Origin of the sequence: Acinetobacter sp. ABJ_C1_1 (assembly GCF_044684115.1) — a bacterium.
Taxonomy (GTDB): Bacteria; Pseudomonadota; Gammaproteobacteria; order Pseudomonadales; family Moraxellaceae; genus Acinetobacter; species Acinetobacter nosocomialis_A.
In genome coordinates this window covers 1-57,671 of the sequence record NZ_JBITPU010000015.1, presented here as the reverse complement: position 1 = coordinate 57,671, position 57,671 = coordinate 1, and the positions used below count along the sequence as shown (strand labels likewise).

55 protein-coding genes (1 of these 55 running past the window's edge) are annotated in these 57,671 nt (G+C 40.3%); 30 read left to right on the top strand and 25 right to left on the bottom strand.

Annotated features, from left to right (window positions below; translation table 11 throughout):
• Positions 1-504 carry the 5' portion of a histidine utilization repressor gene (gene hutC, locus ACG59Z_RS15500; RefSeq protein WP_005300446.1) on the bottom strand. It extends 249 nt beyond the left edge of the window, so the window shows 504 of its 753 coding nt (coding positions 1-504); it begins with the start codon at positions 502-504; its stop codon lies beyond the left edge, outside the window.
• Positions 505-859: 355 nt separating this feature from the next.
• Between hutC and ACG59Z_RS15495 the strand changes: the two genes are divergently transcribed.
• Positions 860-1,972, top strand: coding sequence for an acyltransferase family protein (locus ACG59Z_RS15495; protein ID WP_400200153.1), 1,113 nt, complete (start codon positions 860-862; stop codon positions 1,970-1,972).
• Positions 1,973-2,004: 32 nt separating this feature from the next.
• Here ACG59Z_RS15495 and zigA read toward each other — a convergent pair whose 3' ends face one another.
• The 3 genes from zigA to ACG59Z_RS15480 form a co-directional block, all read right to left on the bottom strand.
• On the bottom strand, positions 2,005-3,270 hold the full coding sequence (gene zigA / locus ACG59Z_RS15490) for a zinc metallochaperone GTPase ZigA (RefSeq protein ID WP_400200151.1): 1,266 nt from the start codon (positions 3,268-3,270) through the stop codon (positions 2,005-2,007).
• Between the two features lie 148 nt (positions 3,271-3,418).
• On the bottom strand, positions 3,419-4,099 hold the full coding sequence (locus tag ACG59Z_RS15485; RefSeq protein ID WP_400200150.1) for a YcbK family protein: 681 nt from the start codon (positions 4,097-4,099) through the stop codon (positions 3,419-3,421).
• A 158-nt stretch (positions 4,100-4,257) separates the two neighbouring features.
• Complete coding sequence (locus tag ACG59Z_RS15480) at positions 4,258-5,646, bottom strand: amino acid permease (RefSeq protein WP_016804548.1); 1,389 nt, start codon at positions 5,644-5,646, stop codon at positions 4,258-4,260.
• 359 nt (positions 5,647-6,005) lie between these two features.
• Here ACG59Z_RS15480 and fahA point away from each other — a divergent pair, with 359 nt between their 5' ends.
• From fahA to ACG59Z_RS15460, 4 genes are all read left to right on the top strand, one after another.
• A complete protein-coding gene (gene fahA / locus ACG59Z_RS15475; RefSeq protein WP_396481551.1) occupies positions 6,006-7,313 on the top strand; it encodes a fumarylacetoacetase in 1,308 nt (435 codons plus the stop codon).
• Positions 7,300-7,932: a maleylacetoacetate isomerase gene (gene maiA / locus ACG59Z_RS15470; RefSeq protein WP_400200147.1), complete on the top strand. Its 633-nt coding sequence runs from the start codon at positions 7,300-7,302 to the stop codon at positions 7,930-7,932. Before fahA ends, maiA begins: the two co-directional genes overlap by 14 nt.
• Before the next feature lie 16 nt (positions 7,933-7,948).
• Positions 7,949-8,497: a VOC family protein gene (locus tag ACG59Z_RS15465; RefSeq protein ID WP_209045337.1), complete on the top strand. Its 549-nt coding sequence runs from the start codon at positions 7,949-7,951 to the stop codon at positions 8,495-8,497.
• Between the two features lie 298 nt (positions 8,498-8,795).
• Positions 8,796-9,575 (top strand): IclR family transcriptional regulator, encoded by a 780-nt coding sequence (locus tag ACG59Z_RS15460; RefSeq protein ID WP_151739225.1) that lies wholly within the window; start codon positions 8,796-8,798, stop codon positions 9,573-9,575.
• Positions 9,576-9,640: 65 nt separating this feature from the next.
• Here the strand turns inward: ACG59Z_RS15460 and hppD are convergent, their stop codons facing one another.
• Entirely contained in the window at positions 9,641-10,696 is a 1,056-nt protein-coding gene (gene hppD / locus ACG59Z_RS15455; protein WP_009504341.1) for a 4-hydroxyphenylpyruvate dioxygenase, read from the bottom strand.
• Positions 10,697-11,218: 522 nt separating this feature from the next.
• On the opposite strand from hppD, the gene ACG59Z_RS15450 reads away from it, so the two are divergent.
• A complete protein-coding gene (locus ACG59Z_RS15450; protein ID WP_343570375.1) occupies positions 11,219-11,689 on the top strand; it encodes a DUF523 domain-containing protein in 471 nt (156 codons plus the stop codon).
• 15 nt (positions 11,690-11,704) lie between these two features.
• On the opposite strand, the gene ACG59Z_RS15445 is transcribed toward ACG59Z_RS15450, so the two are convergent.
• From ACG59Z_RS15445 to pncA, 3 genes are all read right to left on the bottom strand, one after another.
• Positions 11,705-13,048, bottom strand: coding sequence for an MATE family efflux transporter (locus ACG59Z_RS15445; RefSeq protein ID WP_400200144.1), 1,344 nt, complete (start codon positions 13,046-13,048; stop codon positions 11,705-11,707).
• Between the two features lie 177 nt (positions 13,049-13,225).
• Positions 13,226-14,164, bottom strand: coding sequence for a bile acid:sodium symporter family protein (locus tag ACG59Z_RS15440; protein ID WP_400200142.1), 939 nt, complete (start codon positions 14,162-14,164; stop codon positions 13,226-13,228).
• Between the two features lie 54 nt (positions 14,165-14,218).
• Positions 14,219-14,863, bottom strand: a complete 645-nt coding sequence (gene pncA, locus ACG59Z_RS15435; protein WP_400200140.1) for a bifunctional nicotinamidase/pyrazinamidase — start codon at positions 14,861-14,863, stop codon at positions 14,219-14,221.
• A 329-nt stretch (positions 14,864-15,192) separates the two neighbouring features.
• Between pncA and dapA the strand changes: the two genes are divergently transcribed.
• The 5 genes from dapA to ACG59Z_RS15410 all read left to right on the top strand — a co-directional run bounded on the left by dapA (position 15,193) and on the right by ACG59Z_RS15410 (position 19,001).
• Positions 15,193-16,086: a 4-hydroxy-tetrahydrodipicolinate synthase gene (dapA, locus tag ACG59Z_RS15430; protein ID WP_002054045.1), complete on the top strand. Its 894-nt coding sequence runs from the start codon at positions 15,193-15,195 to the stop codon at positions 16,084-16,086.
• A gap of 15 nt (positions 16,087-16,101) precedes the next feature.
• On the top strand, positions 16,102-16,701 hold the full coding sequence (locus tag ACG59Z_RS15425) for a lipoprotein-34 precursor (NlpB) (RefSeq protein WP_400200213.1): 600 nt from the start codon (positions 16,102-16,104) through the stop codon (positions 16,699-16,701).
• Between the two features lie 36 nt (positions 16,702-16,737).
• Positions 16,738-17,457 carry a phosphoribosylaminoimidazolesuccinocarboxamide synthase gene (gene purC / locus ACG59Z_RS15420; RefSeq protein WP_108679651.1) on the top strand — a complete coding sequence of 240 codons (720 nt, stop codon included), beginning with the start codon at positions 16,738-16,740 and terminating at the stop codon, positions 17,455-17,457.
• A gap of 191 nt (positions 17,458-17,648) precedes the next feature.
• Positions 17,649-17,852, top strand: a complete 204-nt coding sequence (locus ACG59Z_RS15415) for a hypothetical protein (RefSeq protein WP_209045346.1) — start codon at positions 17,649-17,651, stop codon at positions 17,850-17,852.
• Positions 17,853-18,164: 312 nt separating this feature from the next.
• Positions 18,165-19,001 carry a formate/nitrite transporter family protein gene (locus tag ACG59Z_RS15410; protein ID WP_400200138.1) on the top strand — a complete coding sequence of 279 codons (837 nt, stop codon included), beginning with the start codon at positions 18,165-18,167 and terminating at the stop codon, positions 18,999-19,001.
• Between the two features lie 16 nt (positions 19,002-19,017).
• Here ACG59Z_RS15410 and ACG59Z_RS15405 read toward each other — a convergent pair whose 3' ends face one another.
• The 3 genes from ACG59Z_RS15405 to ACG59Z_RS15395 all read right to left on the bottom strand — a co-directional run bounded on the left by ACG59Z_RS15405 (position 19,018) and on the right by ACG59Z_RS15395 (position 22,128).
• The gene (locus ACG59Z_RS15405; RefSeq protein WP_400200137.1) at positions 19,018-20,283 is read right to left on the bottom strand and encodes a replication-associated recombination protein A; all 1,266 of its coding nucleotides are present in this window, start codon (positions 20,281-20,283) and stop codon (positions 19,018-19,020) included.
• 105 nt (positions 20,284-20,388) lie between these two features.
• Positions 20,389-21,561 (bottom strand): PQQ-dependent sugar dehydrogenase, encoded by a 1,173-nt coding sequence (locus tag ACG59Z_RS15400; RefSeq protein ID WP_400200135.1) that lies wholly within the window; start codon positions 21,559-21,561, stop codon positions 20,389-20,391.
• 108 nt (positions 21,562-21,669) lie between these two features.
• The gene (locus ACG59Z_RS15395) at positions 21,670-22,128 is read right to left on the bottom strand and encodes a YcgN family cysteine cluster protein (protein ID WP_400200133.1); all 459 of its coding nucleotides are present in this window, start codon (positions 22,126-22,128) and stop codon (positions 21,670-21,672) included.
• Positions 22,129-22,322: 194 nt separating this feature from the next.
• On the opposite strand from ACG59Z_RS15395, the gene ACG59Z_RS15390 reads away from it, so the two are divergent.
• The 8 genes from ACG59Z_RS15390 to ACG59Z_RS15355 all read left to right on the top strand — a co-directional run bounded on the left by ACG59Z_RS15390 (position 22,323) and on the right by ACG59Z_RS15355 (position 27,610).
• Positions 22,323-22,481 carry a DUF1328 domain-containing protein gene (locus tag ACG59Z_RS15390; protein WP_000490267.1) on the top strand — a complete coding sequence of 53 codons (159 nt, stop codon included), beginning with the start codon at positions 22,323-22,325 and terminating at the stop codon, positions 22,479-22,481.
• A 170-nt stretch (positions 22,482-22,651) separates the two neighbouring features.
• The gene (locus ACG59Z_RS15385; protein WP_311087302.1) at positions 22,652-23,389 is read left to right on the top strand and encodes a dienelactone hydrolase family protein; all 738 of its coding nucleotides are present in this window, start codon (positions 22,652-22,654) and stop codon (positions 23,387-23,389) included.
• 187 nt (positions 23,390-23,576) lie between these two features.
• Positions 23,577-23,939, top strand: coding sequence for an HIT family protein (locus ACG59Z_RS15380; protein ID WP_396481565.1), 363 nt, complete (start codon positions 23,577-23,579; stop codon positions 23,937-23,939).
• A 139-nt stretch (positions 23,940-24,078) separates the two neighbouring features.
• On the top strand, positions 24,079-25,113 hold the full coding sequence (mutY, locus tag ACG59Z_RS15375) for an A/G-specific adenine glycosylase (RefSeq protein ID WP_400200130.1): 1,035 nt from the start codon (positions 24,079-24,081) through the stop codon (positions 25,111-25,113).
• A 47-nt stretch (positions 25,114-25,160) separates the two neighbouring features.
• Complete coding sequence (locus tag ACG59Z_RS15370; protein ID WP_400200128.1) at positions 25,161-25,697, top strand: M23 family metallopeptidase; 537 nt, start codon at positions 25,161-25,163, stop codon at positions 25,695-25,697.
• A 9-nt stretch (positions 25,698-25,706) separates the two neighbouring features.
• Positions 25,707-25,952 carry a hypothetical protein gene (locus ACG59Z_RS15365; RefSeq protein ID WP_001287364.1) on the top strand — a complete coding sequence of 82 codons (246 nt, stop codon included), beginning with the start codon at positions 25,707-25,709 and terminating at the stop codon, positions 25,950-25,952.
• A gap of 30 nt (positions 25,953-25,982) precedes the next feature.
• Positions 25,983-26,543, top strand: a complete 561-nt coding sequence (locus ACG59Z_RS15360) for a DNA-3-methyladenine glycosylase I (RefSeq protein WP_005300378.1) — start codon at positions 25,983-25,985, stop codon at positions 26,541-26,543.
• 38 nt (positions 26,544-26,581) lie between these two features.
• Positions 26,582-27,610, top strand: coding sequence for an NAD(P)-dependent alcohol dehydrogenase (locus tag ACG59Z_RS15355; protein ID WP_400200123.1), 1,029 nt, complete (start codon positions 26,582-26,584; stop codon positions 27,608-27,610).
• Positions 27,611-27,612: 2 nt separating this feature from the next.
• On the opposite strand, the gene ACG59Z_RS15350 is transcribed toward ACG59Z_RS15355, so the two are convergent.
• Positions 27,613-29,037 (bottom strand): PLP-dependent aminotransferase family protein, encoded by a 1,425-nt coding sequence (locus ACG59Z_RS15350; protein WP_400200121.1) that lies wholly within the window; start codon positions 29,035-29,037, stop codon positions 27,613-27,615.
• A gap of 90 nt (positions 29,038-29,127) precedes the next feature.
• On the opposite strand from ACG59Z_RS15350, the gene ACG59Z_RS15345 reads away from it, so the two are divergent.
• Positions 29,128-29,502, top strand: a complete 375-nt coding sequence (locus ACG59Z_RS15345; protein ID WP_400200120.1) for a hypothetical protein — start codon at positions 29,128-29,130, stop codon at positions 29,500-29,502.
• Here ACG59Z_RS15345 and ACG59Z_RS15340 read toward each other — a convergent pair.
• A complete protein-coding gene (locus tag ACG59Z_RS15340; RefSeq protein ID WP_396463179.1) occupies positions 29,486-30,388 on the bottom strand; it encodes a LysR family transcriptional regulator in 903 nt (300 codons plus the stop codon). The two genes, ACG59Z_RS15345 and ACG59Z_RS15340, sit on opposite strands and share 17 nt — an antisense overlap.
• 120 nt (positions 30,389-30,508) lie before the next feature.
• Here ACG59Z_RS15340 and dkgB point away from each other — a divergent pair, with 120 nt between their 5' ends.
• Positions 30,509-31,312 carry a 2,5-didehydrogluconate reductase DkgB gene (gene dkgB, locus ACG59Z_RS15335; protein WP_400200118.1) on the top strand — a complete coding sequence of 268 codons (804 nt, stop codon included), beginning with the start codon at positions 30,509-30,511 and terminating at the stop codon, positions 31,310-31,312.
• A 4-nt stretch (positions 31,313-31,316) separates the two neighbouring features.
• Positions 31,317-32,507, top strand: coding sequence for an MFS transporter (locus ACG59Z_RS15330; protein ID WP_400200117.1), 1,191 nt, complete (start codon positions 31,317-31,319; stop codon positions 32,505-32,507).
• A 41-nt stretch (positions 32,508-32,548) separates the two neighbouring features.
• Here the strand turns inward: ACG59Z_RS15330 and ACG59Z_RS15325 are convergent, their stop codons facing one another.
• On the bottom strand, positions 32,549-33,202 hold the full coding sequence (locus ACG59Z_RS15325; RefSeq protein ID WP_263612595.1) for an START domain-containing protein: 654 nt from the start codon (positions 33,200-33,202) through the stop codon (positions 32,549-32,551).
• Between the two features lie 51 nt (positions 33,203-33,253).
• Positions 33,254-34,075 (bottom strand): 4-hydroxy-tetrahydrodipicolinate reductase, encoded by an 822-nt coding sequence (gene dapB / locus ACG59Z_RS15320; RefSeq protein WP_002053870.1) that lies wholly within the window; start codon positions 34,073-34,075, stop codon positions 33,254-33,256.
• A 184-nt stretch (positions 34,076-34,259) separates the two neighbouring features.
• Between dapB and ACG59Z_RS15315 the strand changes: the two genes are divergently transcribed.
• Positions 34,260-34,625, top strand: coding sequence for a hypothetical protein (locus ACG59Z_RS15315; protein ID WP_263612596.1), 366 nt, complete (start codon positions 34,260-34,262; stop codon positions 34,623-34,625).
• 114 nt (positions 34,626-34,739) lie between these two features.
• Here ACG59Z_RS15315 and dnaJ read toward each other — a convergent pair whose 3' ends face one another.
• The 4 genes from dnaJ to ACG59Z_RS15295 form a co-directional block, all read right to left on the bottom strand.
• Positions 34,740-35,852 (bottom strand): molecular chaperone DnaJ, encoded by a 1,113-nt coding sequence (gene dnaJ, locus ACG59Z_RS15310; RefSeq protein ID WP_263612597.1) that lies wholly within the window; start codon positions 35,850-35,852, stop codon positions 34,740-34,742.
• Between the two features lie 104 nt (positions 35,853-35,956).
• On the bottom strand, positions 35,957-36,334 hold the full coding sequence (locus tag ACG59Z_RS15305; RefSeq protein WP_002053984.1) for a hypothetical protein: 378 nt from the start codon (positions 36,332-36,334) through the stop codon (positions 35,957-35,959).
• 139 nt (positions 36,335-36,473) lie between these two features.
• The gene (locus tag ACG59Z_RS15300; RefSeq protein ID WP_400200113.1) at positions 36,474-39,599 is read right to left on the bottom strand and encodes an efflux RND transporter permease subunit; all 3,126 of its coding nucleotides are present in this window, start codon (positions 39,597-39,599) and stop codon (positions 36,474-36,476) included.
• A complete protein-coding gene (locus tag ACG59Z_RS15295; protein ID WP_400200111.1) occupies positions 39,596-40,702 on the bottom strand; it encodes an efflux RND transporter periplasmic adaptor subunit in 1,107 nt (368 codons plus the stop codon). Before ACG59Z_RS15295 ends, ACG59Z_RS15300 begins: the two co-directional genes overlap by 4 nt.
• Before the next feature lie 149 nt (positions 40,703-40,851).
• Here ACG59Z_RS15295 and ACG59Z_RS15290 point away from each other — a divergent pair, with 149 nt between their 5' ends.
• The 4 genes from ACG59Z_RS15290 (at position 40,852) to ACG59Z_RS15275 (ending at position 46,906) form a co-directional block, all read left to right on the top strand.
• On the top strand, positions 40,852-41,475 hold the full coding sequence (locus tag ACG59Z_RS15290) for a TetR/AcrR family transcriptional regulator (RefSeq protein ID WP_209045381.1): 624 nt from the start codon (positions 40,852-40,854) through the stop codon (positions 41,473-41,475).
• 170 nt (positions 41,476-41,645) lie between these two features.
• On the top strand, positions 41,646-44,330 hold the full coding sequence (gene ppc / locus ACG59Z_RS15285; RefSeq protein WP_400200110.1) for a phosphoenolpyruvate carboxylase: 2,685 nt from the start codon (positions 41,646-41,648) through the stop codon (positions 44,328-44,330).
• Positions 44,331-44,628: 298 nt separating this feature from the next.
• A complete protein-coding gene (locus ACG59Z_RS15280) occupies positions 44,629-45,924 on the top strand; it encodes a solute carrier family 23 protein (protein WP_400200109.1) in 1,296 nt (431 codons plus the stop codon).
• Between the two features lie 79 nt (positions 45,925-46,003).
• Positions 46,004-46,906: a LysR family transcriptional regulator gene (locus ACG59Z_RS15275; RefSeq protein ID WP_396481596.1), complete on the top strand. Its 903-nt coding sequence runs from the start codon at positions 46,004-46,006 to the stop codon at positions 46,904-46,906.
• Here ACG59Z_RS15275 and ACG59Z_RS15270 read toward each other — a convergent pair.
• From ACG59Z_RS15270 to ilvD, 3 genes are all read right to left on the bottom strand, one after another.
• Positions 46,903-47,634, bottom strand: coding sequence for a sulfite exporter TauE/SafE family protein (locus ACG59Z_RS15270; protein WP_400200108.1), 732 nt, complete (start codon positions 47,632-47,634; stop codon positions 46,903-46,905). The two genes, ACG59Z_RS15275 and ACG59Z_RS15270, sit on opposite strands and share 4 nt — an antisense overlap.
• A gap of 78 nt (positions 47,635-47,712) precedes the next feature.
• Positions 47,713-49,002 carry a hypothetical protein gene (locus ACG59Z_RS15265; protein WP_400200107.1) on the bottom strand — a complete coding sequence of 430 codons (1,290 nt, stop codon included), beginning with the start codon at positions 49,000-49,002 and terminating at the stop codon, positions 47,713-47,715.
• A gap of 314 nt (positions 49,003-49,316) precedes the next feature.
• The gene (gene ilvD, locus ACG59Z_RS15260; RefSeq protein ID WP_039766669.1) at positions 49,317-51,146 is read right to left on the bottom strand and encodes a dihydroxy-acid dehydratase; all 1,830 of its coding nucleotides are present in this window, start codon (positions 51,144-51,146) and stop codon (positions 49,317-49,319) included.
• 348 nt (positions 51,147-51,494) lie between these two features.
• On the opposite strand from ilvD, the gene fmt reads away from it, so the two are divergent.
• Complete coding sequence (gene fmt, locus ACG59Z_RS15255; RefSeq protein WP_400200105.1) at positions 51,495-52,457, top strand: methionyl-tRNA formyltransferase; 963 nt, start codon at positions 51,495-51,497, stop codon at positions 52,455-52,457.
• Positions 52,454-53,758, top strand: coding sequence for a 16S rRNA (cytosine(967)-C(5))-methyltransferase RsmB (gene rsmB, locus ACG59Z_RS15250; RefSeq protein ID WP_400200103.1), 1,305 nt, complete (start codon positions 52,454-52,456; stop codon positions 53,756-53,758). Before fmt ends, rsmB begins: the two co-directional genes overlap by 4 nt.
• A gap of 42 nt (positions 53,759-53,800) precedes the next feature.
• On the opposite strand, the gene ACG59Z_RS15245 is transcribed toward rsmB, so the two are convergent.
• Together ACG59Z_RS15245 and ACG59Z_RS15240 are read right to left on the bottom strand one after the other, a co-directional pair.
• A complete protein-coding gene (locus ACG59Z_RS15245) occupies positions 53,801-53,944 on the bottom strand; it encodes a methionine/alanine import family NSS transporter small subunit (RefSeq protein WP_151762191.1) in 144 nt (47 codons plus the stop codon).
• Positions 53,945-53,956: 12 nt separating this feature from the next.
• Positions 53,957-55,435, bottom strand: coding sequence for a sodium-dependent transporter (locus tag ACG59Z_RS15240; protein WP_400200101.1), 1,479 nt, complete (start codon positions 55,433-55,435; stop codon positions 53,957-53,959).
• A gap of 630 nt (positions 55,436-56,065) precedes the next feature.
• Between ACG59Z_RS15240 and ACG59Z_RS15235 the strand changes: the two genes are divergently transcribed.
• Positions 56,066-56,758, top strand: a complete 693-nt coding sequence (locus tag ACG59Z_RS15235; RefSeq protein ID WP_400200099.1) for a TIGR04219 family outer membrane beta-barrel protein — start codon at positions 56,066-56,068, stop codon at positions 56,756-56,758.
• 77 nt (positions 56,759-56,835) lie between these two features.
• Here the strand turns inward: ACG59Z_RS15235 and ACG59Z_RS15230 are convergent, their stop codons facing one another.
• Positions 56,836-57,402, bottom strand: a complete 567-nt coding sequence (locus tag ACG59Z_RS15230) for a glutathione S-transferase family protein (RefSeq protein WP_400200211.1) — start codon at positions 57,400-57,402, stop codon at positions 56,836-56,838.
• Positions 57,403-57,671 lie beyond the last annotated feature (269 nt).

The window sequence follows — 57,671 nt, the reverse complement described above, 5'->3', positions numbered from 1 at the left end:
ATAATCTGGAATAAGCGCTGCATCGACTAAACGATCTTCGACCTGAACAGGCACATCATTTTCATAATGCACAATAATCGAGTGAAATAATCTTTGCCCTTCACGAGTCTGCATTAAAACGCTTTGCTCTGCATTTGCATAAATTTGTTCTAAGACTAAAACTTCAGCGTGGTGCTTATGGTTTCGTGCAATAATCTCATCGGCAATATTATTAATTTGAAAAAGTGCAGTTCGACCTTGCCCTTCAGCAACGAAAGAACCAACGCCTTGAATTCGAACGAGTAAGCCTTCTGTTGTTAACTCACGTAGCGCACGGTTTACCGTCATACGGCTACAACCGAGTTGATTCACCAGTTCACTTTCAGAAGGAATTTTTTTATTTACAGCCCAAGTACCTTCATAAATTTTTTGTGAAATCAGTTGTTTTACGCGTTGATATAAAGGAACTGGACTATCAGCTTCAATCGAAAGCTCAGTATGTTCTTGTTTTGATGTTCTGGGCATAACTAATTACTCAAAAAAGGCAGCAGGCAAAACAGTATTTTAGTTGACATGCTATGTATATACAACCACATACAACATGTTAATTTATGAATAAAATAGATTTTAAAAAGTTTAAAAAACAAACATCGCTCAATAAGAGCTAATTTAAAGTTTTATGTAGAAAAATTCAAATATATAAATGCTTTATAAATATTTATTTAATAATTATTTCTGCTATACCTTAGCCCAATTTAAGGATGTAAAAACTATAGGCTTTTCTGGTTTACGAAATGCTGCTTAAAATTTTTATTTAAAATAACTGATCGATAGTATTCTTCTGCCACACAGTATATTAATAAAACTGGAAGCACATCGTATGCGTAATTATAAAATAGATATTCTTCGAGGAATGTCTATCCTATTGGTTCTTTTACATCATTTTAATATTCCTTATAAACTTAAAGATACATGGTTAGGTTTTGATTTTTTAGGTGAAGCATTTAGTACAGTCATCGCAAGAAACGGAAATTATGGCGTCACCATGTTTTTTGTGATTTCAGGTTTTTTAATTACCCATCACACTTTAAAACGAGACAAACAATTTTCTGCAATTAACCTCAAACATTTTTATATCCGACGAGCAGCGCGTATTTTGCCGTGTCTGATACTACTCATTTTAGGTGTAAGCATACTTGGTTCATTTGACTTAAAACCCTTTATGAACCAAGCACCGAATGGCATTGAGGTCTCTTATCCTTTAACCATATTTGCAGCTTTAACCTTCTGGATGAATATCCTGATTATTAAATTCGGTTGGGTAAACTATGCTTTGGGCGTGTTGTGGTCGCTCTCTGTAGAAGAAGTTTTTTACTTTGTTTTTCCATTATTGTGCCTGCTCACCCGTAGTAATAAAGTCTTTATTGCTGTGCTCATTGGAGTAATTTTATACGGGCCTTATTTTAGATCTCTGCATTTTGGAGAAGAAAGCGGCGCTTATTTATATCATTATTTTTCGAGTTTTGATGGTATAGCAATTGGCTGCTTAACGGCGATATTTTCTCATGCCTACCGACCAGATTGGACTTATAAAAAACCTCTTTCGTGGTTGCTTATTTTGAGCATGACAGCTCTATATTTATATGCGCCAATAAAAGAAGTCAGCACATGGAGTATTAGCTTATTTGCTCTTGCCACAGGCTTACTGATTTTGTGTTTTCAGCATCCTTCCGAAACACAGGCGCATAACCTATTTACCAAAGTGATGGTCTGGTTGGGGCAACGAAGTTATGAGACTTATCTGTTCCATCTGGTAGTACTAGGCCTTATAAAGGTTGCGTTTATTCCAGCTCAAACCGACGCTAGCATCAAAATTATGCTTTTAATTGGCTATTTAGTTCTGACTTTCATCATTAGCGCAGTGATTGAAAAATATTATTCGACACCACTTAACAGCTATATTCGAAAGATTTTCATTAAAGATAAATCATAAAAAAAGCCCCTTTTAAATAGGGGCTTTTTTTATTAAGCAATCAACATCGTTTCATCATCTTGCTTAAAAGGGTTCGACCAGTTCTGCCAAGCTTGTGGTCCTAAAGCCATTTCTTCATCACTTAATAAGCAACGGTCTAAGCGTTGTATTAAAGCTTGCTCGTCCATTTGCATACCAATTAAAACCAGCTCCTGACGGGCATCACCTGTGCGTGCATCCCAGTTTTTCTTAATTTGTTCGATGCTGTCCAAGTCACTCGGCCAGTCTTCTTCTGCAACAGCCGCCCACCAATAACCTGCTAAGCCATGTCGAGCCATTGCACCTGCTTGTGACCATGAATAAGCCAAGGTAGGTTCGGCAGCCAACCAGAAAAAGCCTTTAGAACGCACGACTCCCGGCCATTCAGCCTGTACCAAATCATAAAAACGCTCTGGATGGAAAGGTCGGCGCGCGCGGTAAACAAAGCTACTGATTCCATACTCTTCAGTCTCAGGGGTATGCTCGCCGCGTAACTCTTTTAACCAACCCGGCGCTTGTGCAGCTTCATCAAAGTCAAATAACTGTGTATTTAAGATTTTATCTAAAGCGATCTTTCCAAATTGAGCAATTTCAATTCGAGCACGCGGGTTTAGCATTTTTAAAATCGCGATGAGCTGGTCTTGCTGAGCCTGATCAATCAAATCAATTTTATTCAGCACAATCACATCACAAAACTCGATTTGGTCAATAAGCAAGTCGACTACGGTTCTCTCATCTTGCTCGCCCAAGGACTCACCACGTTGTTGCAGTGAGTCAACTGAACTGTAATCTTTCAGAAAGTTAAACGCATCGACTACCGTGACCATGGTGTCGAGTCGAGCAAACTCATTGAGAGAATTTCCATTTTCATCTTCAAAGATAAAGGTTTCTGCAACAGGCAGTGGTTCTGAAATACCCGTCGACTCAATCACCAATTGGTCAAAGCGCCCTTCATCGGCTAAGCGTCTTACCTCAACCAATAAATCTTCTCGTAGCGTACAGCAAATACAGCCATTGCTCATTTCAACAAGTTTTTCATCTGTTCTTGAAAGTTCAGCCCCACCTTCACGTACTAATGCCGCATCAATATTCACCTCAGACATATCATTAACAATCACGGCAATACGGCGACCTTCACGATTATTTAAAATATGGTTGAGTAATGTGGTCTTTCCTGCACCCAAAAAGCCCGATAAAACAGTGACGGGAAGCTTGGCAAATGAGTTGGCGATTGCAGTGTGCATGGCTTGATCTCTTTGAATAATATTTAAACTGATCATGGCTGGCCATTGAAATATGGCCAGATCACAGGCGTAATCTATTTCTAAACCACAATAATGTTATGTTATAACATAACTATTAATCAAGTTTTTATTCTGCTTTTATTCAAACCAACTCATTTAGTCATTGAAAAAATTGCTTTTACAGTCACTGACAAATCGAGGTTCTATAGTGATGGTCAGGTCCCCATGATCGGAATCCTTGGCTATCAATATGAATTTGTCCCGAAGCATAAACACCCAGACCCATATTAAGTGCTTGCCCTTTGGTTTCCCAGAACTGACAAAGCTTGGTCTTGGTTTGTTGAATATTAAACTGGTCTAAATCGGTAGGCTGTTCTGGCCCAATTCGAAAATCAAGTGCTGCATTAAAGACATGTCGGGAAGCATCAGCCCCACCCGCACAGCGGTTTAAAGATAAAGCTCGATAGGCCGATGTCACTTCAAAATCGTTAATCACACCATCGTCAACTAATGCTTTTAAAATGCTAAGCGTCGGAACAATATTGGACCAAACCTCTCTCGGCGGTACCGCATAAGGCTCCACTCCACATTTTTGCCAGTCTCGAGCTGAACGTAATAACTCATAATCTGGCACTACATTGGCAAGTCCTTTCTGCTTAAGAAATTGCTTATAAGCCTGCACAGAATGTGCGTGATCTGCGGTTGCGATCCAAGCAGTATAATCTTCGGGTTGTTGTTTTATTCTTACCACTGTTTTAGATGGCTGAGGCAAAGAATGTGGATGCTTAGAAACCGTTGGCTTAGGTGTTTGAGTCGTACACGCAGTAAGAGAAAGCAAGATTAAACCTAAATAGGAATATTTCATAAATATGTTGTTCCTCCCTCAACATCGGGAAGCCTTAGTTATTCATTCAACAGATGTTATAATATAACAATTATAAAGTCCTTTAATTTCTGTTGTAAATTTTAAAAATAAAAAAGGACGTATTAATACGTCCTTTTTAGTTTCTAACTAAGACCTAATTACACATCTGCTTCTAAAGCATGTACAGGCTGCTCAGCTTTTAACTTACGGCGTTTAAATTGATAAGCCACCATTAAGCACAAAATCCAACCCGGAATCATCATCACCGCCACACGCATATCTGGTGTTAGCGACATGACAACTAAAATTCCGAGCATGAACACGATGCAAAGATAGTTGCTAAATGGATACATGAAACTTGGGAATTTAGTGGTTTGACCTTGACGGATCATGAATTTACGGAATTTTAAATGTGTCCATGAAATGACTACCCAGTTAATCACAATCGCTGCAACCACAAGCATCATGAGCAAGCCAAATGCTTTTTCAGGGAAAATGTAATTTAACAACACACATAAAATAGTGACTGCTGCAGAAAGAATCACTGCATTCGTTGGAATACCGCGTTTATTAATACGTGCAAATAATTTTGGTGCATTTCCTTGCTGAGCAAGACCGAGCAACATACGGCTACTGCAATAGCTTGTACCGTTATAAACTGATACCGCAGCAGTCAAAATAACGAAGTTAAGTAAAGTCGCAACACCTTGGCTGTCTAAAGAAGCAAATACCATTACAAAAGGACTGCCGCCTTGTGCCATTTGATTCCAAGGAAATAATGAGAATAAAACAAGAAGCGTCGCAATATAGAAAATTAAAATACGATAGATAATCTGGTTGACCGCTTTAGGTAAGGTTTTGTCTGGGTCACGTGCTTCAGCCGCAGTAATACCGAAAAGTTCGATACCACCAAAAGCAAAAATAATGACTGCCATAGCCATCACTAAACCTTTAATACCATATGGGAAGAAACCACCTAATGCCCAAAGGTTAGAAATGCTGGCTTGCGGCCCTGCCGTACCGGTTGCAAGTAAATACGAACCGAAACCGATCATGGCTAAAATGGCTAAGATTTTGACAATGGAAAACCAAAATTCCATTTCGCCAAAAAACTTAACATGCAATAAATTAATACCATTAATGAGAATAAAGAACGTTAGAGCGGATGCCCACGTTGGGATTTGCGGCCACCAATATTGAATATACAGACCAATTGCACTTAACTCCGCCATACATACCAGTACGTTGAGTACCCAGTAGTTCCATCCTGACATGAAGCCTGCAAAAGGTCCCCAATATTTGTAAGCAAAATGACTAAAAGAACCACTTACTGGTTCTTCTACCACCATTTCACCGAGCTGGCGCATCATTAAAAAAGCAATAAATCCTGCAATCGCATAACCCAAGATTACCGACGGACCTGCCAATTTAATCGATTGTGATATACCAAGAAACAGCCCTGTACCAATCGCTCCACCCAATGCAATCAGCTGGATGTGACGATTACTCAAACCGTGTTTCAGGTTTCCTTGCTCTTGTGTTGACATATGATTATTCTCATCCTTGTCACGTAATTTTTTTCCAATAAATTACGTATATCATAAATTGATCAGATTTTCATAGAGATTGATGAAAAAAATAATTGCGTTACTTTTCTCACAACCGCGCATGTAAGCAGAAAATGCAAGAAATAACAATTATTATGCAATGTGTAATTAAATTATGTATTGCGTAATTTGATGAATTCAGTATTATAAGAACCATGAAGCAATTGGTTGTTCTCGGTCTATATCAAACTCATAAGTAAAAAGATGATCTCACTAAAGGTTAAAACTTATTGAGTAGCTCAGTCCCTAGACCGAACTTTTATTTGTATAAGACGCGAGATGAAGACAAGGAAGCGAAAATGGAACAAAAACTAAACTCTTTTATTGAAGTTTCACCTCAATCTGATTTCACTATTCATAATTTGCCCTATGGTATTTTTAGTAGAACAGCCGAAGGCGAGCGTCAGGTCGGTGTAGCTATCGGTGATTGGGTCATTGATCTCGCTGCTCTTGAAAAGCATGGTCTTTTAAAACTTTCAGATCAAGACACATACTTTAACCAGCCTACACTGAATAAATTTATTGAATCAGGCAAAGCCAACTGGTCTAAAGTTCGTAAAACATTACAGTCTCTTCTTTCAGTTGAAAATTTAACACTTCAAGAAAACGAAGCATTACGTCAGGAAGTTCTAGTTAAGCAAGACAGTGTGACTTTACATTTACCTGTTCGCGTACCTGGCTATACCGATTTTTATTCTTCTAAAGAACACGCGACCAATGTCGGCTGTATGTTCCGCGACCCTAAAAATGCCTTGCTGCCAAACTGGACCGAATTACCTGTAGGTTATAACGGTCGTGCTAGCTCTGTTGTAGTCAGCGGAACTCAAGTGGTACGCCCATCAGGTCAAATCAAACTTCCAAATGAAGAACGTCCAGTTTTCTCAGCAACGCGTAAACTCGATTTCGAACTTGAAACAGCATTTATTGTAGGTAAACCAACTCAGTTGGGGCAGCCTATCTCGATTGAAAATGCTTGGGACCATATTTTTGGAATGGTTCTGCTAAACGACTGGTCAGCACGTGATATCCAGCAATGGGAATATGTTCCTCTAGGCCCATTCAACTCAAAATCGTTTGCTAGCGCTATTTCACCTTGGGTGGTAACTCTGGAAGCACTTGAACCATTTAAAGTTGAAGGCCCGAAACAAGAACCGAAACCACTCGCTTATTTACAAGAAAATATCGCTAACAGTTACGACATTAATTTGAGTGTTGAAATTCAAACACCAAAATCAGCACAAACTGATGTGATCTGTAAAACCAACTTCAAATATATGTACTGGTCTATGGCTCAGCAGCTGACTCACCATACCATTGGAGGCTGTAACGTTCAGGTCGGTGACTTAATGGGTTCAGGTACTATTTCAGGTTCTACACCGGACTCTTATGGCAGCTTGCTTGAACTGACTTGGAACACCACTAAACCTTTGACCCTTGCTAACGGCGAAACTCGTGGTTTCTTACAAGACGGCGATACGCTCATTATGAAAGGTCACTGTGAGAAAAATGGTATTCGTATTGGCTTTGGTGAAGTTCGAAATACTGTACTTCCTGCATTAGCTTTTGATTTTGCAGAGACTTCGGAGCCTGACTATGAAGCTGTATAGTTACTTTCGTAGCTCTGCAGCTTACAGAGTACGGATTGGTCTCAACCTTAAAAGTCTCGCTTATGAAACTGCACCAGTTCATTTAGTTAAAAATGAGCAGCAAAGTGAAGACTATTTAAAGTTAAATCGCAGTGCCTTAGTACCAACTTTAGTGGACGGCGATTTAACCTTGTCACAGTCATTAAGTATTTTGGAATATCTGGATGAACAATATCCGGAAACTAAACTACTTCCAAATGATGTGAAAGAGAGAGCCAAAATCCGTGCTTTTGCACAGGCGATTGCCTGTGATATTCACCCGTTAAACAACTTACGCGTTCTGAAATATTTGAAAAATGATTTAAACGTTTCGGACGAACAAAAAAACTATTGGTATCAGCACTGGATTATTGAAGGCTTTCAAAGTCTCGAACAGCTACTTCAAGATTCAAACGGACAGTTTTGCTTTGGACAACAAGCAACGATTGCCGATTGCTGCCTCATTCCACAGGTCTACAACGCGAAACGCTTCAAAATCGATTTATCTGCGTTTCCAAAAATTGAATCAATTTATCAACATTGTTTGTCTATCCCAGCCTTCTATAACGCGGCGCCAGAACAACAACCAGATTGGGAATAGTAAAAGGAGTTTCAACATGACATTTGCCATTAAAAAAATACATCACGTTGCATATCGCTGTAAGGATGCGAAAGAGACTGTTGAGTGGTATAAAAAAATGCTTAACATGGACTTTATCTTAGCTTTTGCTGAAGACCATGTGCCTTCAACCAAAGCTTTTGACCCTTATATGCATTTATTCCTAGATGCAGGCCAAGGCAACGTTTTGGCATTTTTTGAATTGCCAACCCAACCAGAAATGGGCCGAGATGAAAACACGCCTCAATGGGTACAACATATTGCCTTTGAAGTTGAAGATTTAAATGCCCTTTTAGCTGCCAAAAAACACTTGGAAGAAAACGGCGTTAAAGTGTTAGGTATTACTAACCACGGTATCTTCCACTCAATTTATTTCTTTGATCCAAATGGACACCGTTTAGAACTGACTTATAACGATATCCATGCAGAAGAAAAAATTGCAAAAATTACTGAAGAAATGAAAACTGAAATGTTAGATGAATGGAGCAAAACTAAACGTGCTCCACACCATACTCATTTCTTGCATGAAGAAGAATTAGGCGCATAATTCTTTCAAAGCAATCGTTTCAAAAGTCGGCATTGGTGAGAATAGTTTGAATGAACTGTTCTATATCAATGCCGATTTATATTGTTTAAATCTACTAAACTTCTCTCAATTTACGCTATAAATAAAAGATGAAGGTCATTGTAAGAATTGTTGATTATTAAACATGTGAATTTTGCTAATAGAAAAAGGTGATTTCTATTTTTCTATAGGCTCAGGCATGATGTAAAACGCATCAATTCCAATTTATGTTTATACATAACTGTTTAACTGCTGAAGTAAATCGATTAAGGGTATTTAAATGATTGAAGAAAAAGTATCTGGGGGGGTTCAATCACTTGAAGTTGGTTTATCCGTACTAAATGCCCTGTTAGAGCACAATCAACCGATTATTCTCAAAGACTTATCGAGTAAGCTCGAGATGCATCCTGCCAAAGTACACCGTTATTTGGTGAGCTTAATTCGCATGGATTACGCCAAACAACTTGAAGATGGGCAATATGCCTTAGGCGATCAGGCATGGCGTTTAGGCTTAAACTGCATTCAGCACAGTGATACTTTACAGTTGGTACAGCACCTAATTTATGACTTACAAAGCAAAATTGGCTGTGGTATTCAAATTAGTAAGTGGTCACCGAAAGGCCCTGTTGTGGTTCAGTCTATTGAATCTAACCACCCTATTTCGATTGTGACAAAAGTTGGCTCAATTATGCCTTTAGTCAATTCTGCTGCGGGACGTTTATTTGCTTCTTACCTTCCGGAGCATTTTATTCGTCCTTTATTAGAAGCTGAATGGCAAAAGCATCAGGAACTGGGACTAAACATTGCACCACACAACTGGCAAGAATTTTTAGAACTTAAAGATACGATCCGCCAGCAACAAATGTCGGCAGCTAAAGGTGACTTACTCACAGGCATTAATGCAGTCGGTCTGCCAGTATTTAACTCAAACCAAGGGATTGAGTTTTGTATTGTGGCGCTTGATAGCGAAATGTTTTTACCCGTCGACCCACAAAGTAAAATTATCGAAACGCTTAAAAATGAGATTAATTTAATTAATCAATATATTAAAAGCCGCTAATCAATAGCCATAAAAAAACCAAGAGCAATGCTCTTGGTTTTTTTAGATTAGAGACAAAGCAAAACTTATTTTGCTTCTAGAACACCACGGCGAATTTGGTCACGTTCAATCGATTCAAACAATGCTTTGAAGTTACCTTCACCAAAACCGTCATCATCTTTACGTTGAATGAATTCAAAGAAAACTGGCCCAATCATGTTTTGAGAGAAGATTTGCAATAAAAGCTTCTTCTGACCATCTTTAGTATTACCGTCAAGCAAAATACCGCGCTGCTGTAATTCATCAGTCGGTTCGCCATGCTCAGGTAAACGATCTTCCAACATTTCATAATAAGTGTTTGGTGGTGGAGTCATAAATTGTAGACCCAAGCCTTTTAACTTATCCCAAGTCGAAATTAAGTCATCACAAATAAATGCGATATGCTGAATACCTTCGCCATTAAAATCAGCTAAGAATTCTGCAATTTGACCGTTACCTTTGTCTGAATCTTCATTTAAAGGGATACGAATCATGCCATCTGGAGCAGTTAACGCTTTAGATGTTAAACCTGTATATTCGCCTTTAATGTCGAAGTAACGAATTTCTTGGAAGTTAAAAATTTTCTCATAGAAGTTTGCCCAGTACTCCATACGGCCTTTGTAGACGTTATGAGTTAAGTGGTCAATTTCTTTTAAACCAGCGCCTTCAGGGTTACGCTGCGCATCATCAAAGAAAATAAAGTCATTTTCATAAATATCACGGTCAACCAAGAAGATTGGCATGCCACCAATACCTTTAATTGCCGGAATGTTAAGCTCCATCGGCCCAACACTAGACTGCATTGGTTCTGCACCAAGCTCAACAGCCTTTTTAAAAGCTTTTGCCGCATCGCGTGTTTTGAATCCCATTGCGCAAGCAGATGGACCATGCTCATTGAAAAAGAATGAAGCATAAGATTCTGGCTGATAATTCAGGATAATATTGATATTTCCTTGACGCCATAAGTACACTTTTTTCGATTTATGCTTGGCTACTTTTGAAAAGCCGATTGTTTCAAAAATTGTATCTAATTCATTTTCTTTTGAAACAAACTCAATAAATGCAAAACCGCATAGTTCTAATGGGTTCTCTAAAATATCCATCTAGTTTCCCTCTGGTGATTACCTGATCCGTTTATTTCTCATGCTGATCTGGTCAGCTCCTTTCTCTATAGAATACGCATTTGCTGGGAGAGTGTTTGAACCGTCAAAATGCCTTAGCCCAACGCATCCTATGAGAAAAAAACCAATAACTAAAACGAAGATTGAGTGAGCACAAAACCGATGATTAATTTCCCTTCTATATGGTGTTTATTTTCCATACACACAGTCCTTTCTTATCTAAAAGTACGATTGAGATTTTTCAATAAACCTTTAAAAATCGCCTTTTCCTAAAGTCTTTCCTAGATTTATGGAGGCCAACATCCTTGTTGGACCTCCAATGGCCATTTACCTTAAAACAGATGCTACTAAAAACAATTAAATTATGCAATACATAATTTAATTATGAATTGTGTAATTTATTAATCAAATTACGCTGTTTGTTCGTGCCTGTTTTAGATTTCATATTTTATAAATCATTGGGTACACTCACATGGCTTTTAAAGTTCTAACGGCGGAAAACGCATGCTTTTAATCAGTGCTTGTTTAATTGGTGAACCTGTCCGTTATGACGGCCGATCATGCTTGCACACTACGCTTCAGCAGTTATTTTTAAATAAAAAAGCCCATGCACTTTGCCCAGAGTTATTAGGCGGTTTTAGCACGCCTCGTTTACCCGCAGAAATTGTGGGAGGAACAGGTCAAGATGTGCTTGATGGCAAGGCAAAAATTACTGATTCATCTGGTTTAGATGTGACAGCGCTCTATTTAAAAGGTGCTCACCGCACTTTGGAAATTGCACAGCAAATAAAAGCAAGTTGTGTGGTTTTAAAAGAAAATAGCCCATCTTGCGGCAGTCAAAAAATTTATAACGGTACTTTTCAAGGCGAGAAGATTACGGGTGTTGGGATTACCACAGCACTATTACAGCGCCATGGTTTTAATGTCATTTCTGAAAACGAAATTGAAGATTGGTTAGCAGCACATCCTCTTTAACCATTGTCTGCTCAATCAAAACCCTTTTAATTGCTTTCTAAAACGGAAACAGAAAGCACTCAATATACAAGCTACTAAATAGCTTATGACTGCCATACTCCAAAAACCATAAATTCCCATTGCAGAAATCGAGTGACTCCCCCAATACAGGCCTTTATAGGCCATCCACCAGCCACCACCCAATCCGAAACATAGCACCACGACTAAAAAAATCAGCATGGGTAAAATTGAGACATCCCAACAGCGTAGCAAAGAGGTGAGTAAGGTCATTAAGCCATCGAAAAAATGAGACATACAGACAATCAACAACAAGGATGCTGCCAAAATCTGCACGGCCAAATCATCTGAATAGAAGGTGACAATTAAGTCCCGTTCCAACCATAAACCTAGGGACAGACTGCCACTTACTGCCATAATTACCCATATACTTTGTCTGGCAATTTTGTTGGCTTCTTCCATGTTGCCACTGCCCATAGATCGTGACACCAAAATGCTATAAGCCGAGGCAATTGAGGAAGGAAAAATAAACATGAAGCCGCCAGTACTCGCGACAATTTGATGGGCTGCTGACACTACACTCCCAAAAGGCAAAATCAGAATAGCAACTGAACAAAATGCAACGACGTCCATCAACGCCATGAACGCCGTGGGTATGCCTATTTTTAAAATCATACGCAGACTTTGCCGGCTATCTTCAACCGACCGTTCTGGTTGCTCAATAAAAATGTAGCTTTTCTCTAGAAAAAACAGGTAATAAACAGCCAACATAAACCACCGAACAATAATAGTAGCTAATAAAGCTCCTATCGCACCGAGTGGCGGAATTGAAAATAAAGCGACACCATAAATCAAAAGATAGGACAAAATAATTTTAAGAATGAAGAAAATGCTATCTGATAGTAAAACCTTATGCGCATTTTCAGTGACCTGAGACAAAGCTGTAAATAAGCGCATCAGTAAATGCGCAGGTAAAATAAATACCAAAGCCCACATACAGTTTTTAGTAATTGAAACGACATGTTCAGATGCACCAAATAATTTTGGTAGATCACGGAACAAGTAAAGCAAGCCAATACTGATCAATGCCGAACATAACATCAGCCAAATGCCTTGAATAAAAATCTGACGTATACGCGGTAAATCATGGCAACCATAGGCTTCTGAAAGCTTGAGTATCACACCTTGCAGAATCCCCATCCCAATGACATAAATCACTGTATATAAAGATAAGGTTACCGATAATGCGGCGACATGGTCATTGCTAAAATGCCCTACATACGCAATATCAACCAATCCACTTAAAACTAGAATTAAATTGCTTGAGAGCATGGGAATAAATAATTTAAAAATCTGGTTCATCAAAAAAGCCTTATTTTTTTCTTTGCGATTTATGTTGATATTCACGTTATTTTTAGTGCATCAATCCAAAGCAAAAGACATACCAGTTCTAAATTCAGCTTCCCCTAAAATATTCTTTAAATAAAAAAGCCAAACTATTCGTTTGGCCTTCTTTTGTAATAGATGTTGTTTATACCGTTATTCTTGTTTGTGTTTACTTGCCCAATAAGTCGCAAGTGCAGGACCAGAAATATTGTGCCAAAGGCTGAAAATTGCGCTTGGTACGGCAGTAATCGGGGAAGCCGCAAAATGCACTGCTGCAAGCGCCACGCCTAAACCTGAATTTTGCATACCGACTTCTACAGCAATTGCTTTACTGTCCGCATACGGTAGTTTAAAGAACCGAGCTGCTGCAAAACCTAATAAATATCCAAATCCATTATGCAATATCACTACCGCCAAAATAAGCAAACCTGACTGTAAAATAGCCGCTTTGCTTCCACCAATAATGGCTGCCACAATCGCGACAATTGCAATGACCGAAACTAACGGCATGACTTGAATATAGGATTCGACTTGACGTTTAAGCCATGTTCTTAAAATCAGACCAACCACAATAGGCAGTAGCACCACCTGTAAAATTGAAATAAACATCGAAGTTGCATCAATCTTTAACCATTGGCTAGCAAGCAGATAAAAAATAGCAGGCGTTAACACAGGTGCTAAAAGTGTTGATACCGATGTACAAGCGACCGATAAGGCCACATTACCTTTGGCCATGTAGGTAATCACGTTGGAAGCAGTTCCACCGGGGCAACACCCCACTAAAATAACCCCAACAGCGATTTCTGGCGGTAAATTAAATAATTTACATAGAACAAATGCCAACCCCGGCATCACCACAAACTGTGCTACCACCCCAATCAACACCGCTTTAGGGCTTTGTAATACCCCTTTAAAATCATCGACGGTCATGGTCATTCCCATGCCGAGCATAATAATGCCCAAGATCCATGGAATATAAGCTTTAAGCCAGACAAAAAATTCAGGTTGCCATAGTGCCAATGCCGCAAAAACGATGACCCATAAAGCAAACGTTTTCTGAACAAATTGAGTAAAACGTAATAATCCAGACATGTTGTTCATCCATATCAAATCGCAATTAAAGCCCAAACAACATGAGCACTCTCTCTAACATTCACTCAACAATTCAGTCGATTGAATACGGACAACACCCTGTTGCTGCATCGCTTGCCATGCCTGTTCTAAAGAGCCGTTGAGATTAATACCCTTACAGGCATCTTCAATCACTAAAGTTTTAAAGCCAAGTTGAACTGCATCTAAAGCAGTCCATGCGACACAAAAGTCTGTAGCAATTCCAACCACATAGACCGTATCAATACCACGTTCTTTTAAATATCCCGTTAAACCTGTCATGGTTGTGTGGTCAGCTTCCATAAAAGCCGAGTAACTATCAATATGAGCATGAAAGCCTTTTCGGATAATCAGTTGAGCTGTCGGAATATTTAAATCTGGATGAAATTCGGCATCTTGGCTACCTTGTACGCAATGCTTAGGCCAAAGCACTTGCGGTCCATAGTCGAGCTCAATGGTTTCAAATGGCTGCTTGCCCACATGGTTGACTGCAAAAGATATATGATTATCTGGATGCCAATCTTGTGTGAGGACGACATTTTCAAAACAACCTGCCAATTGGTTAATGGTTGGAATAATTGTATCGGCATCGGCAACTGCTAAATTTCCACCCGGTGTAAAACCATTTTGTACATCAACTACGACTAAAGCCGAATTTTGTGGTTGTTTCTTCATTTTCATGCCATCTTAAGTCCCATTCGGGAAAAATATGCATTTTATCTTGCCATAAAAAAGACTGTAGCAAGTAAGGATTCGCAGAATTGAACCATATTGTCATATTTACTGTCTTTTACTTGAAATGATCAAATTGGCATTCTATGTTTTGCTCAAGTTTACATAGGGTTTATCAGTTAAGCATATTGTTCTTATGCGTCTGATCAGTCATAATTTGCATAATTGTCATTCAACAATCTGTTATTGTTAGAACTGGACAATCAAAATACTGCAACCATCCCACATTTTGTTTTTCTTACCTCAGATTCGGATGGATAAATAGGATATTTTTTAAAATGACTCAGCAAGCACAGACCATTCAAGGCTCAATCGTCGCAATTGTCACTCCCATGTTGAAAGATGGCGGTGTAGATTGGAAGGGTCTTGAGAAGCTGGTTGAGTGGCACATAGAACAAGGTACAAACAGTATTGTAGCCGTCGGTACAACCGGCGAAGCCTCAACATTGAGCATGGAAGAGCACACACAGGTTATTAAAGAAATTATTCGTGTAGCCAATAAACGTATTCCAATTATTGCCGGTACTGGTGCAAACTCAACCCGTGAAGCAATCGAATTAACTAAAGCAGCTAAAGACCTCGGTGCTGATGCAGCTTTACTTGTAACACCATACTATAACAAACCAACCCAAGAAGGCCTTTACCAGCACTACAAGGCAGTTGCTGAAGCTGTTGAATTACCTCTTATTCTCTATAACGTACCTGGTCGTACAGGCGTAGACTTGTCAAACGATACAGCAGTACGTTTAGCAGAGATTCCTAACATTGTGGGTATTAAAGACGCTACAGGTGACGTACCTCGTGGTAAAGCCTTAATTGAAGCTTTAAACGGCAAAATGGCTGTTTACTCAGGTGACGATGAAACTGCATGGGAACTTATGCTTCTTGGCGCAGACGGTAATATCTCGGTTACTGCAAACATTGCACCTAAGGCAATGAGTGAAGTATGCGCGGTTGCAATTGCTAAAGATGAGCCACAAGCGAAGACGCTTAACAATAAGATTGCAAATTTACACAATATTCTATTTTGCGAATCTAACCCAATTCCTGTGAAATGGGCACTACATGAGATGGGACTGATTGATACTGGTATTCGTTTACCACTCACTCCTCTCGCTGAGCAATATCGCGAACCTCTCCGCAATGCCCTAAAAGATGCGGGAATTATTTAATAAGAGCAATTTATGATGCAATTACGTCTTGGTTTAGTCCTTGCAGTTTCAGCCTTAAGTTTAGCTGGCTGTGGTCGCTTCGCACTCAATAATCACTCTTTAGATTATAAAAAAGCAAAGCAACTCGCCCCGCTTGAGTATCCTGCCGATGCAACTGTACGACCAGCGACGCCTTTGTATCCTGCACCAACAGTAGACCAGCTCGCTATCGATCACGCACCGAAGTTTGAAAACAAGCGTGGCAATCGTTTTGCATTGCCTCGCCCTGAACAAACTCAAGGTGATACAGCAGATACATCTGCTCAATCAGGTAGCGCGCTTAGTCGCCCTCAACTTGTGACAGATGGTAATAAAAACCCCCTGTTAAAAATTGATGGAAGTACTGCTGAAATTTGGCAATACACCAAAGCAACCCTAAGCACGTTAAATTACAACATCATCGCTCAAGGCAGTAATCAAGCGACGATTAAAGTAAATGACAAAACTTATGTGCTTAAACTGACTGGTGTTGGCTCTAGTCATAGCCTTGCTCTCTTTAATCCAGACAACACTTTTGCAAGCCCTGATGTTGCTGCGGAAGTGTTAAACCAGATTTACCAAAATTGGCCAGCCTAGTCGTTTACTAGGCATTTTTTTTTAAAAGGTTCCCTCATGTTAAAACAAACCTTGCTCTATACTGGTAAAGCAAAATCTGTATATGAAACAGACAATGCCGACCATCTGATTTTAGTCTTTCGTGATGATGCCTCTGCGTTCAATGGCGAAAAAATCGAACAACTAGATCGTAAAGGCAAGGTGAACAACCGTTTTAACGCCTTCATCATGGAAAAACTTGCTGAAGCAGGTATCGAAACGCATTTTGAAAAATTGCTTTCTCCAACTGAAGTTCTTGTTAAGAAACTTCAAATGATTCCTGTTGAATGCGTAATTCGTAACTACGCAGCGGGTTCTTTATGCCGTCGTTTAGGTGTTGAAGAAGGTAAAGAACTTACTCCTCCTACATTTGAATTGTTCTACAAAGATGATGGCCTAGGCGATCCAATGGTTAACGAATCTCAAGCGATTGCTTTAGGTTGGGCGACTGCTGAACAGTTAGAACAAATGAAAGTGTTAACTTATAAAGTAAATGATGTATTGAAAGCATTATTTGCTGAAGGCAACATGATCTTGGTGGACTTCAAACTTGAATTTGGTGTTTTCCATGACCGTATCGTACTTGGTGATGAATTCTCTCCAGACGGTTGCCGTTTATGGGATAAAGACACTAAGAAGAAACTCGACAAAGACCGTTTCCGTCAAGGTTTAGGCGGTGTTGTTGAAGCTTATGAAGAAGTTGCTTCTCGTTTAGGCGTAGATTTATCTGACATCTAATTCGCCAGCTTCATCAAAAAACCGAGCATTTTCGCTCGGTTTTTTATTTTCAGGACCCTAAAATTTAGGAAAAGTAGACAGATTTGTATATTTAATTAAATTATGACTTGCACAATCTAAAAACAAAGCACTAAAATCTAAAAAAATACTAATTGCATCACAATAATTAAATTTAAAGTATGGTGAATTTTATGGAACTGTTTAAGCCTGAAAAGAGATTAATGAATCACTCGATACATTTTGGTGAAAATCCATTAGTGATTTTATCTAATTTTAGCGACTCTGCTTTGAAACAAGGCTGGAGCGAAGCTGAAGTAGAAACCGTCATTTCTGAAGCTTCTAAAGGTGACTATATGAAACTCATACGCACATTGAGAACATATACCTTGCTTTAATCATCGACCTTACTGTAAGTGCACAGACCCAACCTCTCTTTGGTTTCGGACTCGTTCATAGAATTTATTCGCCTTTAACTCAGGCAACAAATAGTCTTGTTATACAAAGTACTCTCTATCTCTGCTTAGATTTAACCGTCCTATCTGGTTAATTGCTTTTATTCGCATATTATTTTGTTTACCACCGTATCATTCAATTTATAAAAAGACACATAAAGCTGTTAGGAATAAACTGGATTTATGCCGAATGCTGCCTTAACAATAAATAAAAATAATAAGTAGAAAATATTTATTCAGTGAGGAGCAAAGCTGATGGATCATGAAATAGAGGAAAAAAAGGTCGAGCAAACCTTAAGCTGGCGTGAAAAAATGGCAGTAGAAGAACATGAGAAACTGTCACCCCGTTTGGTCTATGAAATTATCCGCCGTGATGGTGCAGAAGAACTGGATCGTCCAACAGCTGCACTGATCTTTTCAGGCATTGCAGCAGGTCTGGTTATCAGTTTTTCATTTTTATTTAAAGCAATTATTGCCTCTTATATCCCAACTGATGCGATCTGGACAGATTTAATCACCAATTTCGGTTATACCATTGGCTTTCTAATTGCCATTTTGGGCCACATGCAGCTCTTTACCGAAAATACCATTACTACAGTTGTGCCCTTATTTAAGCCCTTTACCTTGGACAAATTAAGAGCCGTAGGCCGTTTATGGGGGATTGTGATTCTATGCAATATCATTGGAACAGCTTTGGCGAGTTTATTCTTCCTGACCACTGACCTGTTTACTCCAGACATTGACAAAGCACTAGATGAACTCGCACATCATGTAGCATCTTTTTCTGCAATCCAGAACCTGCTTAAAGGGGTTATGTCGGGACTTTTAATTGCCGCATTGGTCTGGATGTTACCCTCTGTTAGCAATAAATTCCTAGTCATCTTTTTCATGACTTATCTGATAGGGCTAGGCGACTTTACCCATGTAGTGGTTGGCTCTACCGAAATGTCCTATCTGGTCTGGCAAGGAGAGGCTTCTATTGGCGAATATCTATTTAATTTCCTGATCCCAACCACCATTGGTAATATTATTGGTGGTACAGGCGTGTTCACGCTACTGATTTACGGTCAGGTCACTGAAGAGTTGGAATAGCAAGAAGCAATAAAAACTATTGCTCCTGCTGCCATCTGCGTTGCTGTAAGCGCTCGCCTTCAACCTCACGCTTGTTTCTTGCCGACTCATAGAGTTTGGTACCCTTCAACTCAGGCGGCAAATAGTCTTGCAGCACAAAATGCTCTGGATAGTCATGAGGATATAAATAATTAATTCCATAACCTTGCTGTTTCATCAGCTTGGTCGGTGCATTTCTCAAGTGTAAAGGCACTGGTAAATTTGCCGTTTTCTCAGCAAGTTCTAAAGCTCGATTAATCGCTAAATAGGTACTATTACTTTTTGCACTTGTTGCTAAATAAACCGCGGTTTGGCCCAGAATAATTCGCCCCTCAGGCATACCCACCGCTTGTACAGAGCGGAAACATTCACCTGCAAGCAATAGCGCATTAGGATTCGAGTTCCCAATGTCTTCCGAAGCTGCAATCAGCATACGTCTTGCAATAAAAACCGGATCTTCCCCACCTTTAAGCATCCGCGCCATCCAATACAAGGCTGCGTCTGGATCACTACCACGAATTGATTTAATGAATGCAGAAACGAGATCGTAATGCTGCTCACCCGATTTGTCATAACGCGCAATATTTTGCTGAGCGACTTTTACCACTACAGCATTGGTAATGGTATTTTCAATTTCAGGCTCAAAAGTACTCGCAATTAAGTCCAGTAAATTAAGCGCTTTACGAGCATCACCTGCCGCAAACTGTAAAAGAGCATCGTACTCTTCAATATGAATGTAGCGTTCTTTTAAGAATTTATCGGCTTGAAGTGCATTATTAAGGAGTGTTTGAATTGCCTCACTGTCTAAACTATTTAAGGTATAGACCTGACAGCGAGATAAAAGCGCACTATTCACTTCAAAAGACGGGTTCTCAGTCGTCGCGCCTATTAAGGTAATTTTTCCTTTTTCTACCGCACCTAATAATGCATCTTGCTGAGATTTATTAAAGCGATGAATTTCATCAATAAAAACTACAGGTGTCAGTAAATCACCACTTTCTGCAATCACTTCACGTAATTCTTTTACACCCGTATTCAGCGCAGATAAGCTTACAAATGGGCGATCTATCGCTTGAGCCAAAAGTAAAGCAATCGTCGTTTTACCAACGCCTGGCGGCCCCCAAAAAATAATAGAAGGCAAATGCCCCTGATCAATCATTTGACGTAGAGGTGCATGTTCACCTAACAAATGATCTTGCCCAATAATTTCAGACAAGTCTCTCGGGCGCAGGCGTTCAGGAAGTGGAATATGGGTGTCTGACATCTCAAATAGCTTTATCGTCTTTTCACTATAGTCTATTGCGTCTCACAGAAATCTACAATTTGAATCTATGAGACACATCCTTTATTTACAGGCTAACTCGAGGCCTTAAGAGAGTTTCTTACTCAGCTTCAATAGACGGGCTTTCGGACCGTCTTCAATTACCCAAATTGAACCGTCTTGTGCTTCATGTAAACCACGAATACGTTGCTTCATTTCTAATCTCTGCACTTCTTTTACGGGCTTATGTTCTAAATCTACAACGACAATGGCTTCGGAAGATAATCCGCAAATTAAGGCTTTATTTTGCCATGCAGGAAATTGTTGTCCGCGATAAATAATTAAGCTCGACGGCGAGATTACCGGAGTCCAGTCTATCTCAGGTGCTTTAAATTGAGGATGAGTGTGATGGTCTGGAATAGGTTGACCTGAATAATGGTCGCCATTTGAGACAATTGGATAACCATAATTTTCACCTTTTACGATGATATTAAGCTCATCACCACCTTTAGGTCCCATCTCAACCACCCAGAGCTGTCCTTGGCGATCAAAAGCCATACCTAAGGGATTACGGTGTCCCAGTGACCATATTTCCGCAGTGACGCCGCCTTGCTGATAAAAAGGGTTACCTACGGCTGCTGAACCGTCATCATTTAAACGCAGAATTTTTCCCAAGTTACTTTTCATGTCTTGGGCAGGATCAAACTTTTGGCGCTCACCTGAACTCACCCAAAGCTTACCATCTGCGTCAAAAAGCATACGATGCCCATAATGGCCTTGCCCTGAGACTTTAGGTACTTGCTGCCAAATTTGCTTTATATCGGTAAGTTTTGGTTGATTAGGGTTAGATAAATCTAATTTCGCACGTGAAATCACTGCACCAGATCCGCCTTGCCCTTTGGCTGCATAACTGAGATATATCCAGTGATTTTTGGCAAAGTCTGGATGTAGAGCAACATCCCCTAAACCGCCCTGTCCGCCATAGTTCACCGCTGGAACACCCTGAACATCTAACACTTGTTTATTTTGGGGATTAAAAATTTTTAATTTGCCTTGTCGTTCAGTGACGAGTAAACGTTGGTCTGGCAAAGTAGTAATTGCCCAAGGTTCATTAAAATGTGCAACTGCCTCTATCTGATAAGTTTGTTTTGCAGCATTGGTTTGCTCTGTTTTTGCAGTTGTATTTTGTTCAGGATTTTTTGAATTAGTATTATTGGAGCCACAGGCCATTAATAATAAGAAGCTACTGCATAACAAGGGGGCTGCTAGTTGTCTCATCATTTTTATCTCCTTTTGCTTTTATTTTTATATAACGGAGATCATTAAAAAATTTACGATAAAAGTGTTACTTTATTATACGCTGTAATTTAAATGCCCATCGGGAGCGTATTAACGCACCCAACGCACGATATAATCTTCAAGATCATCTTCATGTACATCAGTTTCAGGAATACAACGTCCTGCAACCGACTTTTTCGCCTTAACGACGCTTTGTCTCGTACCTGTATTTAAATAATGCCAAGAAGGTAAATTCTTGCCTTCATTCAAACGTTTATAGGCACAGCTCGATGGTAACCAATGAATGGTTTTCAGACTTTCTGGCGTCAGTTGCAAACAGTCAGGTACTTGCTGCTGACGGTTTGAATAATCCGAGCAACGCCCTGTGCTGCAATCGAGTAACTTACACGCTACCTTGGTATAAGCCACCTCATGGGTATCTTCATCTTCTAGCTTAACCAAACAGCATAAACCACACCCATCACACAAAGCTTCCCACTCAGCCTGTGTCAGCTGCTCTAGCGTGTAATTTTTCCAAAACATTGGACGAAGTGAGGTCTCGGTAGACATAAGTTTTTAACAGCTATATAGATAAAGCAAAGTGAGATTATAGCATTGAACTACACTGGGCTTAAGAAAATAAGCCGTATTTTTGGCATCACAAAATGATTGTTTAATATACATTTCAACCACATAAACGACACATTTCGTGCAAAAAACACGCTATATAGTAAAAAGACAATGAAAAATAAGGAGGACAGCATATGTTCCGTTGGGCAATAATTTTTGCAGTGATTGCACTCATTGCCAGTCTATTAGGGTTTGGTGGTGTTGCAGGGTTATCTAAAGACTTTGCCGTGATTTTATTAGTGATCGCTGTAATTCTCGCTGTTATTGGTTTTATTTCGCGAGGCCGAACCTAATTTAATTATGACCATATCAAAAAGAAGGAACTCGTTCCTTCTTTTTTATTGGCTGATTATTTCTATGTTTTTCTTTTGATGTAGATTTTTACATAGTTATTCATATGACTTTTATTTTTTATGCTTTAATCAAGCGTATTTAAATCAAGTTAAATTTCAGGATTAATGTCATGAGTACAGCAATTAAAACCCGTGAAATTCAATATACTGCACCAGATGGCAGCCATTTAATTGGTTACTTTGCAGCTCCAGAGAGTGAAAGCCCTGTAGCTGGTGTCATTATTGGTCCTGAGTGGTGGGGTCGTAACGAATACACAGAACAACGTGCGCGTGAACTTGCTGAACACGGTTATGCTGCGCTTGCAATCGATATGTATGGCGATAAAAAAGTGACTACGACTGCAGCTCAAGCTTACGAATGGATGATGCAGACATTTGAAGAGTTAGACACGGTGACTGACCGCGCTAATGCAGGGCTTCAAACTTTAGCTGCTCAACCAGAAGTGAATAGTGAAAAACTTGCAGCGGTAGGGTTTTGCTATGGTGGCAAAGTAGTACTCGATCTAGCTCGCTCAGGTGCTCCTCTCAAAGCAATTGCGACATTCCATGGCACATTAACACCTAAGGCTCCTGCTCAAAAAGGCAACATTCAAGGTGAAGTTTTAGTTCTACATGGTGAACTAGACAGCATGGTCACCTTAGAAGATGTTGCTAATTTTGAAAAAGAGATGCAAGCTGCTGAGGTTAAACATGAAGTAGTGGTTTTAAAGGATGCTAAACATGGCTTTAGTAACCCGCTTGCAGATGAAAGAGCTAAAGCGAATGGTGTCGACCTTGGCTACAACAGCGAAGCGGAAAAACAAGGCCTTGCTAAAATGTACGCTTTATTAGAACGTACTTTAAAATAAAAGAAGCAAATTTGGAGCAAATGGTTCTTTTTTCGCATTTGCTCCCTTAAATCTTTATGACTTTGCAATATTTTTCCTGTATTTTTTAAACCATACTTCAATAAATATACTCCCGTTGAGCTAGAGCAAAGCCTAGTCTTATTTCCCGCACTCGGGGTTTAATGGAATAACATGAGAGGATACAACAATGACTGACAATAAATGTCCGTATTGCAATTTTGATGAATATGACATCATTGATAAGAATGAATTTGCTGTAATTTTACCTGACCCAAATCCGTTGTCTAAAGGCCACTGTGTTGTAACGCCACTACGCCATGTAAGCTCGTTTTTTGATATTACCTCGAAAGAGCATGAAAGCTTATTGACACTTCTTGAAATTGCCCGTCATGAAACACAGCTTCGTCATCAACCAGCTGGTTTCCATATTGGCTTTAATGATGGTGAAGTATTTGGCCAGACTTCCGACCACTTCCACATTCATGTCATTCCTTACTATAAAAACCAACCGTTGAAACTTGATCAACGTTGGGGCGTAAAAGCGGATTAATCCTTTTTATGCTGGACAGAGACTACTCGTTTTAAAGTAGTCTCTGTTTGAACAGGCTCGTTCTGATTGCTTGCTTTAAACAAAACTTCTCCCCAATTTCAGCTATAATTTAGCCCTTACTTTTCTTCTATAGCTGTTCATGCCTGAATTTTCTTTTTCTGATGCCCTCTTAAACTGGTTCGATCAACATGGTCGTCATGATTTGCCTTGGCAAGTCGCAGATGATCCATACAAAGTTTGGGTTTCTGAAATTATGCTACAGCAGACTCAGGTAAAAACAGTTCTGCAATATTTTGACCGCTTTATGGAGCGCTTTCCAACGGTAGACGCTTTAGGTCATGCAACTTGGGATGAAGTCGCCCCTTATTGGGCAGGTCTTGGCTATTACGCTCGTGCCCGCAATTTGCATAAAGCCGCTGGCGTTGTAGCACAGCAAGGTAAATTTCCTGAAACCCTAGAAGAATGGATTGCACTACCCGGCATTGGTCGCTCGACCGCAGGCGCGCTTATGTCTTTAGGTTTACGTCAGTACGGCGTCATTATGGATGGCAACGTGAAACGTGTTTTAGCTCGCTTCTTTGCGATTGAAGATGACTTAAGCAAACCACAACACGAACGTGAAATGTGGAAACTCGCTGAAGAGCTTTGTCCGACACATCGCAACCATGACTACACGCAAGCGATTATGGACTTGGGTGCAACCATTTGTACGCCTAAAAAGCCTCTTTGTTTATACTGCCCAATGCAAGCTCATTGTCAGGCTTACCAGCAAGGTTTAGAACAAGAATTACCTTTTAAAAGACCGAAAAAAACACCGCCTGTTAAAACAGCAGATGTTCTTATTATTCAGTGTGAAGATGAGTGGTTCTGGCAACAACGCCCAGCTCATGGCCTGTGGGGTGGTTTATTCTGTTTACCTATTTTAGAAAATGAACGTGAACGACTGAGCATAAGCCAGCAATTTAAACTACAACCTCAAGCACAAACTTTTCAGATCAGTCATAGTTTCACTCACTTCACATGGTTACTTAATGCTCACTTGTTCCACGTGGAACCTGATCAAAAAGAACATTTGGCGATTGAACTTGAAGGCCAATGGCTGAGTCCGGAACAGGCCATTGCCAAAGGTGTACCAACTGCTATGAAAAAATTGATCTCAACAAGCCGTTCATGACATAGTGGTCAAAATAATTTTGATATAACTATGACAGGGAGTATTTTGTGCAACGTTTTGTTTCTCATTTCTCACTTGGCTTTCTTATTATTCTATTGGCTGCCTGTGCCAGCGCACCTAAAAAACCTACACCACTGTCACCCGCTCAAATTAGTAAGCTCGAGAGTATGCAGCTTCCAAATCGACTTCCAGTTCCGGTAAAAGGTGTCGATCGAGACGAACTAAAAGACACGTGGGGAGCTGCTCGGAGTCAGGGCCGTAGCCACGAAGGCATTGATATTTTGGCTCCACGTGGAACCAAAGTGTATAGCACAACCGAAGGACTAGTTGCCGATCTTCGTAATAACAACTTGGGTGGCAAAGTCATCTGGATTTTAGGCCCAGCGGGAACATGGCATTATTATGCTCATCTTGATGGTCACAAACGTGGCTTAAGTGTTGGTGACTATGTCAAAAAAGGCGATTTAATTGGCTATGTCGGCAATACGGGCAATGCACGTTATACTTCACCTCATCTCCACTATGGTCTTTATCTAAATGGTAAAGGACGTGGTGCTGTTAACCCTTATTCATATTTACGCTAGGAACATTTTATGTCGGAAGCGCTGATCAATCGCTTAGTAGAGTTTGCCGAATCTGGCAACCAGCAAAAGATCATTTTAAATGGCAATAGCTATCAAGGCTGGATCATGGAAATCAGCGATGATGCCCTACTGATCAGTACCGGTTTTTCAGATAAAGTTGGCAAAGATTTTTGGCTAAAGTTTGAAGACTTAACTCAAGCCGAACTGTATTATTGGGATACTCGCCCAAATGAATGGGTGCTATTTAAACTTTAAAATTCCAAGATAAATATAAGGAGCATCATCATGAAAACTCAACGCTGCGGATGGTGTTCCGATGATCCACTCTATATTGCTTACCATGATGAAGAATGGGGTAAACCCGAACACGACGAAGCACGTTTATTTGAAATGCTTTGCCTCGAAGGTCAGCAAGCTGGTTTATCTTGGATTACCGTACTGAAAAAAAGAGAAAGCTACCGTCAGCACTTTTTTAATCATCCTATTGCAGAAATCGCTTCATTCACTGATGATTTTTTAGAACTAAAGTTATCCGATGCTGGTTTAATTCGTCACTTAGGTAAACTCAAAGCCATTCGTGACAATGCGATTGCTTGGCAAGCACTCAAAGCACAAGTCGGTGATGTTCCTAAATGGCTTTGGCAGTTTGTAGATGCAGCTCCTCAACATAATGATGTTGTAGATTATCGTAAGGCCCCTGCTCAAACTGAACTGAGCGTAAAACTTTCTAAAACGCTTAAAAAGAATGGTTTCAAATTTGTCGGCCCAACCACCTGCTATGCTTTTATGCAGGCAGTAGGCATGGTCGATGATCATGAAAATGATTGTCAATTTAAAGCTTCATAACCCACCAGAACGGTTCAAAGCCGCTTAAGGAGTTTCCGATGAGCAATAATACGATTCAGGCTTATGCTGCAATGCAGGCAGGCGAAAAACTGGTTCCTTACCAATTTGATGCTGGTGAATTACAGCCGCATCAGGTTGAGGTAAAAGTTGAATACTGCGGTTTATGTCATTCTGATATTTCTGTTTTAAACAATGAATGGCGATCGACTGTCTACCCTGTGGTAGCAGGCCATGAAATTATTGGACGAATTGTTGCTTTGGGTTCAGAAGCCAAAGGTCTACAAATTGGACAACGTGTCGGTATTGGCTGGACAGCTGAAAGTTGCCAAGCCTGTGATGAATGTATTGGCGGTCAGCAAGTACTTTGTACAGGCGGGAGTGTTGCAACAATCGTCGGACATGCCGGTGGTTTTGCCGATAAGGTTCGTGCAGGTTGGCAGTGGGCGATTCCCCTTCCTGAAGATTTAGACCCAGAAAGTGCTGGTCCTTTACTTTGCGGCGGAATTACCGTTTTTGATCCATTACTTAAACACAAAATTCAGGCAACACATCACGTGGGAGTAATTGGTATTGGCGGTTTAGGTCATATCGCCATTAAGCTACTCAAAGCTTGGGGCTGTGAGATCACTGCATTTAGTTCCAACCCTGATAAAACAGAGGAACTTAAAGCAATGGGAGCCGACCATGTGGTAAATAGTCGCGATACAGAGGCAGTAAAAGCTCAAAAAGGTAAATTCGATTTATTGCTAAGTACCGTGAATGTGACTCTAAATTGGTCTGCTTTTATTGCAACACTGGCACCAAACGGAACCTTACATTTCTTAGGTCTTACGCTTGAGCCTGTCCCTGTTTCTGTAGGTTCGCTTATTAGTGGTGCTAAGTCAGTAACAGGCTCCCCTACAGGTTCACCTGCTGCACTGCGTCAACTTTTAAAGTTTGCTGCACGCAAAAAAATTGCGCCTCAAATTGAGCTGTTTCCAATGTCACAGCTCAATGAAGCAATTGAACGTCTACACTCAGGTCAAGCACGTTACCGAATTGTGCTTAAAGCAGACTTCGCAGAATAAACCTAACTCAACCCTTTCATCTGCTGTCGTGACCACTCCGCCAAGTCTTTAATTGCTTGGCGGACATCTGCTGTTAACTCATGACCTGCATTTAAACGAATGAAGTGCCGATAGCGTTCATCCTCCCCAAAAACATGACCCGGTACTACAGTAATTCCGTGAGATTTTGCAGTGTAATAGAGCGCCAAACTATCTACAGTTTTAGGTAACTGCATCCATAAGGCATACCCCCCTTCTGGTTGGCTCAGTGCAATTGGAACACCTTCAAAGGCATTTAAAATACAACTACGATACTCCTCGACTTGTCGCATTAAATTTGGTCTTAACTGTTCTAAATGTTCTCTGTAAGCACGACTATAAATAAAATCAGCTAGACCTAACTGTAAAGGCGTATTCACCCCTATATTACTTACTAGCAGCTCAAGCTTTAAATTTTCTAACTTTGTAGTTAAACAAAACCACCCTACCCGATACGCACTCGACAAAGACTTAGAAACTGAACCACACCAAACCACATACCCTTCGCGATCCCAATATCGAATAGGCAATGGTCGCTCACCGCTGTAGCCACATTCGCCAAAAATATCGTCTTCAATAATAAAACACTGATACTTTGCAGCTAATTCAGCAATCTTCTTTTTCTCTGCATTGCTAAAACAATATCCTAAAGGGTTCTGGTAGTTCGCTGTCATTAAACAAACCTTAGCCAAACCTTGCTGCATTAATGACTCTAAACGCTCAAGATCAATGCCACGATGATCGGCAGGAATCTCAACAATCTGTCGTTTTAAACTTGCTAATAACTGTAAATGACCGTTATAGGTGGGTGTAGGAATAAGAATACTATCGCCCACTTCAGTGAGCTTCTGAATCACCAAAGACAAAGCAGGCATACAGCCATTGGTAACAAAAATATCTTCCGGCGCGATATAAATACCATCTTCACGCCAATGATCAGAAAGTGCTTTTCTTAATTGCTCGTGCCCTTGTTTATTACAATAAAGAAAATCTTGTGGCTGACAATTTTTTAAAGCACGTTGAATAGAACGACGTAAACCCTCTACCGGAATAAAGTGCGGCGTTAATTGAATCGAACCCAACGGTACAAGATGGCTTTGTAAGGCAGCTTCCTGAATTTGGTTATGCAACTCCAGATTGGAGACATGTCGAGGTAAAGACAAAAAATCCGGGCTATCAGGAATAGGGCTAGATTGGGTACGAGCAACCACAAAGTAACCCGACTTCTGCTTTACATAAATAAGTCCCCTCGCCTCAAGCAATTCATAGCAACTTTTTGCCGTACTTAAGCTAATGCTGTGCTGACGAGCGAAATCTCGTAAAGAAATAAGCTTCTGATGAGGTTTAAGCTCATCTTGATAAATACGATGTGCTAATTGATTGGCAAGAACCTGATATTGAAAAGTCATTCTGTGCTGCTTTTTTAAAAATTTCTGTATCTGTACTGGTTTATAGAACACCTTTAGGCTATGGAAATCAACTCAAAGAGTAGTAAAACCATGAAATTAAAAGCCATATTACTATTTACTATTGTTTTAGCAGGTTGCCAACCACAGCCCCAAAATGAGCAGCACAGACATACGGTTTGCCAGAGCTTGATTGAAGGTTATTTAAAAATGACCAACCAACAGGACTATAAATTAGAACAGCGCACTGATGATGAGACCTATACGATTTCTCATTATGAATATAAACGTAATAGCTCAAACGAAGTTGTCATGGTGAATTCGGTCTATTCCAAACTATATTTTAGTTGCCGAGAACAACAACAAAGCTATTTCTTATCTCAACATTCATCACAAGGACAAACGACTCCAATTTTAGAAGTTCATTTTCCAAGTGATGCTTATGGTAAGTTTAGAGACAGGTTTTAAAACCATCTTTTAATTGATCTGCCAAAAACTCAATAAATAAACGGATTCGTTTTGGTAGATGCTCTTGTTGATAATACACAGCATGGATGCTTTGATATTGATGTTCTATTTGATCTTCAAATAACGCAACCAATCGCCCTTCTTGAATATCTTTCCAAATTTCAAATTCAGATAGTCGTGCAATACCATGTCCTCTAATTGTGAGCTGGCGTACAGTCTCACCACTAGAAGCTTTAATATTTGCTTGTGCGAAAAAATATTCATCACCAACTTTAATTGGCCAGCTATTAATATAATCAGGTCGTGTAAAACCAATCAGATCATGCTGTTCGAGTTGTTCAGGCTGTGTTGGTGTGCCCTTAATCGCTAAATACTCTGGACTTGCCACAATATATAAACGACTCTTGCACACTAACTTGGCATGAAGACTCGAATCATTGAGTTCCCCAAATCGAAATGCCACATCGGTCTTATGTTGTAATAGATCAATCACCTGATCATTACTATTTATTTCGATTTCAATGTCGGGATAACACTCACGAAACTTATGCATTAATGGTGCAATGACATGTAAGACAAATGGCGTTGCCGAATCAATACGAATCAGTCCCGCAGTACCCTGATCAGACTTTTGAAGTTCTTCTTCGGCCGCATTCAGCTCATTTAAAATTTTACGAGCCTTTATCAGAAACTGCTGCCCTTCTTGGGTGAGTTTTAACTTACGTGTTGTTCGCTCTAACAAGGTCACACCTAACTTTGCTTCCAAACGTGTCAAAGAGCGGCTTATTCCTGAAGGTGTCTGTTTTAAATGTTCTGCTGCGGCTACAAAGGAGCCTGTATCAACAATTGTGATAAAGGCAACCAGTTCTTCAATAGTTGATTTCATGGCTTATTCTATTATTGACTAATCATCAAAGATATTTTGCTTATTCATCTATTTTTTCGCAACAATAAAAAAAGCAAAATGCACCTCAAGTTAAATGATTATTCAAATTTAGGTGAACACATGAATATCCCACGTTTTGGTCTAGGTACTTTCCGTCTTAAAGAACAAGCAGTCATTGATTCTGTTAAAACTGCTTTAGACGTAGGTTACCGTGTAATTGATACTGCTCAAATTTATGGAAATGAAGCAGCGATTGGTCAAGCGATTGCCGAAAGCGGTGTATCACGTCAGGACTTATTTCTAACCACAAAAATCTGGGTAGATAATTTTGCGCAAGATAAGTTTATTCCAAGCTTAAAAGAGAGTTTAGAAAAGCTTCGTACTGACCATGTTGATTTAACTTTGATTCACTGGCCAGCACCGGATTTAGGCGTTTCGATTCCTGAAATCATGCAGCTTTTACTTGAAGCAAAACAACAGGGCTTAACTAAACAAATTGGTATTTCAAACTTCAATATTGCACTTACTCAACAAGCAATTGACACAATTGGTGTAGAGCATATTGCAACAAACCAGATTGAACTAAGTCCTTATCTTCAAAACCATAAACTTGTAAATTTCTTACAAGAGAAGAAGATTGATGTTACTTCATATATGACGCTTGCGTACGGCAAAGTGCTTCAAGACCCTGTTTTAGCTGAAATTGCAGCAGCACATAAAGCAACAACAGCGCAAATTGCACTTGCATGGGCATTGCAACGTGGTTTTGCAGTCATTCCATCTTCGACTAAACGTGAAAACCTGATTAGCAATTTAAAAGCACAGGATATCGAGTTAACTTCAGCTGAAATGCAAATGATTGCTGAACTCGACCGTAACAGTCGTGAAGTTAGCCCAGAGCCATGGGCACCAGTTTGGGACTAAACTCATGAACACTCAATCAAATACGGCGTTCTCGTTACTGGCATTGGCAATTGGTGCCTTTGCCATTGGCACTACGGAATTCTCTCCAATGGGATTACTTCCGAATATCGCTAATGATTTAGGTATTTCAATTCCAACAGCCGGAATGTTAATTACGGGCTATGCACTTGGCGTAATGCTAGGTGCTCCATTCATGACCCTGTGGTTTGGTGGTTTTGCACGACGTAATGCGCTTATTTTGCTGATGGCGATCTTTACGGTCGGTAACCTGATCGCAGCGTTTTCACCAAGCTATATGAGCTTATTAGGTGCACGTCTCATTACTAGCCTTAACCATGGTGCCTTCTTCGGGATTGGCTCTGTTGTAGCAGCGAGTATTGTACCCGCGCACAAACAAGCCAGTGCTGTAGCCACCATGTTTATGGGCTTAACCATTGCTAATATTGGTGGTGTACCGTTGGCAACTTGGGTTGGGCAAAACATTGGCTGGCGTATGTCGTTCCTTGCGATTTCCTTGCTTGGCGTGATTACCATGCTCGCTTTATGGAAAGCACTCCCTCAAGGTATGGTTGCCCAAAAACCAAATGTGAAAGCTGAGTTGAAAGTGTTAACGCGTGGCCCTGTGGTACTTGCATTACTTACCACTGTACTCGGTGCAGGTGCAATGTTTACGCTTTATACCTATATCGCACCAAGTTTGACTGAGTTTACCCATGCTTCACCGACTTTCATTACCTTCATGTTGGTGTTGATTGGTGTCGGTTTCTCAATTGGTAACCATTTAGGCGGACGTTTTGCAGATTTGTCTATCAACAAAACTCTGATTGGTTTCTTAGTTCTGTTGATTGTGATGATGGTGATTTTCCCAATCCTTGCACAAAGCCAGATTGGAGCAGCGATTGCCTTAGTGATCTGGGGTGCCGCAACCTTTGCTTTAGTACCGCCATTACAAATGCGTGTAATGTCAGTTGCTCATGAAGCACCAGGGCTTGCCTCTTCAGTAAATATCGGTGCGTTTAACCTAGGTAACGCAGTCGGTGCAGCAGCAGGTGCGTTAGTGCTCGATTTAGGTTGGGGTTATAGCGCAGTATCATTTGCTGGTGCATTACTGGCGGGGTTAGGTTTGTTACTGGTTTTATTCCAAATCAAACATGAAAGTAGCCCAGCTCGAACTTTACAGCAATGTTCAGATTAATAAAAAAAGCGCCTGAAATCAGGCGCTTTTTTTATTGCTTATTATTTTAAAATATCGGGCAATTTAGGTTGCTCATAAATCGGGTTCATTACTTCCCGCTTCATTTTAAGCAGCATTTGATACGGTTGCTGCTGAACAAACATATTTACAAAGCTTAAAGGAATTGAACCGGCTGGGTCAGCGTAGCCACTGGTGGTTACTTTAACTTTGTTATTCGCTAGTTTCTGGAATGTCCATTCACCTTCATAACGAGTTAAACGAACCACATCAGGTTGAATCGGATAATTACTATTAATTGCTGTGTTCTTAATCGTAATAACGCCATTAGCGGCTTTACTCATTTTTCCTTTCACCACAACATCGCGGTCTTTCAGGGGAAAAGGAAAATCTAAAACCATATATAACGTAAATTCACCCTTTTTCTCATCCTGAGACAGCATTTCAACTTTACCCATATAAGGCACCCATTGCGCTGCGCGATTTACATCTAAAATCACCGCAACAGCACGTTCAATAGGTACATCAAAGGTTGTTTCAGCTTTGTATTGAAAGACTGGGTTATCAGCCTTTTGATAGGTCCACACTTTAATATGATTACGGTCAAGGCTAAGTTTCGCCTTGTCTGTAGAGGCAGCCCCTGCATAGAGGCTGCTTAAGCAAAGAAGAGTGGTCAAAGCAATTTGTTTTTTATTCATGTTCTGCTCTATCTTGTTTTTCTCGCCACATGTAGGACGTGTACAGATGGGTTACACCTGTACGTCGTTCAACCCTAAAACATCTTTCATGTCGTATTTGTGCGCTTCACGACCTACAACCCATGCAGCAGCTCGTACTGCACCAGCAGCAAAGTTCATACGGTTCGTGGCTTTGTGAGTGACTTCAACACGCTCACCCTCACCAATAAACATGACAGTATGTTCACCTACAATATCGCCACCACGGATGGTTTCAAAACCAATCGTTTGACGATCACGTGGACCGGTATGCCCTTCACGACCATAAACAGCAACTTCTTTTAGGTTACGGCCTAAAGTATCAGCAATCGCTTCACCCATCATTAACGCTGTACCAGATGGTGCATCTACTTTATGACGATGGTGAGCCTCAATCACTTCAATATCTACTGTATCGCCAAATACTTTTGCTGCAAGCTCAAGTAACTTGATTGATACATTTACGCCAACAGAATAGTTTGCAGCATATACAACAGGTATATGTTTTGCCGTTTCATCAAGCTCAGCTTTTTGTTCATCGGACATTCCCGTTGTCCCGATCACGATAGCTACCCCAGCTTCACGACATAGCTTTAGATGCTCAGATGTTGCAGCAGGAGTCGAAAAGTCAATTACAACGTCACAGTCTTTAAGAACCTCAGCCAAGCTTCCCGTAAGCTTCACTCCAATTGAACCAATTCCTGCAAGTTCACCAGCATCAGCACCGATTAAAGTACTTTCTGGGCGTACAACAGCGGCTCCCAATTGATAACCTGCTTGTTGAACTGCTTGAATAAGTATACGACCCATACGGCCGCCTGCACCCAAAATACCAATGCGTGGAGCTGCTGACATAATCCTTCCCAATCTTGTGTTTTACGTAATTGGCTTACTATATCAAAACTCTTTGCTCACAATAAAAAGTAAAAAATATTTTTTAAGATGAACCGAAATTTAATCAGTTTTCACAAAAGTTAAAGAATTGATCTGCACACTACGGACCCACGAATGAAAAAAAGATGACTATAAGGAGTTCAGCATGCATTCGAAAATTATGGGCTTAATAGCCGTTATGGGGATGATGAGTTCAGTAGCATTTGCAGAGCCTGCAATCCAACCTGGGGACACATTAGAAAGCTTATCTAAAGCACGCATTACCACGAACGTAAATACTCAAGCAGCAACACCTACACCTCAAACAAGCGTAGCAAGCAATACCACTGCTGAAGTTAAAGTTGAAGATATCGACCCGATCATTGAAGAAAAAACCGCAGAAGTAGAAACAGTAAAAGTAGCTGTAAAACCAGTTACTCAAGCTACTGTCGAGGCTGTAGTAGCTCCAGTTGCATCAAGCGAACTTATTGTAAGTGTTGACGATATTGATGTCGCTCATCCGACAGAGTAATCGGTAGTCATTTTCTTTTAAGCAGAATAAAAATAATAAGATGAATCAGCGCAATAAAAAGGCGGATATTTAATCAATATCCGCCTTCTTTTTAATTTCCGATCTAATCAACCATTAATCGAATAAACGATCAAAGAATGATTTTTTCTTTGGTGAAGAAGCACTGTCTTCACCATCGAAAGATGCTTGTAATTCTTTGAGTAACTCGCGTTGACGAGACGTTAAATTAACTGGTGTCTCTACCACGATACGGCAAAGTAAATCACCCACCATGCTGCTACGTACAGGACGAACACCCTTACCACGTAAACGGAATAATTTACCTGTTTGAGTTCCCTCAGGGATCTTCAAGCTAACGCGGCCTTCCAAAGTCGGAATTTCAATTTCTTTACCAAGTGCAGCATCAGCAATGCTTACTGGTACGTCCATATATAAATCGGCGCCATCACGTTGGAAAATTTCGTGTTCACGAACAACCACTTCAACGTACAAGTCACCAGCTTGACCATCACGGATAGCCTCGCCTTTACCACTTAAACGAACGCGGTCGCCATTATCTACACCCGCTGGAATAGTAACTTCCAATGTTTGCTGGCGATCAGCTACACCTGAACCATGACATGCATGGCATGGGTTTTTAATAATTTTGCCTTGGCCACGACATGTGCCACAAGTTTGTTGTACAGAGAAGAAACCTTGCTGCATACGTACTTGTCCTGAACCATGACAAGTTTTACAGGTTTCTACATCTTTTGGATTTTGAGAGCCTTTACCATCGCACACATCACATGGTGCTGGAGCAGTAAAGGTAATTGTTTTCTTAACCCCTTTTACAGCTTCCTCAAGGGTAAGTTCCATGACATAGCGTAAGTCTGAACCGCGACGTTGGCGTTGCTGACGTCCGCCGCCACCAAACGCTCCACCAAAAATATCACCGAACTGGCTGAAAATATCTTCTGCACTGAAACCGCCAAAGCCACCACCAGCGCCACCAAAGCCGCCTTCAAATGCATTATGTCCCATACGGTCATACATGCTGCGCTTTTCGCTGTCCGATAAAATCTCATAAGCTTCAGAAGCTTCTTTAAACTTTTCTTCTGCTTCGGCATTGTCAGGGTTTCTGTCAGGATGATATTTCATCGCCAATTTACGATAGGCTTTTTTGATCTCATCATCACTTGCGGTTTTTGAAACGCCTAAAACCTCATAATAATCACGTTTAGCCATGTTTGGCGGTGCTCCTCACGGAAATTTTATCAATACTCTATTGCCGACTAAATGGGGGGCTTTAGCCGAATTTACAAGGGGAAAACTTTCAAAAAACAGATATATTAAAAAACTGCCTTATTTTTTAAATATTTAGACAAGCCTTTTAACCATGCATTTAATAAAAATAACCAAGCAATAGCGCTAAAAACAACACCAGCAACTGTTGATGCCGTTACCCAAAGGTTGCTGTTCCATGCAAAAAAGAAGAGAGGAATAAACCAAACAACAGCAAAAACTGACATGAAGAGGAATAGAATACCATTGCGCATAATCCAGAGCGCATGAGCATGAATCCAAACTTCCGCATCATCCACAACAGCTACTTTACGAGCGACCAGATAAGCAAAGGCCGCAAAAATAACCGTAAACAATGCAAGAAACATGAACGCATAAGAAATTACAATATAACGGCGATGCTGTTCGATATGGTCTTGCCCCATCTGTATTTCACCTCAATTCACTGCACTATGCCTATTTTTTATGCAGCGAAATAATCCTGTATTTTTTGTGTAAAGACAGGTGCTACTATATTGGACTTTTCAATATTTCGCACCTTTATTCACAAAAAATTTATGTATTTTATGCTGTTTTTTTCACCTTAAACCACGCAGCATACAATGCAGGTAGGAAAAACAATGTCAGCATGGTCGCTACAATCAGCCCGCCCATAATTGCAACGGCCATTGGACCGAAGAAAATACTTCGCGAAAGTGGAATCATCGCTAGCACTGCTGCCAAGGCCGTCAGAATAATTGGACGGAAACGGCGTACCGTTGCATCAATAATTGCTTCCCACGTTGGATGCCCTGCTTGCCGATCTTGTTCGATCTGATCAATCAGAATGAGCGAGTTACGCATAATCATGCCAGATAAGGCAATAGTTCCTAGCATGGCCACAAAGCCAAATGGCTTATTGAATAAAAGTAAAAACAGAACCACCCCAATTAAGCCTAATGGTGCGGTCAAGAATACAATGGTTGCTCGAGACAGACTCTTCAGCTGAATCATGAGTAATGTCATGACAACTGCTAAAAACAGTGGCATACCGGCATTGACCGAACTTTGCCCACGTGCTGACTCTTCTACAGTTCCCCCTACTTCAACGAGGTAACCACTTGGTAGCTCAGCGCGTAACTTGTCCATTGATTCAGCTAACTCGCCCACAACAGTCGCTGGCTGCAATTTGGTACGAATATCTGCACGCACAGTAATCGTTGGTAAACGGTTACGATGCCAGATTAGGCCATCTTCAAATTTATATTCAATTTTAGCAATCTGGGCTAAAGGCACTGTGGTTCCATTGGCTGTTGGCACCGCTAAACTTGCCAGTGAAGCGACTTCAACACGCTCAGCTTGATCTCCACGTAAGCGGATTTCAATGAGCTCACGCTTTTCACGATACTGTTCAATTGCGCTACCTGTAATTGAAGCATTCAGGAAATTCGCCAAATCCACACTAGACACACCCATTTGTCGAGCACGGTCTTGATCAATTTGAATTGCAATGATCTTGCTCGGCTCGCCCCAGTCTAAATGCACATTGGTGGTATTCGGGTTTTCACTAATGACCTTAGCAACCTGCTGCGCCTCTTTACGTACCAGATTGAGATCTTCACCTGACACGCGATATTGCAACGGATAACCCACAGGTGGACCATTTTCCAGTAATGACACACGAGTACGAACTTGTGGAAGCAGCTGTTTAATTTGAGTTTCTAGCGAGCGACGAATTTCATCACGATCATCAAGTGAAGTGGCTAAAACCACAAATTGTGCAAAGCTGGCTTGTGGTAATTGCTGGTCTAACGGTAAATAAAAACGCGGTGAACCTGTACCCACATAGGCCACATAGTTATCAATACCTTTTTGTTTAGACAGGAACTGTTCAACCTTTTTCACCGCTTGTTCTGTGGCGGTTAACGAAGCGCCTTCTTCAAGTTTTAAATCGACTAAAATCTCGGTACGGTTTGAAGGCGGGAAAAACTGCTGAGGAACCATTTTAAACATCAGCACAGAGAGTACGAATATCCCAACCGTTGTCGCAATTACAGTTTTACGATAGGTCACGCAAAACTCGACCATTTTCCTAAAACGTAAATAGAAACTAGATTGATAAGGATCGTAATGATGGTCCTGTGAAATCTCGATCGTTTGTGGTTGCGGTTTTTTCGTTAATCTTGCCCATAAACGAACATACCAAGGTGCTTGATGCCCAGTCTTGGTAAAATCAGGCAGTAGTTTTTCACCCAAATAAGGCACAAATAAAACTGCAGCAACCCAAGACACCAATAAGGCAATGGTCACCACCTGAAAGATCGAACGCGTGTATTCGCCCGTACTAGACTGTGCCGTAGCAATAGGTAAAAAGCCCGCTGCCGTAATGAGTGTCCCTGTCAGCATTGGAAAGGCCGTTGTTTTCCACGCAAATCCGGCGGCCTTAATTCGGCTATAGCCCTGCTCCATCTTAATGGCCATCATCTCGACTGCAATAATGGCGTCATCGACCAGTAAGCCTAAAGCTAAAATCAGAGCGCCCAGAGAAATCTTATGTAGTCCGACATCGAATATATTCATGCCGGCAAAAGTCATTGCTAAAACCAAAGGAATGGAAAAAGCGACCACTAAACCTGTACGGAAACCTAAAGAGAAAAAGCTTACTAACAAAACAATAATGACAGCTTCAGCAAGTACTTTAACAAACTCATGAATACTGCGTTGCACAGCTACAGGTTGGTCCGACACCTTCTGTAGTTTCATGCCTAAAGGCAAAGTCTTTTGCAGTTGGGCAAATTCGGTTTCTAGGTTTTTCCCCAAGGCAATAATGTCACCACCCTTACGCATTGATACAGCAAGGCCAATACCATTTTCACCCATGAAACGCATACGTGGCTGAGCTGGTTGACTAAAACCGCGGTAGACATCAGCGACATCACCAAGTTGAATGGTTTTGTTGCCTACCAGTAACGGCGTTTTCTTAATTTCATCAACGTTTTGTAAATGCCCACTTACACGAATTTGAATACGGTCCGTACCGGTTTCAAAGAAACCAGCGCTTGCCATACTATTTTGCTTTTGTAAGGCTTCTTGAATTGCAGAAAGAGGAATACCGAGCTGAACTGCTTTAGTATTTGAAATCTCAATCCAGATTTTTTGGTCTTGTAAGCCAACCAATTCGACTTTGCTAACATCCTTGACACGTTGCAGCTGTAATTGCAAACGATCGGCATATTCTTTGAGTAGTGCATAGTCAAAGTCCTTGCCTGTCAGTACATAAATATTACCGAAAGTATCACCGAACTCATCATTGAAAAAAGGGCCTTGCACACCGCTTGGGAGTTCAGTGCGAATGTCATTGACCTTTTTACGAACGTTGTACCAAACATCAGGAATCTGTGCCGACTTCAATGAATCCTTGGCAAAGAAAGTAACCATTGACTCACCTGGGCGGGAGTAGGCCATAATCTTTTCATACTGCCCTGTCGTCATCAGCTCCTTTTCAATCCGGTCAGTCACCAGCGTTGAAACCTCTTTGGCAGTCGCTCCAGGCCAGTAGGTTTTGACGACCATCACTTTAAAGGTAAAAGGCGGATCTTCACTCTGTGACAGTTTTGAATAAGAGATTGCACCGATAATGCCAAGCAACAGCATGAAATAAAGGACAATGCCTTTATTATTCAGTGCCCATTCCGAGAGATTGAATTTCATGACTTCGTTGCCCCCTGAATTTTCACCGCACGGTTTTCACGGTCAATCGGGTGAATCTTCTGCTTATCGCGTAGCAAATGAACCCCACCAATCACAACCCAATCATTTGGTGTTAAACCAGTTAACACGGGTACACTATCTCTGCCATATGCCCCAACTGTTACAGGTACTTTACGTAAAGTTTGGTTGGCATTGACTACCCATACATAAGCTTGATTATCTGTAGCTGAAACACTCGAAAGTGGAACACTCATGACATTGGTTTGAGTCGAGCTAAAAAATACGCGTGCACTTTGTCCAAGCTGAATAGCAGATTGGCCTTCTTTGAGTGCAACTTTCACTGTAAAAGTACGAGATTGATCAGCCGCAGGGGAAACTTCGCGTACATATCCGGCAAATTTTTCATTCGGTTTAGACCACAAAGTAATCCAAGCCGCTTGACCAACTTTAATCTCGGCAACTGCTTGTTCAGGTACACCAATGACCACTTCACGCTCACCATCAATCGCCAATTGATAAGCCGCTTGACCTGCTGAAACGACTTGTCCAATTTCAATATTACGCGCTGTAATCACCCCGTTTTTATTAGAAATGAGTTGGTTATAACCAGTTTGGTTTGCAGAAACTTCATAGTTAGAACGGGCTTGTTGTAACGCTGCTTGAGCCGCGTCGTACTGATTTTTGACCGTATCAAATTGTGAACGGCTTACTGCATTAACAGGTAATAATTGTTGAAAACGTTTAAGTTCATCTGATGCTGTTTTCGCTGCTGCCTGTGCATTTTGTAATTGAGCTTTGGCAGCATTTAATTGTAGCTGAGCATCTGCTACATCGAGCTTTGCTAATACTTGTCCAACTTTAACTCGGTCGCCGACATCGACATAGCGAGCCGTAACTTGTCCACCCACCCGAAATGCCAAGGCTGTTTGTTGTCGAGCCTGTACATCTCCTGCATAGCTTTTTAATTCGTTTAGTGTGGTCGAAGGCTGTGTCACCATCACATAGGGTATTTCTTCTGTTTTGGGAGCCTCTTTACTACACCCCATTAATGTGACCGTGCAAACAATCACCATACTCATGATGAGAGGTTTTAACAGATTCATATCTTATCGCTCTTATTCAAACTGGTTTTTTAAGGCACAATATGTTTACATCATAGTTTGTTTGTTTTTTAATTAATATACCCATGGGTACATTAATTAAAGAAAAACTTATAAATATTTATTTTTTTAAACTTTTATTAGAGGGTTTTGTGCAAACAGTTAATCAAAGTGGTCGCCCTAAAGATCTGGAAAAGCGTGCTCGTATCCTACAAGCCGCTAAAGCTATTTTTTTAAAATCTGGCTATCACGGTACCAGCATGAACCAGATTGCACAGGAAGCCGGAGTTACTAAACTCACGGTTTATAACCACTTTCAAGACAAAGCAAACCTGTTTATCTGCGCGATTACAGAAACTTGTGAAGAGACTCTAGGCACTAAACCATTTGAATTAGATGCATCGGCAGATTTTTATCAAACACTCTATACGGTGTGTTCACGTGCCTTACAAATTATTTATTCACCTGAAGCATTAAAGCTTGAACATGTGTTATTTGAGCTCGCAGCAGAACAAAGCCCTTTAGCTGAACAATTTTTCACGGCATCCCATACCCGACTTCAAAATCTGTTAGTTGCGTTCTTCCAAAAAGCAGCTGAGCTAGGTTTTATTCAAGCCGATGATCCCGTTTATCAAACAGAGCTTCTTTTAACGTTGTTGCTTGGTGTACGTCACCATAAAGTTCTACTTAGGATTATTGCTGTACCCAATGCGCAAGAGTTAGACCATATCATTCAAGATGCAATTCATTTATTCCTGCTCAAATATCGGAATTAAACCAAAGTCCGATTGCCAAAAGTTGCACTGAGTGCATGTCATCTTTTAAGTCACCATTAGCGAATTAAATGTTATTTTTTAAGCAAAAATTCACATTTTCTTACGCTCAAAGCTTGGAATGTTTGTTAATCGCGCTATATTCGATAAGAATAAGAACAGGAGAAAATAGCATGGTTCAGCAAATCGATGCGCCACTGCGTGAGGATGTCCGCTTACTTGGTAATTTATTAGGTGAAACCCTAAAACAACATGCAGGACAAGAACTGTTTAATCAGATCGAGCAAATCCGTGCGCTTGCCAAAGGTGCACGTGATGGTCAAGCTGAAGCCGAAAAGCAATTAGAACAATTATTTTTAGAACTGCCCGATGAAGAGCTATTACCTCTCACCCGCGCTTTTTCTCACTTCCTCAATTTTGCGAATATTGCCGAGCAATATCATGTGGTCCGTAGCCGCAGACAGGCAGAGTTTGATTCGGATGCAAACTCTCCGAATCCGCTGGTTCACTTATTTCAAAAATTTAAAGATAAAAGTATTTCAACAGAAAAACTATTCCAGCAAATTTGCGATCTTAAAATTGAGTTAGTACTTACGGCGCATCCAACCGAAGTCAGCCGTCGTACCCTTATTCAAAAATATGATGATATTAACGTATGTCTTTCACAGCTTGATCAGCAAAAACTTACTCCACGTGAACGCCAAAATGCACTTGCCAACTTAAAACAACAAATTAGTTCGGCTTGGCAAACTGATGAAATTCGTCAGCACCGCCCGACTCCTGTCGATGAGGCAAAATGGGGCTTTGCAACCATTGAGCAAACGCTTTGGAATGCCGTACCTAAATTCATCCGTGAGTTAAATGAGTTGGTTCAAGACAATTGCCAACTTAATTTACCACTGAATATTGCACCAGTACGTTTCGCATCTTGGATGGGTGGAGACCGTGATGGCAACCCAAATGTTACCCATCAAATTACCCAAGAAGTGCTGTGGTTATCACGCTGGCAAGCTGCCGACCTCTACCTGAGAGATATTGAAAACTTACGTTGGGAACTTTCAATCCAGACGTGTTCCGAAGAAATGATTCAAGCGATTGGTAGCCAACATGCAGAACCTTATCGCGAGTATTTACGTGCAACACGCGAGCGTTTAAAAGCGACTCGTCACTGGTTAGCGCAGCGTCTACAAGGTTTAGAAGCAGATGACAGCAATGTCATTAAAAGCAAAGATGAGCTGTTACAACCATTATTGTTGTGCTATCGCTCTTTAATTGACAGTAACCTTCCAGAAATTGCGAATGGTCAACTTCTCGACTTTATCTACCGTGTGAACTGTTTTGGTATTGAATTACTTAAACTCGATATTCGCCAAGAATCAGGTCGCCATCGCCAAGCCATTTCAGCCATTACTGAGTATTTAGGTTTAGGTAATTTTGAATCATGGACTGAGCAAGCGCGCCAAAACTTCCTCATTCAGGAACTACAAAGTAAACGCCCACTTTTACCGAAATATATTAATGAACCTGAAGGGAGTTTGATTGGCCACCCAGATGTTCAAGAAGTATTTGCTACTATGCGTACTTTGGCTGACCAACCGCCTGAGTCGTTAGGGGCTTATATTATTTCAATGGCTGAATATCCAAGCGATGTTTTAGCTGTATTGTTACTGCAAAAAGAAGCAGGTATTCAGCACCCTTTACGTGTGGTGCCTCTATTTGAAACTCTAAAAGATTTAGATGGCGCTGCAACTACCATGAATACGCTGTTCAATATGCACTGGTATAAGCAGCACATTCAGGACAAACACGAAGTCATGATCGGTTACTCCGACTCTGCAAAAGATGCTGGCTTCATGTCTGCTAACTGGGCGCAATATCGTGCTCAAGAAGAACTAACTGCTATTGCTCGTACACACGGCGTACAGTTGACCCTATTCCACGGTCGTGGCGGCTCAATTAGCCGTGGTGGTGCTCCAACCCAACAGGCACTATTCTCACAGCCACCAGGTTCAATCTCTGGCGCAATTCGTGTGACAGAACAAGGTGAAATGATCCGCTTCAAATTCGGTCTAGAAGGTATTGCCATGCAAAACCTTGAAATCTATACCGCAGCAACACTTGAAGCGACATTGTTGCCACCACCAGAGCCTAAAGCCGAATGGCGTGAACTCATGAACCGTATGACAGATCATTCTGTGAAAGTTTATCGTCAAACCGTGCGTGAAAACCCACATTTTGTGAAATATTTACGGACTGTCACGCCTGAGCTTGAGTTACAAATGTTGCCTCTAGGCTCGCGTCCAGCAAAACGTAAAGTGAGTGGCGGCATTGAGTCTTTACGTGCCATCCCATGGGTATTTGCTTGGACACAAATTCGTTTGATGTTGCCTGCATGGTTAGGTACAGGTGCTGCCATTAATGAAGTGATTGCCGACCAGCAAAAAGCAACACTTGATGAAATGCTTCAGCAATGGCCTTATTTCCAAACGCTCATTGATATGTTGGAAATGGTATTGTCTAAAGCCGATGCCAACATTGCTCTCTATTACGAGTCTCATTTAACTGAAGATGAAGATTTAAAAGTACTCGGCAACCAATTACGTCAGCGACTAAAAGATGCTGTTGAAACGCTACTTAAATTGAAAGATGAATCAAAGCTTCTGAGCAACAACGAAGTTCTTGACCAATCTATGCAGGTTCGTAAACCATACTTACTTCCTTTGCATCTTTTACAAGCTGAACTCATGAAACGCCGCCGCGATTACCTCGCGGAGCGTCAGGCAGAACATACCCCTGTTGACCATGCACTTATGGTGAGTATTGCGGGTATTGCTGCTGGTCTACGTAATACGGGCTAAGCTGTTTTTACCGATCGTTTGACAAGGCAGTACATCACCGATGTGCTGCTTTTTACTTGCAAAGTTCCCCATTTTTCATAAATTTTCCCCGATTTTATATTTTTTTAAATATTTTTTAAAAATCATAAAATTAAGTTTTATTATAAAAAAATAACTAATTCCTTATATTTAGAATTCTTAAAATTATACCAATCGTTAAAAAATAATTACTTTTCACTCACATACTGCTCACTAGAGATTAAATGCTTTCCAAAGAAAGAGTATCATTGCTCCAATTAAAGAATAATGAGCTCATTTTATGTCCAACTGGTTTCCAAAATGGCAGCCTTACCAAGGTGATGTTGACCATCGACCGGTCTCTACCAATGAATATCTCCCCCCAGTTCAAAGTGCCATTTTAGGCATCCAACATGCATTTGCCATGTTTGGAGCCACCGTTTTAGCGCCATTACTTATGGGCTTTAACCCGAACCTCGCTATTTTAATGTCCGGTATCTGTACCATCCTGTTCTTCTTAATTACAGGTGGTCGCGTTCCAAGTTACTTAGGATCGAGTTTTGCCTTTATTGGTGTGGTTGCAGCAGCGACTGGGCACATTACAGGTTCGGGCGCCAATCCAAATCTGTCCATGGCTTTAGGTGGAATCGTAGCGTGCGGTATTTTTTACGCACTCATCGGTTTTATTGTCATGCTTACGGGTACGCGCTGGATTGAAAAACTCATGCCGCCTGTCGTGACTGGCGCAATTGTGATGATTATTGGTCTAAACCTTGCCCCTGTTACCATTAAAGGCGTTGCTGGCCAACCATTTGAAATGTGGATGGCATTAATTACTGTACTTTGTATGGGCAGTATTGCGGTCTTTACGCGTGGTTTACTACAACGTTTACTTCTATTAGTTGGTTTGATTTTGGCTTACGTAATTTATGCCATCACGACCAATGGTTTAGGTCTAGGTAAACCAATCGATTTTAGTCAGATCTCACAGGCTGCATGGTTCGGTATCCCAAGCTTTTCACATCCTACTTTTGATACCAAAGCTATGCTAATTATTGCGCCAGTTGCATTAATTTTAGTGGCAGAAAACTTAGGCCATATTAAAGCAGTAGGTGCAATGACTGGCGAAAACCTAACGCCACAATTAGGCAAAGCATTTGTTGCAGATGGTTTAGCAACAACGCTTTCTGGTAGTGTTGGCGCGCCGGGGATGACCACTTATGGTGAAAATATTGGTGTGATGGCAGTCACTCGTGTGTACTCAACCATTGTTTTTGTGATTGCGGGTGTCTTCGCCATTTTCTTAGGTCTATCTCCAAAATTTGGCGCGGTGATTAGTACCATTCCAAGCGCAGTTTTAACAGGTGCATCTATTGTCGTATTTGGTTTAATTACCATTGCCGGTGCAAAAATCTGGATTGAAAACAAAGTTGATTTTTCTAACAATAAAAACCTGATTGTTGCTTCTGTGACGATTATTTTAGGTGCCGGTAACTTTGAATTATTGTTCGGTAATTTCAATTTAGGGGGTATTGGTACAGCAACATTTGCGGCCATTATTCTAAATTGGTTGTTCAGTTTAAAAGATAAAACTTAAATTCAAAAAGGCAGCGTAAGCTGCCTTTTTTCATTCCGATTTAGTATGATGATTTTTTGCGCTTCAATACGTTCCTATCATGCGTTTTGATTTTTTTGATTTACAGCTGGTACTTCATATTGTCTCTACAGGTAGCCTGACTAAAGGTGCGGACCGCTCTGCTATTTCTCTTCAAGCAGCGAGTGAACGTATTAAAAAACTCGAACAGTATTTTGAAACACCTTTATTTATTCGCCAAACCACAGGTGTAGAACTCACCACAGCGGGACATGCTTTTGTAGAACATGCTCGTCAGCTTTTAGCACAAAAAGATCAACTCGAACAAGAAATGCAGCGCTTTAAGTCTTCTACAACACAAGCCTTAACGCTTTGGTGTAACTCTTCTGCTCAAAGCGAATATTTGCCTCCGTTATTACCGCAATATTTAGTGCTTCATCCTGAAATGAATATCGATTTGCACGAAGCAGAAAGTTCGGAAATTGTAGATGCATTAACCCAAGGAATTGCGAGCCTTGGCTTGGTCTCAAGCTTTTTTGATACCCGACATTTGCAAACTAAAGAATTTGCGAGTGATCCTCTAGTTTTGATTTGTCCTGCTACACATGAGTTAACTCAATATCAAAAGCTGAATTTAGTAGACGCTTTAAGCTATGGTTTTATTGGCCTTAAAGCCCACCACTCTTTGCAACAGTCTATTGAAACTCAAGCGAAATTATTAGGCTTTAACATACAATACCGTTTGCGCTTACCTAACTTTAGTGCAATTGCTGAAGTAGTCGCCAAAGGTGTAGGAATTGCGATTATGCCAGCTCGTGCGGCACAGCGTTTGCAATCAGATTATGATTTTCATTCGATCCAACTTCTAGGTGCATGGGCAAATCGTAAACTCCTTTTAGCCACACAAAACTTCAACCAGCTGCCTAGCAGTTACCAACAGTTTGCAGATTTTTTATTGCAGCATCGTCCTGAAAAAACGGCTTAATGCAAAATCATATAAAGCCCTAACGACACCAACCCTATAAAAAAGATACGGCGAAATAACTGCTCATTGAGTCGATAACGGATTTTTTTACCGATCCACATTCCAATCAGTGCAGCCAACAACGCAGCAAAAGATAAACGATAGTCCAGTGTTACTCCAGACATCGGGTTATGGTGTAAGAAAACAGCAAGACAAATGGTAGAGACGGTAAACGTTAATCCCAAAGCCTGAACCAACTCGTCACGTTTTAAATGCAAAGACTGCAAATATGGCACGATAGGAATAATAATGACGCCTGTGGCTACGGTGACTGCCCCACCAATATATCCAATAATCGGCGATAACCAGCGCTCATGTTTCCCTAAGTGTGGAAGCTTTTTGACACATAATCCATAAAGGCCATATAAGGCCAACATACTTCCTAATAAAATCTCACTACTATGCCCATGGCTTTGACTTAAAGTCGGTAAAAAGCTCCATATTGAGCCCACCACAATGCCTACGAGCAAAGTCCAGAAACGGCGAATAAAAGTCCAAACATGTCCCTCTGCAAAAAGCTGCCAAACATTGGTGACCATTGAAGGAACAATTAAAAGAGATGCAGCCTGAAAAGGGCTCATTGCGATGGTGAGTAAGCCCATTGATACTGCGGGCAAACCTAGGCCAATCATGCCTTTGATCATGCCAGCAAAGGCAAACACCATCATAATAATTGCTAAAAAAGTCACTGTTTATCTCCGATTCCCTACATGGTTATGCTACGGAAAAAACAGGTTTTGCCCTATTCTTGTTTTTAGGAGTAGGCCTCAATTAGAAGTTGAGGCCGTTTTGTATTTTTCTTCTAAAACATTACTAAAAATACTTTCAATCATCCAAACTCGGTACAAGCTATTAAATACATAACTTTGCCCATCAATACGCAACTCTAAAACCGGCAAATCAGGCTGATGCTTGTCTTTGCAAAGTGCATCATTTTGCTCTAAGACAGATGGGATATCTTGTTCAGTTAACTGCTCAATACCGAGTTGCTGCTGTAACTCTTGGAAGTGTCTTTGGAAAGATAAGTCTTTTCCTTTCGTCCAAACTGCCTGCAAAATAGTAAAAATTGTATCGAGTTGCTGATTTTCTGGCACGCTATAAAAAAGCTTTGCCATCTCAAGCGTACTTTCTTCTGTAGGACGACAAAAAGGTGTAAAAGCCACCTCAGTACGTTTAGAAACACGTGTTGCCAAGCTCCAGTCAAACCAGTCTCGGCCTTGGTAACTGAGCGGATAGACTTTTAACTGAATATCATAATAGTCTGCGAGTTCTTCTTTAATATATGCAAGAAGTAACCAGCTCATTGGATCTTCTAAAGCAATAAATACATCAAGCTCAGGGTGAAGAGCCTGAATTTCATTGAGTGCTTCAGCATCATTAATCAAATGTTCACGCCATTCGATATGATTAATTAAAAAAATCGGAATACCGGTCAGTAACTTTTGTTGTTTTAAACGACGGGTTAAACGTAATAAATCATCCACTGCATGATATTTACGTCCACCAAATTCAAAGTATGCCGCCTGTACAGGCTCATCTGTAAAAATACGTTCTGGGAAATGCTGTGGCATCTGGTGCTTTACCGCCATGGCATGTAAAGTACGTAACTTTCCATATTGCTGTTGCCAAAGCATATGAAAGATATCTTCAAGTAAATGTAAGAAGTTCTGACCTTGTAATGGGGTTCTTTTTAATATGACAGCGGCTTGTTTTAAAGCTTCTTGGCTTGGGATTTCTGGGAACTCATCAAAAGCAAACCGATGCTGATTTGCTAAAATCTTGGCATCATTTAAACAATAATGCTGCCACTCCTCATGCGTCATGCTATTTGGAGGTTCAGAAGCTGTATGAGAAATAATAATTTTTAAAGGTTTAAGCTCATCACTTAAAATTTCATCTAGCTGAGACAATTGCTGAACAGCCAGATAGCTATACACATCATCAAGTCGTAAATAAATACTTAAACCATTTTCCGTGGGTAACACCGCTTGACGAGAAGGCTTTTGGTAAAACCAGCTCGATCGGATAGGGTCAAACCAACGGCGTAGCAGTGACATGAGTAGTGCCTCTAAAAAATAAATCCTAAGCGAGATCAAAAGGTATTTTGATCATAGTGCAAGGTTAAACAGTAGTCGAGATAGAAAAATGACTACCTAAGTTCGCGCAGAAAATATGTCATGTTATTTCGCGAGTTTCTGCGTAGGTGAAGATTTTATCACCATTTTATGGCAAACCCATAGAATGATCTGAAAACACCTTTTCCTACAAGCGGATTTTTTTTACCAGACATAAAAAATGCACCCATAACATGATAGCAATTCATCGTGTTAATGGGTGCATGTTTCCTACTCAATTATTAAAATTGAATATTTTATAGAACGCGTACAGCTCCTTTTGCCGCACTTGTTGTATGCATTGCATAAACTTTTAACGCTTTTGATACTTTACGTTTACGTTCTTCTTTTGGATGCCAGCCTTTCGCTTCTTGAACTGTACGACGGTGCGCCATAGTCGCATCATCAACGTTTAAGTGAATGGTACGGTTCGGAATATCGATTTCAATGGTGTCGCCATCTTCTACCAAACCAATTGCACCGCCTTCAGCAGCCTCTGGTGAAACGTGTCCAATTGAAAGACCTGATGAACCGCCAGAGAAACGACCATCTGTCACCAATGCACAGTCTTTTCCTAAACCTTTCGATTTAAGATAGCTAGTTGGGTAAAGCATTTCTTGCATACCTGGACCACCACGTGGGCCTTCATAGCGAATAACAACCACATCACCAGCTTTAATGTCATGACCCAAAATTGCATCTACAGCTGCATCTTGGCTTTCAAATACGCGTGCTGTACCCGTAAACTTCAAGATCGATTCATCAACGCCTGCAGTTTTTACGATACAACCATCAAGTGCGATGTTGCCGTATAGAACTGCTAAACCACCGTCTTTAGAGAATGCATGCTCTGCATTACGAATCACGCCTTTTTCACGGTCGCCATCTAATGTTGAATAATAGCGATTTTGCGAGAACGCAACTTGAGTTGGTACGCCACCCGGAGATGAACGATAGAACTCATATACATCGGCATCTTCAGTACGAATAATATCCCACTTATCTAATGCATCTTTTAAAGTTTTCTCGTGCACTGTCGGTACAGATACATCAAGTAAATTCGCACGATCAAGCTCACCTAAAATGGCCATGATACCGCCGGCACGGTGAACATCTTCCATATGAACGTCTTGTTTCGCAGGAGCAACTTTTGAAAGTACAGGAACTCGACGTGATAATTCGTCAATATCGTCCATAGTAAAATCAACTTCAGCTTCACTTGCTGCAGCCAATAAATGTAGAACTGTATTGGTTGAACCACCCATTGCAATATCAAGGGTCATGGCATTTTTAAATGCAGCCTTAGTTGCAATTGAACGAGGCAAAATACTTGCATCTTCTTGTTCGTAATAGCGCTTAGCCAATTCAACAATAAGCTGACCTGCTTTTAAGAATAATTTTTTACGGTTTGCATGCGTCGCAACAATCGAACCATTACCCGGTAAAGATAAACCTAAAGCTTCGGTTAAACAGTTCATTGAGTTTGCAGTAAACATACCTGAACATGAACCACATGTTGGACATGCCGAACGTTCAAACTCTTCAACTTCCTCGTCTGTATAACTTTCATCAGCCGCAACAACCATGGCATCAACAAGGTCAATCGCTTTTTCATTACCGCGGAACTTAACCTTACCCGCTTCCATTGGTCCGCCAGACACAAAAACTACTGGAATATTTAGGCGCATCGCAGCCATCAACATTCCCGGTGTAATTTTGTCACAGTTAGAAATACACACCATGGCATCTGCACAGTGTGCATTCACCATATATTCAACTGAGTCAGCAATCAAATCACGTGATGGCAAAGAATAAAGCATGCCGTCATGCCCCATCGCGATACCGTCGTCCACTGCAATTGTATTGAACTCTTTAGCAACACCACCTGCTGCCTGAATTTCTGCTGCGACAAGCTGCCCTAGATCTTTTAGATGTACATGGCCTGGAACAAATTGGGTAAATGAGTTGACCACTGCAATAATTGGTTTGCCGAAATCTTCATCTTTCATTCCTGTTGCACGCCATAAGCCACGTGCGCCAGCCATATTTCTTCCGTGTGTCGATGTTTTTGAACGATAGTCAGGCATTTGTGTTTCCAACAAGTTGTGCTTGAGTGAAATGACTTCCACTCTGGCTGAATGATACTGATATAGCGTTAGATCAGTCGGAATATTGACTCATCATCATAATTTGATCATTCTCCATTCTATAGAAGCAAATAATATAGGGAAAGCCAAGAACGATAATACTCAGTCAATATTTAGCAAAACTTACATGAATAATTTTTTATTTTTTTATAACCTTTTTTTATCAATAAAATTTTTTCAATAATTTTTTGTTCACTATTTAAAAACTAAGATGCTCAATCGCCATGAGTTTAGGGCTTCAAACGTTTTTCACGTATACTACCCATAAACTCTTTTTGGATTGCATTTGTGAAAATTATTTTTGCTGGCACCCCCGAATTTGCTGCAACAGCATTGGCGGCTTTATTAAAAACTTCCCATGAAATTATCGCGGTTTATACTCAGCCAGATCGTAAATCGGGTCGTGGACAAAAACTAACGCCATCGCCTGTAAAACAACTTGCACTTGAACACAATATTCCTGTTTATCAACCACTCCACTTCAAAGCTTCCACCGAAGAAGGCTTGGCTGCTCAACAAGAATTGGCTGCTTTAGGTGCCGATGTGATGGTCGTTGCAGCCTATGGTTTGATTCTTCCACAAGCTGTACTCGATACACCTAAATATGGCTGTTTAAATATTCACGGCTCATTATTACCACGCTGGCGTGGTGCAGCGCCCATTCAACGTGCGATTGCAACAGGTGATGAAGAAACTGGTATCACCATCATGCAAATGGCTGCCGGTTTAGATACAGGCGATATGATGTATAAAACTTATTGTCCAATCACTGCCGAAGATACTTCTGCGACTTTGCATGACAAACTTGCAGATCAAGGTGCAACAGCAATTTGTGCGGTACTCGAGTCAGAAGAAACACTACAAAAATATTTGGCAGAACGCGAAGTTCAAGACGAAAGCTTAACGGTCTATGCTCATAAACTCGTAAAGTCAGAAGCTCGTATTGATTGGTCAATTGATGCTGTTCAAATTGACCGAAATATTCGTGCATTTAACCCTTGGCCAGTCGCTTTTGTTCAGCTTGATGAAAATAATGCACTGCGTGTTTGGAACTCTTTAGTTTCTAGTCAAAGCAAAGCAGATGCCCAAACTGGTGAAATTATTGCAATTGATAAACAAGGCGTGCATGTTGCTTGCGGTGAAAATACATTTATTTGTTTGACGAGTGCGCAATGGCCGGGTGGTAAAGCATTAAATGCTCAGCAAATTGCACAAACTCAAAAACTTCACGTAGGACAGATTCTGCCATGAGTCAGGTTAATTCAAATTCATCACGTTTTAACCTTCGCGCTCAAGTCGTCCAAACGTTACTAAAAGTTCAGCAAGGGCAATCACTTGCTAGTATTTTAAATACACAGCTCAATCAAGTTGCAGAGCGCGACCGTGCTTTGTTTCATGAGCTCGTTTTAGGTACATTGCGCCAATGGTTTGCGCTTAAATCAATTAGCTTACCTCTGCTCAGCAAACCTTTAAACAATGAGACTGTGGAAACCTGCCTATACGTTGGTCTTTATCAAGTTTTATGCACGCGTATTGCAGCACACGCTGCCATCTCGGAAACAGTAGATGCGACTAAACAACTTGGGTTCCCTGCACTCAGTGGCATTGTAAATGCTATTTTGCGCCGAGCTACTCGTGAAACTGAGGAGTTCGAGCAGGGTTTACAACAAGCACATGGCTTACCAAGTTGGCTTTTCAAAAGGTTAAAAAAGGATTGGGGAGAACAAACCGAAGCGCTCTGCCAATCATTAAAACAAGTTGCACCTTTAACCTTACGAGTGAACCAGCGCCACATTGGTCGAGATGCTTATTTAGCAAAACTACAAAGTCTAGATATTCAGGCACATGCGTGTACTCTGTCTGAAGCAGGTATTGTTCTTGAGCAATCTGTACAAATCACTCAGTTACCTGGTTTTGAAGAGGGCTGGTTTTCTGTACAAGATGAACATGCGCAGTTATGTGCAACCCTATTGCCTGATTTAAACAATAAAACAGTGATTGATGCGTGTGCTGCTCCGGGTGGTAAAACAGCTCACTTACTGGAAAAATTTAAACCAGCACAGTTAATTGCCATTGATCAGGACGCGAGTCGTTTAGTCCGTGTGACTGAAAACTTAAACCGACTACAGCTAGACCAAAGCCATACTGAAATTCTGGCTGCCGATGCAACCGAGTGGACTCTGGCTGAACCAGTAGATTGTATCGTGCTTGATGCACCATGCTCTGCGACAGGTGTAATTCGACGTCATCCTGACATACGCCTATTGCGTCAATCTACCGATATAGCGCAAACCATTGAGCTACAAAAACAGATTTTGGAACATATGTGGCAACAACTCAAAGTTGGCGGCACATTGCTCTACATCACCTGTTCAATTTTAAAAGCTGAAAATGAGCAACAGATGATTGATTTCTTTGCAGAACATACCGATGCAAAAGAAGTGAAAATCGAAGCAGCTTGGGGAATTGAACAAATCCATGGCAGACAATTATTGCCACAAGCACAATCTGGTGATGGGTTCTATTATTGTAAAATCCAAAAAATTGCATAAAAAAAGCAGGCGTTATGCCTGCTTTTTTACTAGATCAGTATATTAAAGTGTATGCTGATCTTTTACTTCATCTAAAACTTCATCTAATTCTTCAGGATGCTTTGCTAAATGTAAGATGGACAATGCTAATCCACCCCATACAAACACCATTGAAATTATTAACATCACGATTGCCGAAGTATTCATTATTTTATCCTCCTAGCGATCTTTCATTTTACTTAACACGATAGCTACGACTCCACAGAAAATCACACTGCCCCAGCCGAATACACCTTGTAAGCTCATACTATAAGTATCATAGCCATTTTTGATCAAATTAAAAACAGTCATAGAGAGTGTTGTTAACAAGATTAAAGAAGTGATGACTGTTAAAGTGAAATCCCAGCCTTTACCCAATTGAATGGTTGAAATGCGGTTTACATGGTCACGAAGCTCTTTAAGTGCTGAACGTTTAAACCAAGCTACACTAATAATCGATAATAATGCGCCACCAATAATCCCAATGTTATTAATAAAGTGATCGACAATATCAACAAGCTTAATTGCATTTACACTTGAGAATAAAATAATTGATACAAGCGCACTACCGCCACCAATAATGGTTACAGCTTTCTTGCGTCCCCACTTCAACTTATCTTGCATTGCAGCAATCGGCACTTCCAAAATACTGACCATTGAAGAAATACCAGCTACAAATAATGAAGAGAAGAACAAAAGACCAAATAGGTCAGCACCCGACCCTAAACTTGAAATAATTTTAGGGAAAGCAATAAATGCTAAGCCAATACCACCACTCACGACGTCTTTAACTTCAGTACCTGCAGCATGTGCCATAAAGCCAAGCGCCGCAAAAATACCAATACCCGCTAAAATCTCTGTCGATGCATTTGCAAAACCGACAATAAGGCCTGAGCCAGTTAAATTGGTTTTTGGTTTTAAGTAGGATGCATAGGTCACCATGATCCCGAAACCAACGGAGAGTGAAAAGAAAGTATGACCATAAGCTGCTAACCAAACTTTATAGTCCATCATGGCAGACCAATTTGGCGTAAAGAAAGCATTTAAGCCTTGTACCGCGCCCGGTAAACGCAATGACTGAATCACTAAAATGGTAAATAAAACAAACAATAAAGGCATGAAAATCTTGTTAGATAATTCAACACCCTTTTTCACTCCACCATATAAAATGATTAAAGTCAGTGCCCAAATTCCAACAATCGGCCAAAATAAATGACTTACAAACTGTAAATCAAAACCAGTCGCTTTTGAGGTTTGTAAATAGGTATTGAAGAAGAAGCCTTCCGGGTCACTTCCCCACATCTGACCAATAGAGAAATAAATATAACTACCAGCCCAAGTCAGTACACTTGCGTAGTACAAACCGATGATGATACAGACACAAACCTGCCACCATCCTAATGTTTCTCCTCCTTTAAACAAAGCTCGATACGCTTTAGGAGGTGACCCATTACTACGATGGCCTACCGCATAATCTAAAAATAGTAATGGTAAACCTGCTGTAATGAGTGCAAGTAAATAAGGAATAAGAAACGCACCACCACCATTTTCATAAGCAACGTAGGGGAAACGCCAAATATTACCTAAGCCGACAGCCGAACCAACGGCTGCAATAATAAAACCAGATCGTGACGTCCAGTTTTCACGAGAATCTGTCATAGAACACCTAATTTTAAAAAGATTGCTTATTTTTACTGCTTTTGTTGATTGTTATTCCGCACGCAAAAAAAGAACCAAAGAATACTTTTGCGTTTGATAGAGAATAAAAGGCACCTTTTGAGTATTTTTATTTTCATGTCAAACAAGCAAAAATAGAAAATTCTTCCTTAAAGATTTTTGTCCATTTTTTGCTCCTATATAGCTGAACAATACCTGTTTTTATTTATTTTTACTGTAATTTCCATCTGAAATTTTACGTTTTTTAGAGTTTTTTATTCAGATTGGTTATTTTTTAGCTAATATTCGTGTTCTAAAACATATTATTGGAGATTATAAGCAATGATATTTTCTACCATTTAAATTCTTTTGTATTTTATAAAGTAGATATATCAACTATTTTTTAGATAATTGAAAACATAAAATCTTATTGTCATATTACACAAAATTTATACTAAAACTTTCCCCCATAAGATCTTCCTTAATTCTATATTTTTACATTAAAATCAAAAAGATAGATTAATATTAATAATTAACGCTCTAAAAGTTTTATATTCGCCATTTTTCATCAATGCATAACTACACAGATATCTATATCATGCGCTCAAAGATTTCTTTTCTTAGGATATGATGATGAAGATATTAAAAATGTCTTTTTTGGCACTCGGGATGGGTCTTAGCGGATTCGCACAAGCTGATTTTATAGGAGTTAAAGGAGACGTTGGTTATTGGTTTTACGATGGTAAAGCAAACATGTCTTCACAACTACCAGATGATCAAGATTTAGATCGAAAAGGCAGTGCACAGCTTTCATTAGCTTTTGAGCATCCAATTCCATTTATTCCAAATGCAAAAATTCGCTATGTAAATCTAGATACCGAGACTAAGTCAGAAACCTTAGGCCAAGCTAACTATAAAATTAATTTAGATCATAGTGATTTTATTCTTTACTACGAATTATTAGATAATATTGTGAGTGTAGATGCTGGTCTTGGGGCAACTGTATTAAATGGTGATATCACTGCCTACACTGGTAAACGTGTTGATATTGATAAAACATATCCTATCGCTTATTTGTCAGGCGAAGTGAAACTTCCATTCACAGGGTTAAGTGCTAAAGGCGAAGCAACCTATACAAACTTTAATGATGCAAAAATCACAGATGCATTAGCAGAGGTAAAGTATAAATTCGTCGATAATTTAGCAGTTGATTTAGGCTTGAAAGCTGGCTACCGCGTACTCAATATTGACTTAGATGATTATGATAACAATGACCTTAAATTTGAGTTTAAAGGTCCATATGTAGGCTTGGAAGCACACTTCTAAATCAGACGCTCAGATATAAAAAGAACTCTATATGAGTTCTTTTTTATTTAAATCATATCTACATAACCTAAATATTCTCAAATTCTTTGACACCATGCTCGAATATTTGGATATAACTTTAAATCAAAGCCGCCTTCCTCAGCGGCATGCGTATATGCATATAAAGCGATATCCGCAATGGTCAATTCATTTCCAACGAGATAATCATACTCTATTAAAGCTTTATCCATAATAGATAGCGCTTTATGGCCTTTTGGCTGTAAATTATGATATTCCTGTATTCTTTCTGTTGGTAACCCTAAATATTTATTAATAAAGCGAGCAACTACAATAAATGGTTCATGACTATACTGCTCAAAGAACATCCACTGATACATTTTTGCTTTAATAAAAGGATCTGTAGGAATAAATTTTGTTCCTTCAGCTACATAACCTAAAATAGCATTGGATTCACTCAAAACACGACCATCATCCAGCACTAATATAGGTATTTTTCCATTGGGATTTAACGACAAAAAATCATCTGTTTGAGTTTCTTTGTTTAAAATATCAACATGGACCCATTTATGATTAATTTTTAATAAGGAAAGTAATAATTTAATCTTATAACAATTACCCGAACTTACATCACCATAAATTATCATAGATGCTCTTCTCTTATTATGCATACTTAAAAATTTAATTTTCTTATTATTTATAACAGAACTCTTTCTTAGGCTTAATATATATCTGTCTTTATTATCTACTATATCCAGAGTTTCTAGATTTTTCTTATTTCCGCGCAATAAGCAACACCCCAATCTCTTTCGAGACCGGGGTGTTTAGAATAATGAGCTGGCGATGACTTACTCTCACATGGGTAACCCCACACTACCATCAGCGCTAAGAGGTTTCACTTCTGAGTTCGGGAAGG

Coding starts and splice junctions, on each gene's coding strand:
- ACG59Z_RS15480 (WP_016804548.1), bottom strand. CDS start 5,646: ATGTCAACACAAGAGCAAGGAAACCTGAAACACGGTTTGAGTAATCGT.
- fahA (WP_396481551.1), top strand. CDS start 6,006: ATGGAACAAAAACTAAACTCTTTTATTGAAGTTTCACCTCAATCTGAT.
- ACG59Z_RS15465 (WP_209045337.1), top strand. CDS start 7,949: ATGACATTTGCCATTAAAAAAATACATCACGTTGCATATCGCTGTAAG.
- ACG59Z_RS15485 (WP_400200150.1), bottom strand. CDS start 4,099: ATGAAATATTCCTATTTAGGTTTAATCTTGCTTTCTCTTACTGCGTGT.
- ACG59Z_RS15295 (WP_400200111.1), bottom strand. CDS start 40,702: ATGAATCTGTTAAAACCTCTCATCATGAGTATGGTGATTGTTTGCACG.
- ACG59Z_RS15345 (WP_400200120.1), top strand. CDS start 29,128: ATGAAATTAAAAGCCATATTACTATTTACTATTGTTTTAGCAGGTTGC.
- ACG59Z_RS15230 (WP_400200211.1), bottom strand. CDS start 57,402: ATGATAATTTATGGTGATGTAAGTTCGGGTAATTGTTATAAGATTAAA.
- dnaJ (WP_263612597.1), bottom strand. CDS start 35,852: ATGGCTAAACGTGATTATTATGAGGTTTTAGGCGTTTCAAAAACCGCA.
- ACG59Z_RS15265 (WP_400200107.1), bottom strand. CDS start 49,002: ATGTCACTGCTACGCCGTTGGTTTGACCCTATCCGATCGAGCTGGTTT.
- ACG59Z_RS15305 (WP_002053984.1), bottom strand. CDS start 36,334: ATGGGGCAAGACCATATCGAACAGCATCGCCGTTATATTGTAATTTCT.
- ACG59Z_RS15365 (WP_001287364.1), top strand. CDS start 25,707: ATGTCGGAAGCGCTGATCAATCGCTTAGTAGAGTTTGCCGAATCTGGC.
- pncA (WP_400200140.1), bottom strand. CDS start 14,863: ATGAAAATGAAGAAACAACCACAAAATTCGGCTTTAGTCGTAGTTGAT.
- ACG59Z_RS15495 (WP_400200153.1), top strand. CDS start 860: ATGCGTAATTATAAAATAGATATTCTTCGAGGAATGTCTATCCTATTG.
- ACG59Z_RS15380 (WP_396481565.1), top strand. CDS start 23,577: ATGACTGACAATAAATGTCCGTATTGCAATTTTGATGAATATGACATC.
- ACG59Z_RS15235 (WP_400200099.1), top strand. CDS start 56,066: ATGAAGATATTAAAAATGTCTTTTTTGGCACTCGGGATGGGTCTTAGC.
- ACG59Z_RS15425 (WP_400200213.1), top strand. CDS start 16,102: ATGCAATTACGTCTTGGTTTAGTCCTTGCAGTTTCAGCCTTAAGTTTA.
- hppD (WP_009504341.1), bottom strand. CDS start 10,696: ATGGATATTTTAGAGAACCCATTAGAACTATGCGGTTTTGCATTTATT.
- ACG59Z_RS15410 (WP_400200138.1), top strand. CDS start 18,165: ATGGATCATGAAATAGAGGAAAAAAAGGTCGAGCAAACCTTAAGCTGG.
- zigA (WP_400200151.1), bottom strand. CDS start 3,270: ATGATCAGTTTAAATATTATTCAAAGAGATCAAGCCATGCACACTGCA.
- ACG59Z_RS15275 (WP_396481596.1), top strand. CDS start 46,004: ATGCGTTTTGATTTTTTTGATTTACAGCTGGTACTTCATATTGTCTCT.
- ACG59Z_RS15280 (WP_400200109.1), top strand. CDS start 44,629: ATGTCCAACTGGTTTCCAAAATGGCAGCCTTACCAAGGTGATGTTGAC.
- ACG59Z_RS15385 (WP_311087302.1), top strand. CDS start 22,652: ATGAGTACAGCAATTAAAACCCGTGAAATTCAATATACTGCACCAGAT.
- ilvD (WP_039766669.1), bottom strand. CDS start 51,146: ATGCCTGACTATCGTTCAAAAACATCGACACACGGAAGAAATATGGCT.
- ACG59Z_RS15325 (WP_263612595.1), bottom strand. CDS start 33,202: ATGAATAAAAAACAAATTGCTTTGACCACTCTTCTTTGCTTAAGCAGC.
- ACG59Z_RS15330 (WP_400200117.1), top strand. CDS start 31,317: ATGAACACTCAATCAAATACGGCGTTCTCGTTACTGGCATTGGCAATT.
- dkgB (WP_400200118.1), top strand. CDS start 30,509: ATGAATATCCCACGTTTTGGTCTAGGTACTTTCCGTCTTAAAGAACAA.
- ACG59Z_RS15440 (WP_400200142.1), bottom strand. CDS start 14,164: ATGTCTGGATTATTACGTTTTACTCAATTTGTTCAGAAAACGTTTGCT.
- mutY (WP_400200130.1), top strand. CDS start 24,079: ATGCCTGAATTTTCTTTTTCTGATGCCCTCTTAAACTGGTTCGATCAA.
- ACG59Z_RS15460 (WP_151739225.1), top strand. CDS start 8,796: ATGATTGAAGAAAAAGTATCTGGGGGGGTTCAATCACTTGAAGTTGGT.
- ACG59Z_RS15450 (WP_343570375.1), top strand. CDS start 11,219: ATGCTTTTAATCAGTGCTTGTTTAATTGGTGAACCTGTCCGTTATGAC.
- ACG59Z_RS15400 (WP_400200135.1), bottom strand. CDS start 21,561: ATGATGAGACAACTAGCAGCCCCCTTGTTATGCAGTAGCTTCTTATTA.
- ACG59Z_RS15445 (WP_400200144.1), bottom strand. CDS start 13,048: ATGAACCAGATTTTTAAATTATTTATTCCCATGCTCTCAAGCAATTTA.
- maiA (WP_400200147.1), top strand. CDS start 7,300: ATGAAGCTGTATAGTTACTTTCGTAGCTCTGCAGCTTACAGAGTACGG.
- ACG59Z_RS15405 (WP_400200137.1), bottom strand. CDS start 20,283: ATGTCAGACACCCATATTCCACTTCCTGAACGCCTGCGCCCGAGAGAC.
- ACG59Z_RS15415 (WP_209045346.1), top strand. CDS start 17,649: ATGGAACTGTTTAAGCCTGAAAAGAGATTAATGAATCACTCGATACAT.
- ACG59Z_RS15355 (WP_400200123.1), top strand. CDS start 26,582: ATGAGCAATAATACGATTCAGGCTTATGCTGCAATGCAGGCAGGCGAA.
- ACG59Z_RS15390 (WP_000490267.1), top strand. CDS start 22,323: ATGTTCCGTTGGGCAATAATTTTTGCAGTGATTGCACTCATTGCCAGT.
- dapB (WP_002053870.1), bottom strand. CDS start 34,075: ATGTCAGCAGCTCCACGCATTGGTATTTTGGGTGCAGGCGGCCGTATG.
- ppc (WP_400200110.1), top strand. CDS start 41,646: ATGGTTCAGCAAATCGATGCGCCACTGCGTGAGGATGTCCGCTTACTT.
- purC (WP_108679651.1), top strand. CDS start 16,738: ATGTTAAAACAAACCTTGCTCTATACTGGTAAAGCAAAATCTGTATAT.
- ACG59Z_RS15300 (WP_400200113.1), bottom strand. CDS start 39,599: ATGAAATTCAATCTCTCGGAATGGGCACTGAATAATAAAGGCATTGTC.
- dapA (WP_002054045.1), top strand. CDS start 15,193: ATGACTCAGCAAGCACAGACCATTCAAGGCTCAATCGTCGCAATTGTC.
- ACG59Z_RS15395 (WP_400200133.1), bottom strand. CDS start 22,128: ATGTCTACCGAGACCTCACTTCGTCCAATGTTTTGGAAAAATTACACG.
- ACG59Z_RS15240 (WP_400200101.1), bottom strand. CDS start 55,435: ATGACAGATTCTCGTGAAAACTGGACGTCACGATCTGGTTTTATTATT.
- ACG59Z_RS15360 (WP_005300378.1), top strand. CDS start 25,983: ATGAAAACTCAACGCTGCGGATGGTGTTCCGATGATCCACTCTATATT.
- ACG59Z_RS15315 (WP_263612596.1), top strand. CDS start 34,260: ATGCATTCGAAAATTATGGGCTTAATAGCCGTTATGGGGATGATGAGT.
- rsmB (WP_400200103.1), top strand. CDS start 52,454: ATGAGTCAGGTTAATTCAAATTCATCACGTTTTAACCTTCGCGCTCAA.
- ACG59Z_RS15340 (WP_396463179.1), bottom strand. CDS start 30,388: ATGAAATCAACTATTGAAGAACTGGTTGCCTTTATCACAATTGTTGAT.
- ACG59Z_RS15350 (WP_400200121.1), bottom strand. CDS start 29,037: ATGACTTTTCAATATCAGGTTCTTGCCAATCAATTAGCACATCGTATT.
- ACG59Z_RS15245 (WP_151762191.1), bottom strand. CDS start 53,944: ATGAATACTTCGGCAATCGTGATGTTAATAATTTCAATGGTGTTTGTA.